At 63.3% G+C, this 54102-nt stretch carries 62 protein-coding genes, 1 tRNA gene and 2 pseudogenes (1 of these 65 only partly in view); 45 read left to right on the forward strand and 20 right to left on the reverse strand.

The window, feature by feature from the left end; genetic code table 11:
* The 13 genes and pseudogenes from tuf to KXJ60_RS04900 all read left to right on the forward strand — a co-directional run.
* A pseudogene (gene tuf, locus KXJ60_RS04840) lies at positions 1-229 on the forward strand (elongation factor Tu); the annotation flags it as partial.
* Between the two features lie 9 nt (positions 230-238).
* Positions 239-553 carry a 30S ribosomal protein S10 gene (rpsJ, locus tag KXJ60_RS04845; RefSeq protein ID WP_056266806.1) on the forward strand — a complete coding sequence of 105 codons (315 nt, stop codon included), beginning with the start codon at positions 239-241 and terminating at the stop codon, positions 551-553.
* A gap of 223 nt (positions 554-776) precedes the next feature.
* A complete protein-coding gene (gene rplC / locus KXJ60_RS04850) occupies positions 777-1451 on the forward strand; it encodes a 50S ribosomal protein L3 (protein WP_291124646.1) in 675 nt (224 codons plus the stop codon).
* Complete coding sequence (gene rplD, locus KXJ60_RS04855) at positions 1451-2071, forward strand: 50S ribosomal protein L4 (protein ID WP_291114572.1); 621 nt, start codon at positions 1451-1453, stop codon at positions 2069-2071. The genes rplC and rplD overlap by 1 nt, the downstream gene beginning before the upstream one ends.
* The gene (rplW, locus tag KXJ60_RS04860; RefSeq protein ID WP_066272347.1) at positions 2068-2382 is read left to right on the forward strand and encodes a 50S ribosomal protein L23; all 315 of its coding nucleotides are present in this window, start codon (positions 2068-2070) and stop codon (positions 2380-2382) included. Before rplD ends, rplW begins: the two co-directional genes overlap by 4 nt.
* Before the next feature lie 2 nt (positions 2383-2384).
* Positions 2385-3209, forward strand: coding sequence for a 50S ribosomal protein L2 (gene rplB / locus KXJ60_RS04865; RefSeq protein WP_291114567.1), 825 nt, complete (start codon positions 2385-2387; stop codon positions 3207-3209).
* Positions 3210-3221: 12 nt separating this feature from the next.
* On the forward strand, positions 3222-3497 hold the full coding sequence (gene rpsS, locus KXJ60_RS04870) for a 30S ribosomal protein S19 (RefSeq protein WP_204735724.1): 276 nt from the start codon (positions 3222-3224) through the stop codon (positions 3495-3497).
* A 9-nt stretch (positions 3498-3506) separates the two neighbouring features.
* On the forward strand, positions 3507-3836 hold the full coding sequence (gene rplV, locus KXJ60_RS04875) for a 50S ribosomal protein L22 (RefSeq protein ID WP_137918325.1): 330 nt from the start codon (positions 3507-3509) through the stop codon (positions 3834-3836).
* Between the two features lie 15 nt (positions 3837-3851).
* Positions 3852-4730: a 30S ribosomal protein S3 gene (rpsC, locus tag KXJ60_RS04880; RefSeq protein ID WP_291124650.1), complete on the forward strand. Its 879-nt coding sequence runs from the start codon at positions 3852-3854 to the stop codon at positions 4728-4730.
* Between the two features lie 2 nt (positions 4731-4732).
* Positions 4733-5149, forward strand: a complete 417-nt coding sequence (gene rplP / locus KXJ60_RS04885; RefSeq protein ID WP_066089098.1) for a 50S ribosomal protein L16 — start codon at positions 4733-4735, stop codon at positions 5147-5149.
* 16 nt (positions 5150-5165) lie between these two features.
* On the forward strand, positions 5166-5366 hold the full coding sequence (gene rpmC, locus KXJ60_RS04890) for a 50S ribosomal protein L29 (protein ID WP_204735727.1): 201 nt from the start codon (positions 5166-5168) through the stop codon (positions 5364-5366).
* A gap of 9 nt (positions 5367-5375) precedes the next feature.
* The gene (gene rpsQ, locus KXJ60_RS04895; RefSeq protein WP_291124653.1) at positions 5376-5645 is read left to right on the forward strand and encodes a 30S ribosomal protein S17; all 270 of its coding nucleotides are present in this window, start codon (positions 5376-5378) and stop codon (positions 5643-5645) included.
* Between the two features lie 130 nt (positions 5646-5775).
* Entirely contained in the window at positions 5776-6288 is a 513-nt protein-coding gene (locus KXJ60_RS04900) for a peroxiredoxin (protein WP_291124655.1), read from the forward strand.
* A gap of 66 nt (positions 6289-6354) precedes the next feature.
* On the opposite strand, the gene KXJ60_RS04905 is transcribed toward KXJ60_RS04900, so the two are convergent.
* Positions 6355-6852 (reverse strand): GNAT family N-acetyltransferase, encoded by a 498-nt coding sequence (locus tag KXJ60_RS04905; protein WP_291124657.1) that lies wholly within the window; start codon positions 6850-6852, stop codon positions 6355-6357.
* Between the two features lie 71 nt (positions 6853-6923).
* Positions 6924-7592: a cytochrome b/b6 domain-containing protein gene (locus tag KXJ60_RS04910; RefSeq protein ID WP_291124784.1), complete on the reverse strand. Its 669-nt coding sequence runs from the start codon at positions 7590-7592 to the stop codon at positions 6924-6926.
* 149 nt (positions 7593-7741) lie between these two features.
* Between KXJ60_RS04910 and KXJ60_RS04915 the strand changes: the two genes are divergently transcribed.
* Positions 7742-8194: a cytochrome c gene (locus KXJ60_RS04915; RefSeq protein WP_291124659.1), complete on the forward strand. Its 453-nt coding sequence runs from the start codon at positions 7742-7744 to the stop codon at positions 8192-8194.
* A gap of 82 nt (positions 8195-8276) precedes the next feature.
* Here the strand turns inward: KXJ60_RS04915 and KXJ60_RS04920 are convergent, their stop codons facing one another.
* Positions 8277-8804, reverse strand: coding sequence for a TlpA disulfide reductase family protein (locus KXJ60_RS04920; protein WP_291124661.1), 528 nt, complete (start codon positions 8802-8804; stop codon positions 8277-8279).
* A 73-nt stretch (positions 8805-8877) separates the two neighbouring features.
* On the opposite strand from KXJ60_RS04920, the gene KXJ60_RS04925 reads away from it, so the two are divergent.
* Positions 8878-9582 (forward strand): DUF4197 domain-containing protein, encoded by a 705-nt coding sequence (locus tag KXJ60_RS04925; protein WP_291124663.1) that lies wholly within the window; start codon positions 8878-8880, stop codon positions 9580-9582.
* Positions 9583-9609: 27 nt separating this feature from the next.
* Here the strand turns inward: KXJ60_RS04925 and KXJ60_RS04930 are convergent, their stop codons facing one another.
* Positions 9610-10035, reverse strand: coding sequence for a thioredoxin fold domain-containing protein (locus tag KXJ60_RS04930; RefSeq protein WP_291124665.1), 426 nt, complete (start codon positions 10033-10035; stop codon positions 9610-9612).
* Between the two features lie 16 nt (positions 10036-10051).
* Positions 10052-11317, reverse strand: coding sequence for a CaiB/BaiF CoA-transferase family protein (locus tag KXJ60_RS04935; protein ID WP_291124667.1), 1266 nt, complete (start codon positions 11315-11317; stop codon positions 10052-10054).
* Between the two features lie 67 nt (positions 11318-11384).
* On the opposite strand from KXJ60_RS04935, the gene KXJ60_RS04940 reads away from it, so the two are divergent.
* The 5 genes from KXJ60_RS04940 to ptsP all read left to right on the forward strand — a co-directional run bounded on the left by KXJ60_RS04940 (position 11385) and on the right by ptsP (position 15807).
* A complete protein-coding gene (locus KXJ60_RS04940; protein ID WP_291124669.1) occupies positions 11385-11939 on the forward strand; it encodes a hypothetical protein in 555 nt (184 codons plus the stop codon).
* The gene (locus KXJ60_RS04945; protein ID WP_291124671.1) at positions 11936-13237 is read left to right on the forward strand and encodes an MFS transporter; all 1302 of its coding nucleotides are present in this window, start codon (positions 11936-11938) and stop codon (positions 13235-13237) included. The genes KXJ60_RS04940 and KXJ60_RS04945 overlap by 4 nt, the downstream gene beginning before the upstream one ends.
* A 9-nt stretch (positions 13238-13246) precedes the next feature.
* Entirely contained in the window at positions 13247-13693 is a 447-nt protein-coding gene (locus tag KXJ60_RS04950) for a PTS sugar transporter subunit IIA (RefSeq protein ID WP_291124673.1), read from the forward strand.
* Complete coding sequence (locus KXJ60_RS04955; protein ID WP_291124675.1) at positions 13662-13931, forward strand: HPr family phosphocarrier protein; 270 nt, start codon at positions 13662-13664, stop codon at positions 13929-13931. The genes KXJ60_RS04950 and KXJ60_RS04955 overlap by 32 nt, the downstream gene beginning before the upstream one ends.
* A gap of 121 nt (positions 13932-14052) precedes the next feature.
* The gene (gene ptsP, locus KXJ60_RS04960; RefSeq protein WP_291124677.1) at positions 14053-15807 is read left to right on the forward strand and encodes a phosphoenolpyruvate--protein phosphotransferase; all 1755 of its coding nucleotides are present in this window, start codon (positions 14053-14055) and stop codon (positions 15805-15807) included.
* A 3-nt stretch (positions 15808-15810) separates the two neighbouring features.
* Here ptsP and KXJ60_RS04965 read toward each other — a convergent pair whose 3' ends face one another.
* The 6 genes from KXJ60_RS04965 to KXJ60_RS04990 form a co-directional block, all read right to left on the reverse strand.
* A complete protein-coding gene (locus KXJ60_RS04965) occupies positions 15811-16656 on the reverse strand; it encodes a DMT family transporter (RefSeq protein WP_291124679.1) in 846 nt (281 codons plus the stop codon).
* 61 nt (positions 16657-16717) lie between these two features.
* On the reverse strand, positions 16718-17404 hold the full coding sequence (locus KXJ60_RS04970) for an AraC family transcriptional regulator (RefSeq protein WP_291124681.1): 687 nt from the start codon (positions 17402-17404) through the stop codon (positions 16718-16720).
* 1 nt (position 17405) lies between these two features.
* A complete protein-coding gene (gene lipA, locus KXJ60_RS04975) occupies positions 17406-18422 on the reverse strand; it encodes a lipoyl synthase (RefSeq protein WP_291124683.1) in 1017 nt (338 codons plus the stop codon).
* 28 nt (positions 18423-18450) lie between these two features.
* Positions 18451-19092, reverse strand: coding sequence for a lipoyl(octanoyl) transferase LipB (gene lipB / locus KXJ60_RS04980; RefSeq protein ID WP_291124685.1), 642 nt, complete (start codon positions 19090-19092; stop codon positions 18451-18453).
* Between the two features lie 47 nt (positions 19093-19139).
* A complete protein-coding gene (locus KXJ60_RS04985; RefSeq protein ID WP_291124688.1) occupies positions 19140-19424 on the reverse strand; it encodes a DUF493 family protein in 285 nt (94 codons plus the stop codon).
* Positions 19425-19438: 14 nt separating this feature from the next.
* A complete protein-coding gene (locus KXJ60_RS04990) occupies positions 19439-20323 on the reverse strand; it encodes an aminotransferase class IV (RefSeq protein ID WP_291124690.1) in 885 nt (294 codons plus the stop codon).
* Between the two features lie 149 nt (positions 20324-20472).
* On the opposite strand from KXJ60_RS04990, the gene KXJ60_RS04995 reads away from it, so the two are divergent.
* The 10 genes from KXJ60_RS04995 to KXJ60_RS05040 all read left to right on the forward strand — a co-directional run bounded on the left by KXJ60_RS04995 (position 20473) and on the right by KXJ60_RS05040 (position 28496).
* A complete protein-coding gene (locus tag KXJ60_RS04995; protein WP_291124692.1) occupies positions 20473-20979 on the forward strand; it encodes an ATP synthase subunit I in 507 nt (168 codons plus the stop codon).
* Between the two features lie 27 nt (positions 20980-21006).
* Entirely contained in the window at positions 21007-21873 is an 867-nt protein-coding gene (gene atpB, locus KXJ60_RS05000; RefSeq protein ID WP_291124694.1) for a F0F1 ATP synthase subunit A, read from the forward strand.
* A 79-nt stretch (positions 21874-21952) separates the two neighbouring features.
* Positions 21953-22198 (forward strand): F0F1 ATP synthase subunit C, encoded by a 246-nt coding sequence (gene atpE, locus KXJ60_RS05005; RefSeq protein ID WP_009519254.1) that lies wholly within the window; start codon positions 21953-21955, stop codon positions 22196-22198.
* A 117-nt stretch (positions 22199-22315) separates the two neighbouring features.
* Positions 22316-22786 (forward strand): F0F1 ATP synthase subunit B, encoded by a 471-nt coding sequence (locus tag KXJ60_RS05010; protein WP_291124696.1) that lies wholly within the window; start codon positions 22316-22318, stop codon positions 22784-22786.
* A gap of 34 nt (positions 22787-22820) precedes the next feature.
* Positions 22821-23342: a F0F1 ATP synthase subunit delta gene (locus tag KXJ60_RS05015; protein ID WP_291124698.1), complete on the forward strand. Its 522-nt coding sequence runs from the start codon at positions 22821-22823 to the stop codon at positions 23340-23342.
* Between the two features lie 53 nt (positions 23343-23395).
* Positions 23396-24958: a F0F1 ATP synthase subunit alpha gene (gene atpA / locus KXJ60_RS05020; protein WP_291124700.1), complete on the forward strand. Its 1563-nt coding sequence runs from the start codon at positions 23396-23398 to the stop codon at positions 24956-24958.
* A 29-nt stretch (positions 24959-24987) separates the two neighbouring features.
* Positions 24988-25854, forward strand: coding sequence for a F0F1 ATP synthase subunit gamma (gene atpG, locus KXJ60_RS05025; protein ID WP_291124702.1), 867 nt, complete (start codon positions 24988-24990; stop codon positions 25852-25854).
* A gap of 44 nt (positions 25855-25898) precedes the next feature.
* On the forward strand, positions 25899-27305 hold the full coding sequence (gene atpD, locus KXJ60_RS05030; protein WP_291124704.1) for a F0F1 ATP synthase subunit beta: 1407 nt from the start codon (positions 25899-25901) through the stop codon (positions 27303-27305).
* 67 nt (positions 27306-27372) lie between these two features.
* Positions 27373-27789, forward strand: coding sequence for a F0F1 ATP synthase subunit epsilon (locus KXJ60_RS05035; RefSeq protein WP_291124706.1), 417 nt, complete (start codon positions 27373-27375; stop codon positions 27787-27789).
* Positions 27790-27920: 131 nt separating this feature from the next.
* Complete coding sequence (locus tag KXJ60_RS05040) at positions 27921-28496, forward strand: cyclic nucleotide-binding domain-containing protein (protein WP_291124708.1); 576 nt, start codon at positions 27921-27923, stop codon at positions 28494-28496.
* Positions 28497-28503: 7 nt separating this feature from the next.
* Here KXJ60_RS05040 and KXJ60_RS05045 read toward each other — a convergent pair whose 3' ends face one another.
* Genes KXJ60_RS05045 through KXJ60_RS05055 form a run of 3 tightly spaced genes read right to left on the reverse strand, consistent with a single transcriptional unit; the run spans position 28504 to position 30555 of the window.
* Positions 28504-29031: a TPM domain-containing protein gene (locus KXJ60_RS05045; RefSeq protein WP_291124710.1), complete on the reverse strand. Its 528-nt coding sequence runs from the start codon at positions 29029-29031 to the stop codon at positions 28504-28506.
* A gap of 13 nt (positions 29032-29044) precedes the next feature.
* Positions 29045-29950, reverse strand: a complete 906-nt coding sequence (locus KXJ60_RS05050; protein WP_291124712.1) for a TPM domain-containing protein — start codon at positions 29948-29950, stop codon at positions 29045-29047.
* Positions 29947-30555 (reverse strand): LemA family protein, encoded by a 609-nt coding sequence (locus KXJ60_RS05055; protein ID WP_291124714.1) that lies wholly within the window; start codon positions 30553-30555, stop codon positions 29947-29949. Before KXJ60_RS05055 ends, KXJ60_RS05050 begins: the two co-directional genes overlap by 4 nt.
* A 154-nt stretch (positions 30556-30709) precedes the next feature.
* Between KXJ60_RS05055 and KXJ60_RS05060 the strand changes: the two genes are divergently transcribed.
* Genes KXJ60_RS05060 through KXJ60_RS05070 form a run of 3 tightly spaced genes read left to right on the forward strand, consistent with a single transcriptional unit; the run spans position 30710 to position 32669 of the window.
* The gene (locus KXJ60_RS05060) at positions 30710-31147 is read left to right on the forward strand and encodes a nuclear transport factor 2 family protein (RefSeq protein ID WP_291124716.1); all 438 of its coding nucleotides are present in this window, start codon (positions 30710-30712) and stop codon (positions 31145-31147) included.
* The gene (locus KXJ60_RS05065) at positions 31144-32142 is read left to right on the forward strand and encodes an alpha/beta fold hydrolase (RefSeq protein WP_291124718.1); all 999 of its coding nucleotides are present in this window, start codon (positions 31144-31146) and stop codon (positions 32140-32142) included. Before KXJ60_RS05060 ends, KXJ60_RS05065 begins: the two co-directional genes overlap by 4 nt.
* Positions 32143-32153: 11 nt before the next feature.
* Positions 32154-32669 (forward strand): DUF2946 family protein, encoded by a 516-nt coding sequence (locus tag KXJ60_RS05070; protein ID WP_291124719.1) that lies wholly within the window; start codon positions 32154-32156, stop codon positions 32667-32669.
* A gap of 3 nt (positions 32670-32672) precedes the next feature.
* Here KXJ60_RS05070 and KXJ60_RS05075 read toward each other — a convergent pair whose 3' ends face one another.
* Genes KXJ60_RS05075 through KXJ60_RS05085 form a run of 3 tightly spaced genes read right to left on the reverse strand, consistent with a single transcriptional unit; the run spans position 32673 to position 34845 of the window.
* Positions 32673-33275 (reverse strand): hypothetical protein, encoded by a 603-nt coding sequence (locus tag KXJ60_RS05075; protein WP_291124721.1) that lies wholly within the window; start codon positions 33273-33275, stop codon positions 32673-32675.
* Positions 33272-33496 carry an ATP-binding cassette domain-containing protein gene (locus KXJ60_RS05080; RefSeq protein ID WP_291124723.1) on the reverse strand — a complete coding sequence of 75 codons (225 nt, stop codon included), beginning with the start codon at positions 33494-33496 and terminating at the stop codon, positions 33272-33274. The genes KXJ60_RS05075 and KXJ60_RS05080 overlap by 4 nt, the downstream gene beginning before the upstream one ends.
* A 56-nt stretch (positions 33497-33552) precedes the next feature.
* Positions 33553-34845: an ABC transporter substrate-binding protein gene (locus KXJ60_RS05085; protein ID WP_291124725.1), complete on the reverse strand. Its 1293-nt coding sequence runs from the start codon at positions 34843-34845 to the stop codon at positions 33553-33555.
* Positions 34846-35084: 239 nt separating this feature from the next.
* On the opposite strand from KXJ60_RS05085, the gene KXJ60_RS05090 reads away from it, so the two are divergent.
* Entirely contained in the window at positions 35085-36095 is a 1011-nt protein-coding gene (locus KXJ60_RS05090) for a helix-turn-helix domain-containing protein (protein WP_291124727.1), read from the forward strand.
* Between the two features lie 84 nt (positions 36096-36179).
* Here the strand turns inward: KXJ60_RS05090 and KXJ60_RS05095 are convergent, their stop codons facing one another.
* Positions 36180-37034 (reverse strand): c-type cytochrome, encoded by an 855-nt coding sequence (locus tag KXJ60_RS05095; protein WP_291124730.1) that lies wholly within the window; start codon positions 37032-37034, stop codon positions 36180-36182.
* A gap of 142 nt (positions 37035-37176) precedes the next feature.
* Here KXJ60_RS05095 and KXJ60_RS05100 point away from each other — a divergent pair.
* The 6 genes from KXJ60_RS05100 to KXJ60_RS05125 all read left to right on the forward strand — a co-directional run bounded on the left by KXJ60_RS05100 (position 37177) and on the right by KXJ60_RS05125 (position 47460).
* Positions 37177-37252: transfer RNA gene (locus KXJ60_RS05100), tRNA-Arg, on the forward strand.
* 290 nt (positions 37253-37542) lie between these two features.
* Positions 37543-39315: a site-specific integrase gene (locus KXJ60_RS05105; protein WP_291124732.1), complete on the forward strand. Its 1773-nt coding sequence runs from the start codon at positions 37543-37545 to the stop codon at positions 39313-39315.
* Positions 39316-41927: 2612 nt separating this feature from the next.
* On the forward strand, positions 41928-42941 hold the full coding sequence (locus KXJ60_RS05110; RefSeq protein ID WP_291124734.1) for an AAA family ATPase: 1014 nt from the start codon (positions 41928-41930) through the stop codon (positions 42939-42941).
* Complete coding sequence (locus KXJ60_RS05115; RefSeq protein WP_291124736.1) at positions 42942-45449, forward strand: S8 family peptidase; 2508 nt, start codon at positions 42942-42944, stop codon at positions 45447-45449. It abuts the gene before it with no gap.
* A gap of 521 nt (positions 45450-45970) precedes the next feature.
* Positions 45971-47020 (forward strand): RHS repeat-associated core domain-containing protein, encoded by a 1050-nt coding sequence (locus KXJ60_RS05120; protein WP_291124738.1) that lies wholly within the window; start codon positions 45971-45973, stop codon positions 47018-47020.
* Entirely contained in the window at positions 47011-47460 is a 450-nt protein-coding gene (locus KXJ60_RS05125; RefSeq protein ID WP_291124740.1) for a hypothetical protein, read from the forward strand. Before KXJ60_RS05120 ends, KXJ60_RS05125 begins: the two co-directional genes overlap by 10 nt.
* 456 nt (positions 47461-47916) lie before the next feature.
* Here KXJ60_RS05125 and KXJ60_RS05130 read toward each other — a convergent pair whose 3' ends face one another.
* Complete coding sequence (locus KXJ60_RS05130) at positions 47917-49095, reverse strand: MFS transporter (protein ID WP_291124742.1); 1179 nt, start codon at positions 49093-49095, stop codon at positions 47917-47919.
* A gap of 117 nt (positions 49096-49212) precedes the next feature.
* Complete coding sequence (locus tag KXJ60_RS05135; RefSeq protein ID WP_291124744.1) at positions 49213-49863, reverse strand: phosphatase PAP2 family protein; 651 nt, start codon at positions 49861-49863, stop codon at positions 49213-49215.
* A gap of 250 nt (positions 49864-50113) precedes the next feature.
* Between KXJ60_RS05135 and KXJ60_RS05140 the strand changes: the two genes are divergently transcribed.
* The 5 genes and pseudogenes from KXJ60_RS05140 to KXJ60_RS05160 all read left to right on the forward strand — a co-directional run.
* Positions 50114-50353 (forward strand): acyl carrier protein, encoded by a 240-nt coding sequence (locus KXJ60_RS05140; RefSeq protein ID WP_291124746.1) that lies wholly within the window; start codon positions 50114-50116, stop codon positions 50351-50353.
* Between the two features lie 3 nt (positions 50354-50356).
* Positions 50357-51616: a beta-ketoacyl-[acyl-carrier-protein] synthase family protein gene (locus KXJ60_RS05145; RefSeq protein WP_291124748.1), complete on the forward strand. Its 1260-nt coding sequence runs from the start codon at positions 50357-50359 to the stop codon at positions 51614-51616.
* 29 nt (positions 51617-51645) lie between these two features.
* Positions 51646-51930 (forward strand): phosphopantetheine-binding protein, encoded by a 285-nt coding sequence (locus tag KXJ60_RS05150; RefSeq protein WP_291124750.1) that lies wholly within the window; start codon positions 51646-51648, stop codon positions 51928-51930.
* A gap of 1 nt (position 51931) precedes the next feature.
* Entirely contained in the window at positions 51932-52594 is a 663-nt protein-coding gene (locus KXJ60_RS05155; protein WP_291124752.1) for a hypothetical protein, read from the forward strand.
* A pseudogene (locus KXJ60_RS05160) lies at positions 52591-54102 on the forward strand (AMP-binding protein); it runs 130 nt beyond the window's last position. Before KXJ60_RS05155 ends, KXJ60_RS05160 begins: the two are co-directional and overlap by 4 nt.

Consider the following 54102-nt stretch of genomic DNA (forward strand, 5'->3'; position numbering starts at 1 on the left):
TCACACGCCGTTCTTCAACAACTACCGCCCGCAGTTCTACTTCCGCACGACGGACGTGACCGGCTCGATCGAGTTGCCAGAAGGCAAGGAGATGGTGATGCCTGGTGACAACGTGTCGATCACGGTCAAGCTGATCGCCCCCATCGCCATGGAAGAAGGCCTGCGCTTCGCCATCCGCGAAGGTGGTCGTACCGTCGGCGCCGGCGTCGTTGCGAAAATCATCGCTTAAGGAGCGGGCATGTCTACCAAGCAGAAAATCCGCATCCGACTCAAGGCGTTCGATTACAAGTTGATCGACAGCTCGGCCGCCGAAATTGTTGACACCGCCAAGCGCACGGGCGCGATCGTCAAGGGCCCTGTGCCTTTGCCGACCCGCATGAAGCGCTTTGACATCCTGCGTTCGCCGCACGTCAACAAGACCAGCCGCGACCAGCTTGAGATCCGCACGCACCAGCGTTTGATGGACATCGTGGACCCGACCGACAAGACGGTTGACGCCCTGATGAAGCTCGACTTGCCCGCTGGCGTGGACGTCGAAATCAAGCTTCAGTAATTGCTGCACCCTGGCAGGTCGGTGCCTGGCGCATCGGCTTGCTTGCACAAACAAAGCCCGCTGGTTATACTGGCGGGCTTTTCCGGATTTCGGTCCGGTGAGTTCGGCTTTGCCGATGCGGCCTGTCAATGATGCAGGGCGTATTTTTAAAACGTGTTGGCATCCTCGCGGGTGTCGACGCACCATCAGCCCCGGCCAATTGAAGTCGGGAACGGAGAAAACAATGAGTCTTAGCAACTCCCTCGGGTTGTTGGGTCGCAAGGTGGGCATGATGCGTCTGTTCACCGATGACGGGGATGCAGTTCCTGTCACGGTGGTCGATGTGTCGAACAACCGTGTGACGCAGGTCAAAACCCTGGCCCATGACGGCTACGACGCGCTGCAGGTCACCTTTGGTGCCCGCCGTGCCTCCCGCGTGACCAAGCCTGAAGCAGGCCACCTGGCCAAGGCCGGTGTCGAAGCGGGTGAAATCATCCAGGAATTCCGCGTGGCCTCTGACGTGGCCTCCCAGTATCAGCCCGGTGCTGTGGTGCCACCCCAGGCGATCTTCGCTGCGGGCCAGAAGGTGGACGTACAGGGCACCTCGATCGGTAAAGGCTTCGCCGGCACCATCAAGCGCCACAATTTCAGCTCGCAGCGTGCCTCGCACGGCAACAGCCGTTCGCACAATGTTCCGGGCTCCATCTCCATGGCCCAGGATCCGGGTCGCGTGTTTCCGGGCAAGAAGATGACCGGTCACATGGGCGATGTCACCAAGACCATCCAGAACCTCGATATCGTGCGCGTCGACGAAGCCCGTCAGCTGCTCATGATCCGCGGCGCTGTGCCCGGCTCCAACGGCGGTTTCGTGACCGTGCGTCCTGCCATCAAGGCCAAATCCGGCAAGGGAGCAAACTGATGCAAGTTGAACTCCTGAATGACCAGGGTCAGGCTTCGTCCAACGTGGACGTGCCAGAGACCGTGTTTGGTCGCGATTACAACGAAGCCCTGATCCATCAGCTCGTGGTGGCTTATCAGGCAAACGCCCGTCAAGGTACGCGTGCACAAAAAGACCGTCAGATGGTCAAGCACTCGACCAAGAAGCCGTTCAAGCAAAAGGGCACCGGCCGCGCACGTGCTGGTATGACCTCGTCGCCCCTGTGGCGCGGAGGCGGCCGCATTTTCCCGAACAGCCCTGACGAGAACTTCACGCAGAAGCTCAACAAGAAGATGTACCGCGCCGGTATGGCGTCCATCTTCTCGCAACTGGTTCGTGAAGGCCGCCTGGCCGTGGTCGACTCCCTCAAAGTGGATTCGCCCAAGACCAAGCAGCTCGCTGACAAGTTCAAGGCCATGAACCTGCAGTCCGTGCTGGTGATCGCCGAGGAAGTCGACGAGAACCTGTATCTGGCTTCGCGCAACCTGCCCAACGTGCTCGTGGTCGAGCCGCGTTACGCAGATCCGCTGTCGCTGGTGCATTACAAGAAGGTCATCGTCACCAAGGCGGCGATCGACCAGCTCAAGGAGATGTTCGCATGAGCGTCACGAAATACGACGAAGGTCGCCTGATGCAGGTCCTCGTGGCACCGATCGTGTCCGAGAAGGCCACCCAGGTCGCCGAGCAAACCAACGCCGTGATGTTCAAGGTGTTGCGCGATGCCTCCAAGCCCGAAATCAAGGCGGCTGTTGAACTGATGTTCAAGGTCCAGGTCAAGGGCGTTTCCGTGCTCAACCAGAAGGGCAAGTCCAAGCGCTTTGGCAAGACCGTTGGTCGCCGTGACCACGTCCGCAAAGCCTATGTGACGCTCATGCCAGGTCAAGAGCTCAACTTTGGTGGAGAGGGCGCTTAATCATGGCAGTCATCAAGATGAAACCGACCTCGCCAGGCCGTCGCGGCATGGTGAAGGTCACGCGTGACCAGCTGCACAAGGGTGCAGGTTTTGCGCCTCTGCTGGAGCCCCAGTTCCAGAAGGCCGGCCGCAACAACAACGGTCACATCACGACGCGTCACAAGGGCGGTGGTCACAAGCACCACTACCGTGTGGTCGACTTCCGTCGCAACAAGGATGGCATTCCGGCCAAGGTCGAGCGCATCGAGTACGACCCGAACCGCACCGCGCACATCGCGCTGCTGTGCTACGCCGACGGCGAGCGCCGCTACATCATCGCCCCGCGCGGTGTTGAAGTGGGTGCGACCCTGCTGTCCGGCTCGGAGTCGCCGATCCGCGTGGGCAACACCCTGCCGATCCGCAACATCCCCGTGGGTTCGACGATTCACTGCATCGAGCTGCAAGTGGGCAAAGGTGCTCAAATCGCCCGTTCCGCTGGCGCCTCGGCTGTGCTGCTGGCTCGTGAAGGCATCTACGCTCAGGTGCGCATGCGCTCTGGCGAAGTGCGCAAGGTCCACGTGGACTGCCGCGCCACCATTGGCGAAGTGTCCAACCAGGAACACAGCCTGCGCCAGCTCGGCAAGGCCGGTGTGAAGCGTCACATGGGCATCCGTCCGACCGTTCGCGGTACCGCGATGAACCCGATCGACCACCCGCACGGTGGTGGTGAAGGCAAGACCGGCGAAGGCCGCGCTCCGGTGGATCCGTGGGGCAACCTGACCAAGGGCTACCGCACCCGCAACAACCGCCGCACGCAGTCGATGATCGTCTCGCGTCGCAAGAAGTAAAGGGTTGACAACATGACTCGCTCACTCAAAAAAGGTCCGTTTGTCGACCACCACTTGCTGGCCAAGGTTGAAAAAGCCCAGGCTACCAAGGACAAAAAGCCCGTCAAGACCTGGTCGCGCCGTTCGATGATCCTGCCCGATTTCATCGGCCTGACCATTGCCGTGCACAACGGCAAGCAGCACGTGCCCGTGTACATCACCGATCAGATGGTGGGACACAAGCTTGGCGAGTTTTCGCTGACGCGCACGTTCAAGGGCCACCCGGCCGACAAAAAAGCGAAGAAGTAAGGACTAACCATGGAAACCCGTTCAATCGTTCGAGGCGTTCGCCTCTCGGTCGACAAAGGCCGACTGGTTGCCGACCTGATTCGTGGCAAGAAGGTCGACCAAGCGCTCAACATCCTGGCGTTCACGCAGAAAAAAGCTGCGGGCATCGTCAAGAAAGCGCTGGAGTCCGCTATCGCCAATGCCGAACACAACGACGGCGCTGACATCGACGAACTGAAGGTCAAGACCATCTACGTCGAGCAAGGCACCACGCTCAAGCGCTTCTCGGCCCGCGCCAAAGGCCGCGGCAACCGCATCAGCAAACCCACGTGTCACATCTACGTGACGGTTGGCAACTGAAGAGGTCACAGGAATATGGGACAGAAAATCAACCCAACCGGGTTCCGCCTCGCAGTTTCCCGCAACTGGGCCAGCCGCTGGTACGCCAGCAACCGCGACTTTGCGGGCATGCTGGCTGAAGACATCAAGGTGCGCGAGTACCTCAAGGGCAAGCTGAAGAACGCCGCCGTGTCGCGCGTCGTGATCGAGCGCCCCGCCAAGAACGCCCGTATCACCATTTACTCGGCACGTCCGGGCGTGGTGATCGGCAAGAAGGGTGAGGACATCGAGAAGCTGAAGAAGGAACTGGCCGCCAAGCTGGGCGTGCCGGTCGCGGTCAACATCGAAGAAGTGCGCAAGCCTGAAATCGATGCCAAGTTGATTGCCGACAGCATCACGCAGCAGCTCGAGAAGCGCATCATGTTCCGCCGTGCCATGAAGCGCGCCATGCAGAACGCCATGCGCCTGGGCGCACAGGGCATCAAGATCATGTCGTCGGGTCGTCTCAACGGCATTGAAATTGCCCGTTGCGAGTGGTACCGCGAAGGTCGCGTGCCTCTCCACACCCTGCGCGCCGACATCGACTACGGCACGTCCGAAGCCAAGACCACCTACGGCATCATTGGTGTCAAGGTCTGGGTCTACAAGGGCGACACCCTGGGCCGCAACGATGCGCCTGTGGCTGCCGAGCCGCGTGTGGAAGAAGAGCGTCGTCCGCGCGGTCCGCGCCGTGAGCGTCCGGCAGGTCCTCCTGCCCGCGCTGCGGTTCGCCGCCCTGGCGCCAATGCCGCACCGGCCGATGGCAGCGACAAGCCTGCTGAAGCCACCGCTGGCACCGAAACCAAACCCGCCGTTAAGCGCGTTCGCAAAGACGCCGCGCCCGCATCTGCAGCTGCGGACGGCAAAGGAGAATAAACATGTTGCAACCTGCTCGCCGCAAGTTCCGTAAAGAACAAAAAGGCCGCAATACCGGCGTCGCCACCAGTGGCGCTACCGTCGCTTTCGGTGATTTCGGCCTCAAGTCGACCGACCGCGGTCGCCTGACGGCTCGCCAGATCGAGGCCGCACGCCGTGCGATCTCCCGTCACGTCAAGCGTGGCGGCCGCATCTGGATTCGCGTGTTCCCTGACAAGCCGATCTCGCAAAAGCCTGCTGAAGTCCGTATGGGCAACGGCAAGGGTTCGGTGGAGTACTACGTGGCTGAAATTCAGCCTGGCAAGGTGCTCTACGAAATCGTTGGCGTGCCGGAACAGCTGGCACGTGAGGCTTTCACGCTGGCTGCGGCCAAGCTTCCGCTGCGCACCACGTTTGTGACGCGCATGTTGGGTCAGTGATTCAGGAGAACACAAGATGAAAACTGCTGAACTGCGCCAAAAAGATGTGGCTGGCCTCGAAGCCGAAGTGAAGTCCCTGCAAAAGGCCCACTTCGGTCTGCGCATGCAGAAGGCGACGCAACAACTCAACAACAACGCCACGCTGGGTGACACCCGCCGTGCGATCGCTCGTGCCAAGACCATCCTGGCCGAGAAGCAGCGCGCTGCTGCCAAATAAGGAGTGACCATGACGGAAGCTAAAACATCCCTCAAGCGCACCTTGATTGGCAAGGTGGTCAGCGACAAGCGTTCCAAGACCGTGACGGTGTTGGTCGAGCGTCGCGTGAAGCACGAGCTCTACGACAAGATCGTGGCCAAGTCCAGCAAGTACCACGCTCATGACGAAAAGGGCGAGTACAAGATGGGCGACGTGATCGAGATCACTGAAAGCCGTCCGCTGTCCAAGACCAAGAACTGGGTTGCGACGCGACTGGTGCAAAAAGCCGCACTGGTGTAAGCCCCAAGCCGCTGTTCTCAGCGCACAACGAAAAAGCGACCGACAATTCGGTCGCTTTTTCTTTTTCCGATCCGACTTCGTGCGGATCCTCCCTTCACGGCCTGCGGGCCAATCCAAACAGGAGTGCAACATGATTCAGGTGGGTGACAAGATTCCGGCGACAACGCTGATGGAGTACAGCGAAGTCGAGGGCAATGGTTGCAGCATCGGCCCGAACCCGGTGGACGTCCAGAAGGCCTCTGCCGGCAAGACGATAGCGGTGTTCGCGCTGCCGGGTGCATTTACGCCCACCTGCTCGGCCAAGCATGTCCCGGGCTATGTGGAGCACGCGGCCGACTTCAAGGCGGCGGGCGTCGATGAAATCTGGTGCCTGAGCGTGAATGATGCGTTCGTGATGGGTGCGTGGGCGCGTGACCAGAAGACGGGCGACAAGGTGCGCATGCTGGCCGATGGCAGCGCCGATTTCGCCAAGGCCGCAGGTCTCACGCTGGACCTCACGGGCCGTGGCATGGGCTTGCGCAGCAATCGTTACTCGATGCTGGTGAAGGATGGCGTGGTGAAGGCCCTGAACATTGAAGGCCCTGGCAAATTCGAGGTCAGCGACGCTGCGACGCTGCTGGCGCAAGCCAAGTCGGCTGCCTGATTCCATTGGCACCCCAAAAAAGCCGCCCGTGGTGACACGGGCGGCTTTTTTCTTGGGAGCCACGGGTCAGAGATCGACCTTGAGGTAATGCGCGCCTGGAATGGGGTTGTGATAGTAGGGCGCCACCTCGACAAAACCCACTTCTTGGTAGAGGGCGCGGGCTGTTTCCATGTCACTTAGCGTGTCGAGCAGCATGGTGGTGTAGCCGGCCAGCTGGCCGTCAGACAAGACGCGTTCCACGAGCAGGCGCCCCAGGCCGAATCTGCGAAAGGCGGGACGCACGAACAGGCGCTTCATCTCGCAGGCGTTGAGGTGGTCGGTGTTGTACAGAGGGCGCAGGGCGCAGCAGCCCGCAGGCTCGCCGTCCACGCACGCGAGCAGCAAGGTGCCGGCAGGCGGCGCATAGGCGCCAGGGAGCCCGGCGAGCTCGGCGTCAAAGCCCTGAAAGCACAGGTCAATGCCCAGCTCCGCCTGGTATTCGAGGAACAGCGCTCGCACGCTGTGCAGGTCGTCAGGAAACTCGGCCGATCTCAGCGAGATGTCGGCACCGCCGGTGTCGTTCATGGGGCTCGTGGCAGCGGGTGATGTACCCGGGTGATGATGTCGTTGTCACTATAAGCCAGGGGCGATGCGACTCAGAAAGCCGCGCCCAGGCTGACCAGCTCGCTGATGCCCCAGCCGCACAACGCCAGCACCACCAGCGCTAGCACACGGGTGCCCGCGGTGTCGCGGGCGCTGCGCACAGAGACCGGCACCTGTTTGTCGCCATCGATCATGGGCCGAACCAGTGCCTGTTTCTTCACCCACTTGTAATAGGCGATGGCCGCGAGATGCAGCGCGACCAATGCGAGGACGAGCACCTTGCCGATGTCCTTGTGGTACCCAGTGGCCAGCGACACGGTCTCGCCCGATACGAACCGGACCAAGGGGCCAAAAAAGGCAATCTCGTCGTCGCTGATCAAGCCGGTGCCGACCTGTGCCGCCAGGATCAACAAAAGACCAAAAACCGAGAGGGCGCCGAGGGGACTGTGACCCACCTGGTGTTCAGGCTTGCCCCGGCCTTTGAGGTAAGCCAGCAATGACGAGGGCGCATAAACGAAACTGCCGAAGCGCGACCAGTGACCACCGACAAACCCCCACACCAGGCGAAAGAGCAGGAGCGTCAGCACGGCATAGCCCAGGCGCAGGTGCCAGTTCATCCAGTTGCCGCCGATGCTGCCTGTGACGATCAGCCCCACGACGCAGGCTGCGAGGAGCCAGTGAAAAAGACGGGTGGGCAGATCCCAGACGCGGATGGTGTGCATGACGATGAAGGCGTGGTTAAAACGTGGTGAAGGGTGGAGACGATATCCGGTAAACCAGTTCCTGTGGAACTTTGCGCGTGCGCATACACTCCCGAGCGGGTGGCCGCCGAGCCACTCCCAAACGCCCCACAACCTCCCCAGGAGTATTCATGAAAATCGCCGCTCCCATCGCGCTGGCTGTTGCCATCGCCACCCTTTCGGCCCCCGCCTTTGCGCAGTTTCAGAAGCCCGAAGACGCGGTGAAGTACCGCAAGGCAGCCTTTACGGTGATGGCCAGCCACTTTGGTCGCATCGGTGCCATGGCCAACGGGCGCGTGCCGTTCGACGCCAAGGCCGCGGCTGAAAGCGCTGCCATCGTGGAAACGATGAGCAAACTGCCATGGGAAGCTTTTGGCGCCGGCACGGACAAGGGCGACACGCGCGCACTTCCCGCCATCTGGACGGAGCAGGCCAAGTTCAAGGAAGGCAGCGACAAGCTGCAGGCCGCGACCGCGCAACTGGCGGCCGCCGCAAAGACCGGCAATCTGGACAGCGTGAAAACCGCTTTTGGCGCCGCGGGCCAAACGTGCAAGGCATGCCACGACGCCTACCGCAAAGACTGAGCTTCAGCGCCCCGTGTGCAGCGGGTGCAAACGAAAAAGCCGGGGCAGTACCCCGGCTTTTTTTGTGGCTGTGCGAAACGCCTCACGCTTGTTGCGCAAGCAGCTTCTCGATCAAGGCATGAAGCGCCGGGAAATCGGGCTCCCCCACATAGCGCTTGACGATGCGGCCCTGCTTGTCCACGAGATAGGTGGTGGGTGTGAGCTTGACGTCGCCCCACTGCTGCGCAATGTCGCCGGTGTTGTCCAGCGCCACCTTGAAGGGCAGCTGGCGCGATTGCGCAAAGTTCAGCACCCAGGCGGGCGGGTCGTACTCCATGGCGACCGCCATGGTTTCGAAACCCTGATCCTTGTACTTCTGGTAGGTCGCGATGATGGATGGCATCTCCTTGACGCACGTCACGCAAGTGGTGGCCCAGAAGTTCACGAGCGTGACCTTGCCCTTGAGGTCCGCCGTGGTGGCCCGGCTGCCATCCAGAAGCACGAAGGTGGAGCTGGGTGCTTCATCGCGTCCGGAGCAGCCCGTCAAGCCCAGGGCGCCGATGGCGCCCATCGCGGCGACGGCCTGCAGGGTGCGCCGGCGGCGCTGGCCGCGGGGATCGAGATCGGTCATTGTCTTTTCACTTCCCGGGGGCTACATTGCCCCACGTCATTCATTGAACAGCTTGCTTCCCGGAGGAACCGCCATGCAGCGCCGCCAGTTTACCCAGTCCACCCCCGCACTGCTCGGCCTCCTGGTCCTGGCCGCCCATCAGCAGGCTCAAGCCTTGTCGTTGGGCGATCTCACCGAGGGCGACGCCAGTCAGGGAATCAAGCTCGCTCTGGAGAAAGGTGCGATGGCCGCGGTGGCGCTGCTGGGCAAGCCCGATGGATTCCTTGGCAACCCAAAAGTTCGGATTCCTTTGCCGGGTTTTCTGGAGGATGCATCGAAACTTCTGAAAATGACGGGGCAGGGCAAACGGGTGGACGAGCTGGTCACCAGCATGAACCGCGCAGCCGAAGCGGCGGTGCCCATGGGCCGCGAGGTGCTGGTGGGCGCGGTGAAGTCCATGAGCGTGTCGGACGCCAAGAGCATTCTGAGTGGTGGCGAGAACTCGGTGACGCAGTTTTTCGCAGAGAAAACGCGGTCTCCGCTGGGCGAGAAGTTCTTGCCCATCGTCACGCAGGCCACTGAAAAAGTGGGCCTGGCCAACCAGTACAACAAGGTGGCCGGCAAGGCGGCGGGCCTCGGGCTGGTGAAATCGGAAGACGCGAACATCCAGCGCTATGTGACGGGCAAGTCGCTCGACGGCCTCTACACCATCATTGGTGAGGAAGAGCGCAAGATCCGGCAGGATCCGGTGGGCACGGGCAGCGCCCTTCTCAAGAAAGTGTTCGGCGCGATCAAGTAACCGCCATGGCCTGGGCTGGCGCCGCCGCTATTTGAGCTTGCGCCTCGCCTCGGCCAGACGGGCTTCGAGGTACTCACCGTAGAAGTCGGGCACCGCAATCCCCACCAGGCGCTCGGCCAGCTCGCGACCGTCGGGGCCGAAGAACAGCACGGTGGGCGTGAACCGGGCCTTCCAGGCGCGGGTCTGTTCGGCGGGGGTGGTCAGCTGCCCGTCAAAGCCTTGCAGGTTGCCAGTGCGGTCCTGCACGTCGAGCTGCACGGCGTGCACCAGCCCTTCGCGCCGCATGGGCAGCAGGTAGTGGTTGCGCACGATGGCGCAATACGGGCAGCCCGTCAGTGTGGTCATGACCACCAAGGGCTCACCTCGGCTCGCAGCGGCCTGTGCCGCGCCGCGCAGCGAGGTGGGTACGGGCAGTGCCTGCAGGGTTGTTGTATCGGTGGCGAGGGCGCTCATGGGTGTCTCTGAGGACTCAGACGGCGCCGTTGCGTTGAAGTTCAGCCACCTGTTCGGATGAACTGCCGAGCCAGTCGGCAAGCACCTCGGCGGTGTGCTGACCCAGCAGCGGCGGCGGCAGGTCGTTGCGAACCGGGGTGGCGCTGAGCTTGAGCGGGCTGGCGACAAGGTCGACCTCGTCGGCCAGTGGGTGCGCCCAGGTGCGCACCATGTCGCGTGAGCGCAGGTGCTCGTCGGCGAACACTTCGGCCAGGTTGTTGATCGGCCCGCATGGCACCTTGGCGGCTTCGAGCGCCGCGAGCCAGTCGGCCTTGCCGCGGGTTTTGAGCACCTCCGCCAGCAGCGGTACCAGAACAGCGCGGTGGCGCACGCGATTCTGGTTCTGCGCAAAGCGCGCATCGATGGCGAGCTCGGGGCGTCCGGCCACCGCGCAAAACTTGGCGAACTGGCCATCGTTGCCCACCGCAAGGATGATGTGTTGGGCATGCCCTTGTGCATCGGGCGCGACTTCGAACACCTGGTAAGGCACGATGTTGGCGTGGGCGTTGCCAGCGCGGCCCGGCACCTTGCCGTCTTCGCGGCCCCGCACGAGGTAGTTGGCGCCGAGGTTGGCGAGCATCGCCACCTGCGTGTCGAGCAGCGCCATGTCGATGTGCTGGCCTTCGCCGGTGCGCTCGGCGTGGCGCAGCGCGGCCTGAATGGCGACGGTGGCATACAGGCCGGTGAAGAGATCGGCCACCGCAACGCCGACCTTCTGGGGGCCACCGCCAGGCAGGTCGTCGCGCTCGCCCGTGAGGCTCATCAGGCCGCCCATGGCCTGGATGGCGAAGTCGTAGCCGGCGCGGTCTTTGTAGGGGCCCGTCTGGCCGAAGCCCGTGATGGAGCAGTAGACCAGCCTGGGGTTGATGGCGTGCAGCGTGGCGAAGTCCAGCCCGTAGCGGGCCATGTCGCCGACCTTGTAGTTCTCGACGAACACGTCCGCCTTTGTCGCCAGCTCGCGGATCAGCGCTTGCCCGGCGGGTGTGGCGATGTCGCAGGTGATGGAGCGCTTGTTGCGATTGGCGCCGAGGTAATAGGCCGCCTCGCCGGTGTCGTTGCCATCGCGCCCGCGCAGAAACGGAGGACCCCATCCGCGCGTGTCGTCGCCGCCAGGATGGCCCTCGCCCGGCGGTCGTTCCACCTTCACCACATCGGCACCGAGGTCGGCCAGGGTCTGGGTGCACCACGGGCCGGCGAGCACGCGCGAGAGATCGAGTATGCGGATACCATCCAGAGCATTCATGTCGCCATTGTGCGCGAGGCCGCAGCCATTGCGGTGTCCCGGCGGTGGCCCGTCTCGCTGGAATTCCATGTCTCTTGCTGTTCCCGGTGGCACGCCGCGCTGGTCGCTGTTCGCGTGGTGCGTGCTGCCCATCCTGAGTGCCTGCAACCCCACCTTCAATTGGCGCGAGCTGCGCCCGGAAGGTTCGCCCTTGCAGGCGCTCATGCCTTGCAAACCTGAGTCCGCCGCGCGGCCTGTGCCGCTGGATGGTCGCGCGCCGGTCGAGCTGCACATGCACAGCTGCGACGCCGGGGGGCTCACCTTCGCCGTGGCCTGGGCGGAGTTGGACGACGAGGCGCGCGTGAGCGGTGCGTTGACGGGCTGGCGGCGCGCTTCGCTGGCGGCGGTGCGGCTGGACCCGTCGCGGGGCGACGACCCGACCACGCGATGGAATGCCGCGGTACCCGGCGCCACGCAGGCCCAGGGGTTGATGGCGCAAGGCAGCGATCACCAGGGTCGGGCCGTGCAAGTGCGGGCGGTGCACTTCGCACGCGGGGCGCAGGTCTTTCAGGCCGCGGTGTACGGGCAGGGCATGAGCGATGAAGTCACCGCCACCTTCTTTGAAGGTCTGAAGCTGCCATGACCACCACCACCAACCGGCCTGGCCCGGTGCGGCATGACGGCACGCCCGGTCCGGCCGCGCCACTGGGTGACGTGCTCGCGCCGCGAGCGGCCATCATCGTCTTCCTCAGTTTTGCGCTGGCGTATTTCCTCTCGGCACTGCTGCGCGCCATCACCGCCACACTCTCGCCGACCTTGAGCGCCGAGATGTCGCTCAATGCCGGTGACCTGGGCCTGCTGGCGGGCGGTTACTTCTTTGGCTTTGCGCTCACGCAACTGCCGCTGGGCAATTGGCTGGACCGCCATGGCCCGCGCACGGTGGTGTTGTGGTTTCTCACGGTGGCGGTGGCCGGTTGCGCCGCGTTTGCGCTGGCCACCAGCTTCAGCTGGCTGCTGGCCGCACGCGTGCTCACCGGTATGGGCGTGAGCGCCTGTCTGATGGCGCCGCTCACCGGCTACCGCCGCTGGCTCACGCCCGCCGCACAGATGCGCGCCAACTCCTGGATGTTGATGACGGGATCGTTCGGCATGGTGGCGGCCACCCTGCCGGTGCAATGGCTCATGCCGCTGACCGGCTGGCGCGGACTGTTCTGGATGCTGGGTGGCTTGATCCTGCTGTCGATGATCGGCATCTGGCTGATGGTGCCGCGCTGGCGAGCGAACGCCCGCACAGAGACACCGGCTGAAGCCGAACCAGGCTACGGCATGGTCTGGCGCCACCCCTACTTCCGGCAGATGGTGCCGATCGGGTTCGTCAACTACGGCGGCATGATTGCCGTGCAAACCCTGTGGGCCGGGCCCTGGATGGTGAAGGTGGCCGGCTACACGCCGGAGCAGGCCGCTGGCGGCCTGTTCGGCATCAACCTGTCCATGCTGTGCACGTTCTGGCTCTGGGGCATGGTCAACCCGCATCTGGCGCGCCATGGCTGGCCGCCCGAGCGGCTCATCGCCTGGGGTTTGCCGTTGAGTTTCCTCGTGCTCGGCGCGATTGTGCTGCTGGGTTCCGGTGCAGGCTGGCCGCTTTGGGCGCTGTACTGCGTGAGCTGCACGTTCGTCTCGTTGTCGCAGCCCGCGGTGGCACTGGCGCTCCCGGCCGAGGCCGCGGGCCGCGCCCTCTCCGGCTACAACCTCGTCATCTTCGGCGGCGTGTTCGTCGTGCAGTGGGGCATTGGCCTGCTGATCGATGCGCTGGGGTGGTTTGGCGGCAGTGAAGTGGCGCGCTACCGTGGCGCCATCGCCATTTTTGGCACCTGTGGTGTGCTGGCTTATCTCGTTTTCCTGCGTGCGCACTGGCGCCGAAGAACAGCCCGGGCGGGCTAAACTGCCAACATGAACGGCATCCTCATCATGGCGCACGCACCGCTGGCTTCCGCACTGCGCCAGTGCGTGCTGCATGTGTTTCCCGACAGCGAAGACGCGGTGTCGGCGCTGGACGTGCAACCCAACGTGCCGCCCGAGGAGTCGCTTGCCCAGGCACGAGCCCTGATGCGCCAGATGCGTTTGCCCCAGACCCTGGTGGTGACCGACGTCTTCGGCGCCACACCCTGCAACGTGGCGCAAAAGCTCATCGACGGCATCAACTCCAAACTCGTCACCGGCGTGAACCTGCCCATGCTGCTGCGCACCGTGTCGTATCGTCACGAATCACTGGACGCGCTCATTTCGCGCGCCATGATCGGCGCCACGCAAGGTGTCATCCAGGTGGCGGTGACCGCGCCCCAGAACCAGGCCAGAAGAGCCACCCATGATCAAGACCACCGTGACCATCAGCAATAAGCTCGGGCTGCACGCACGCGCTTCCGCCAAACTCACCAAGCTCGCTGGCGGCTTTTCGAGCGATGTGTGGATGTCGCGCGGCGAGCGCCGCGTCAACGCCAAAAGCATCATGGGCGTCATGATGCTGGCCGCCGGCCTGGGCAGTGTGGTGGAGATCGAAACCCACGGCCAGGACGAGCAGGCGGCCATGGACGCGCTGCTGGCGCTGGTCAACGACAAGTTCGGCGAGGGCGAATGAACGCACCCCCACGCTCCACCGCTGCGCGGGTCGCTGCCCCCCAGGGGGGCTGGGCCTGCCTTGGGGGCGGCCCGGCGGCTGGCCCGGTGGCCTCACGGTTGATCGCTGTGGCGCAGACGCAATGACGATCAGCATCCACGGTCTCGCGGTGTCTCGGGGCATTGCCATCGGGCGGGCGGTGATCGTCGCGTCCAGCCGGGTGGACGTGGCGCACTACTTCGTGCAGGGCGATCAGGTGCAAAGCGAGATCGAGCGCCTGCGCCAGGCGCGCAATGCCGTGGCGGAGGAGATCGTGAAGGTGCAGCACAGCCTGCACGAACTCGGCCCCAACGACGCCCATCCCGAACTCACGGCCTTGCTTGACGTGCACCTGATGCTGTTGCAGGACGAGCAACTCACCAGCGGCGTGAAGCACTGGATCGTGGAGCGCCACTACAACGCCGAATGGGCCCTCACAACGCAGCTGGAAGTGATCGCGCGCCAGTTCGACGAAATGGAAGACCCTTACCTGCGGGAGCGCAAGGCCGATCTGGAGCAGGTGGTGGAGCGCATGCTGCGCTTCATGCGCGGCGTGGCTTCGCCCGTGGCCGCCGGCAGCGAAGCCAAGCCCGCCCAGGACAGCGCTGCCGAGGTGCCACTGGTGCTGATCGCGCACGACCTCTCGCCGGCCGACATGCTGCAGTTCAAGCAAAGCGTGTTCGCCGGATTTGTGACCGATGTGGGTGGCAAGACCAGCCACACGGCGATCGTGGCGCGCAGCATGGACATCCCGGCGGTGGTCGGCGCGCGATCCTCCAGCCACCTGATCAAGCAGGACGACTGGGTCATCATCGACGGCGATGCCGGCGTGGTGCTGGTCGATCCCTCGCCGATCCTGCTGGCCGAATACGGATTCAAGCAGCGCCAGGGCGAGGTCGAGCGCGAGCGGCTCTCGCGGCTCAAGCACACGCCCGCTGTCACGCTGGACGGGCAGAAGATCGAACTGCTGGCCAACATCGAACAACCCGAAGATGCGGTAGCCGCGCTCAAGGCAGGCGCTGTGGGCGTGGGCCTGTTTCGCAGCGAATTTCTCTTCATGGGTCGCAGCGGCAAGTTGCCCGACGAAGAGGAGCAATACCAGGCCTACCGCCGTGCTGTCGAGGGCATGAAGGGGTTGCCTGTCACCATCCGCACGGTCGATGTGGGTGCCGACAAGCCATTGGACAGGGGAGCGTCTCGCGCAGGCGAAGACCACCTCAACCCCGCGCTGGGGCTGCGCGCGATCCGCTGGAGTTTGTCCGAACCATCCATGTTTCTTGCTCAGCTGCGCGCCATCCTGCGCGCGGCAGCCCATGGCCCGGTGCACCTGCTCATTCCGATGCTGGCGCATGCCAGCGAGATCCGGCAGACGCTCGCGCTGGTCAACCGCGCACGCGAGCAGCTGGACAACGGCGGCATGGCGTATGGCCATGTCAAGCTCGGCGCGATGATCGAAGTGCCCGCCGCAGCCCTCACGATCCCGCTGTTCCTGCGGTACTTCGATTTTCTTTCCATCGGCACGAACGATCTGATTCAGTACACGCTGGCCATTGACCGGGCAGATGAAGCCGTGTCGCATCTGTACGACCCGGTGCACCCGGCGGTGCTTCAGCTGCTGGCCAGCACCATCTCGCAGTGCCGCGAGAAAGGCAAGGGCGTCAGCGTGTGCGGTGAGATGGCGGGCGACGTGACCTTGACCCGTTTGCTGCTCGGCCTGGGGCTGCGCAGCTTTTCCATGCACCCTTCGCAGATCCTGGCGGTCAAGCAGCAGATCCTGCGCTGCGACACCACGCGCCTGCAGACCTGGGCGCAGAGTGTGCTGGCCGCAGAAGACCCTGCGGCGCTGATGACGGACTGAATCTCAGCGCGGCACGCCGCGCGTGGCGGCGACGGCGGCGCCCACGATCAGCACGGCCGCGAGGCCCACCGCCAGGCTGGGCGTTTCGCCCCGCACCAGAAGCAGCGTGACGGTGGACAGCAAGGGCGTCAGGAAGCTCAACACGCCGATCTGCCTTGCATCGCCCCGCTTGAGCGCGGCATCCCACAAAAAGAAGGCGCCGCCGAGCGGCCCCAGGCCGAGTACCGCGATCAGCAGCAGATCCTGCGCGGTCAGGTTCACTGCGGGCTCCAGCCACGCGTGGCACAGCAGCGAGAGCAGGCCCGAGGCCAGGGCGAAGCCGCCGATGGCCGCGGTGGGGAAGCGGCGCACACGCTGGGTCAGCAGCGAGTAGCTGGCCCAGATGAACGCAGAAGCCAGCGCCGGCAGGTAGCCCCATGCCCAGCGGGTCTCGCCCACACCGCCAGCGCCGCCGAGGATGGCGAGTGCCGCGCCGGCAAAGCCCATCAGCGCGGCCAGCACGTGGCGTGTGGTGAGCGTCGTGCCGGGCAGAAACAGCGGCGCCATGACCACGATGCCCAGTGGCCAGAGGTAGTTCACCAGGTTGGCTTGCACCGGCGGCGCGTGGCGCAGTGCAAGAAACAGCAGAAAGTGAAAGCCGAACAGGCCGTAGATGCCCAGCGCGAGCGTGGGCAGCGGCACGCGCCACTGGCGAAGGTCAAAACGCGAGAGCGGCAGCGCAATGAGGCTGCCCACCAGCAGCGACAGGCCGGTGAGCAGGAACGGTGGTACGTGGGCGAGCGCGACGCCCAGGGCGGCAAGTGAAGCCCACAGGGCGATGGCACCCAGGGCGAGCAGGTTGGCGTTCATGCCAGGGAGCGTAGCGCGCGGATCGTCGCGAAACGCGGGTCTGGCGTCGCGCCTCGCGGGCTCAGATGCCGGCGCGCCGCCGGGCGGCGGTGAGGGCCGAGGGAGATCGGTATCCGCTGCGTCGTGCGACCTCGGCCACCGTCACGCCTTCGTCGCGCCATGCACGGGCTTGCGCCAGTCGCAGTTCACGCAGCCATTGCTGGGTGCTTTGACCGCGTTCGGCGCGACACCGCGCGGCCAACTGGGCGGCACTCAAGTGCACGCGCGCCGCCAGCTCCGAGACGCTGGGGCTGCTGCTGGCGCGAGACAGCGCCCAGCGCGCGAGCGCCTCCCAGTCGATGTCGCGCCGGGGGCGTGTGGCCAGGGTGGTGGTGGGGGGCAACCAGGCTTCGAGCAACAGCGTGGGCCCGATGTGCCGGGCTCGGGGCAGCTGCTCGGTGCAAGCGCGGGCAAGATAGCTGGCGAGTGCCAGCGCAGCGGGTGAGGGCGGGGCTTTGCTTGCCCTGGCCCAGTCGCTGGCGTGGCTGTCGAGCACCAGACAGCGTGCGCCGTGACGGGCTTCGAAATCGTGTCGCTCACCCGGTGGCACCACACAACCCTGACCCGCGGTGATGCGCTGCCCACGACCGGCCAGTTCCAGTTCGAGCACACCGCCCAGCCCGATGAGGATCTGAAAGTGGTCGTGATCGTGGCTGCCGTGCGAGGCGCCGTAGTTGCGCACACTCAGGTGGTCGTGCGCGGTGCGCATGTCACTGGGCGACGGGGTTGAGCACGCCGTGTGCCTGCTGATCGGCGTGGTACGAGCTGCGCACCATGGCGCCCACTGCGGCGTGGGTAAAGCCCATCTTGTAGGCCTCTTCCTCGAACATCTTGAAGGTGTCGGGGTGCACATAGCGGCGCACCGGAAGGTGGTGGCCGCTGGGAGCGAGGTACTGGCCGATGGTGAGCATGTCGATGTTGTGCGCCCGCATGTCGCGCATCACGTCCAGAATTTCTTCGTCCGTCTCGCCCAGGCCGACCATCAGGCCACTCTTGGTGGGCACGTGCGGGAACAGGGCCTTGAACTTCTTGAGCAGGTTCAGGCTGAACTGGTAGTCGGAGCCCGGCCGCGCTTCCTTGTAGAGGCGCGGCACGGTTTCCATGTTGTGGTTCATCACGTCGGGCGGTGCGGCCTTGAGGATCTCGAGCGCGCGGTCGTCGCGGCCCCGGAAGTCGGGCACCAGCACCTCGATCTGCGTCTGTGGCGAGAGCGCGCGCGTCTTCTCGATGCAGGCAACAAAGTGACCGGCGCCACCATCGCGCAGGTCGTCGCGGTCCACGCTGGTGATCACCACATACTTGAGCTTGAGTTGCGCAATGGTCTTGGCCAGGTTGTCCGGCTCATTGACGTCCAGCGGGTCCGGGCGGCCGTGGCCCACGTCGCAAAACGGGCAGCGCCGCGTGCACTTGTCGCCCATGATCATGAAGGTCGCCGTGCCCTTGCCGAAACATTCGCCAATGTTGGGGCAGCTGGCCTCTTCGCACACCGTCACCAGTTTGTTGGTGCGCAGGATGTCCTTGATTTCGTAGAAGCGGGTGGTGGGGCTGCCCGCCTTCACGCGGATCCATTCGGGCTTCTTGAGCACCTCGGCGGGCACGACCTTGATGGGGATGCGTGCGGTTTTGGCCTGGCTCTTTTGCTTGGCTGTGGCGTCGTAGCCAGCGGCGGGCTGGGCTTCTCGAACGGTACTGCTGGCGGGAGCCGTGGGGGTGTCGGGACGGGTCATGGCGGTGGCGCGGGTGGCGCAGTTGGGGTCAGGGGGCGAGCGTGGCCACGAGCTTCTGGCTCAGGACCTGCGCCGCTTCATCCCTGGAAGCGGCAACGCCGATTGTAGAAAGGTCGACCGTCTGCAGGCCGGCGTAGCCGCAAGGGTTGATGCGCTGAAAGGGTTGCAGGTCCATGTCGACATTGAGCGCCACGCCGTGGTAAGTGCAGTGGCGGCTCACCTTGATGCCGAGGGCAGCCACCTTTCCCAGGCCCGCAAAGTCAGGTGGCGGCAGCGGCTCGCCGGGGGTTCTCTTTTGCGGTCGCTGCGGCAGCATGGCGTGGCTGCCGGGGTCGTCCAGCCGCACGTAAATGCCGGGGGCACCCGCCACGCGATGGCCTGTCACGCCAAACGTGGCCAGGGTGCGGATCACCGCTTCTTCGACGCGGTACACGTACTCCTTGACGAAGTAGCCGGCCCGCTGCAGGTCGATCAATGGATAGGCCACCACCTGACCCGGCCCGTGATAAGTCACCTGGCCCCCCCGGTTGGTGGGCACCACCGGAATGTCGCCCGGCGCAAGCAGGTGGTCTTCATGACCGGCCAATCCCTGGGTGAAAACGGGCGTGTGCTCGCAGATCCAGAGTTCGTCGGGCGTATCGGCGCTGCGCGCGGCGGTGAATGCCTGCATGGCCTCGTAGGTGGGCGGGTGCGGCACCCGCCCCAGTGCCCGCACGATCACAGCACGACCTTGACCATGGGGTGCGTGGTGAGCGTGCGGTACAGCTCGTCGAGTTGTTCGCGGCTGGTCACGTGCACCGTGAGCGTGACGCCCATGTAGTTGCCCGCCTTGCTCGGGCGCAATTCGATCGTGCTGGCATCGAAGTGGGGATCAAAGGCGCGCGCGATGTGCGTCAACGCCGTGACGAAGCCGTCTACGTTGGCGCCCATCACCTTGATGGGGAAGTCGCTGGGGTAGGTGATGAGCGACTGCTCGGGAGGAATGTCGGGAGGCAAGTCCATGGGAGGTATCCAGTTCAGATCGATTGCGTGGCCACCGCCTGCTGGTAGGCGGCATAAAGGCGGACATACACCGGCCCGGGGCGGCCGCGCTGCGGGCCGTGCCCCACGGGGTGGCCGTCGAGTGTGGTGATGGGCAGCACTTCTTTGGACGACGAGGACAGCAGCAGCTCGTCAGCGTCCAGTACCTCATCGCGCGTCACGCGTCGCAGGGCGTATCCGAGCCCCAGCGCATGGCACAGATCCTGGATCAATCCAAAACGGATTCCTTCAAGAACGAGGTGATCGCTGGGCGGGCCGATGACGACGTTGTCCTTCACGACCCACACATTGCTCATGGCACCTTCGCTGAGAAAGCCGTCTCGGAACATCACCGTCTCGCTCGCGCCGGCGTCCACTGCGATCTGGCGCGCAAACACTGACCCCAGCAGGCTGATGCTCTTGATGTGCGCTTTGCGCCAGCGAAAATCGTCGGCAGTGACGCACGCCACACCGAGTTCCCGCTGCTGTGGAGTGGCCAGCTTCAGGGCGCTGGCCATGGCGAACACCGTGGGCACGAGGTCGGGAAGCATGGCGTGGTCGCGCATCGCGACGCCGCGCGTCACCTGCAGATAGACCGATTGATGTTCGGCGCCTCGCGTTTGCTGGTCGGCGATCAGCCGACGTGCCGTGGCAAGCCATTCGTCTCTGGTGTGTGGATTCGGAATGCGCAACTCTCGCAGCGATCGATCCAGTCGCGCCATGTGTTCGTTGAACCGAAACAGGCGGCCGCCGTAGGCAGGCAGGACTTCGTAAACGCCATCGCCCAAGAGGAAACCCCTGTCCATCACGCTCACTTGGGCATCGCGCAGTGCGCTGTACGTGCCGTTGAGAAAGCACAGGGAATCCGGAAGAGCCGTCATCCGGCAATTATCCGCGTCCCGTCCGCGCGGGATGCCGCAGAGAGAAGGACCCGTGCCAGATATTGACGGCGGGCTGGGGTTTCTACGTATAATGAGTGGCTTTGCAACCCAGACGTCGTGTCGTCTGTTTGTCACGTGCGAGGTCGAACATGACGTCAGAGCAGTCGACCCCGTCCAATTGGGCAGACCAGGAAGATGGGGCGCAAGACGCCGATTTCAAGCCGCTGACTCGCGAAGAAGCGCAGCGGTGGCGGACCGGCCAGCCAGTGCTCTCGCTTTGGAGGGTCGTCCTGGCGCAATGGCTGGTTGGCTTGACTGCCGCCGTCGTGGGTGGGCTGCTCTGGCAGTCGTCTTCGCTGGCGTGGTCGGTTTTGTATGGCGCAGCGGCGGTGGCCATCCCCTCGGCACTCATGGCCTACGGGTTGACCTCCAGTGCGATGTCCCGTGTGTGGGGCTTGCATGCCAACGCGGCCTTTGCGGGGTTTCTGTTGTGGGAAGGGGTGAAGATCCTGTTGGCGGTGGTCATGTTGGCCGCAGCGCCATGGGTGGTCCCCTCCCTGAATTGGTTCGGCCTTCTGGTCGGGCTCGTGTTGGTTCTCAAGGTCTATTGGTTTGGGTATTTCATCCAGGCCAGTCGATCAAAAGTTAACAGTTGATTCTCCGGCTCATCGGACAAAACGAACATGGCTGCTGAAGGCACTTTGACCCCGGGCGAATACATTCGCCACCATCTGGTTCACCTGACCAACCGCAAGCAGGAGTCCATCGTTGATTTCTCCGTGATCAACATCGACTCCGTCGTGGTGAGCTCGGTGCTGGGCCTGCTGACGGTGTTCGTTTTGTGGCTCGCGGCGCGCGGTGCAACGGCAGGCGTGCCGGGCCGCTTCCAGGCGGCAGTCGAGATGCTGGTGGAAATGGTGGATACGCAAGCCAAGTCGGTGATTCACAACGCCCAGAGCCGCAAACTCGTCGCACCGCTGGCGCTGACGGTGTTTGTGTGGATCTTCATGATGAACTTCATGGACATGATCCCCGTGGACCTCATCCCCCAGATCTGGCACAGCGCTGGCCCGGCCATGGGATTCAAGGATTACCTGCGTGTGGTGCCCACCGCTGACTTGTCCACGACGCTTGGCTTGTCGGTGTCGGTGTTGCTGATGTGCCTCTTCTACAACATCAAGATCAAGGGTCTGGGTGGCTGGGCTCACGAGCTGGTGTGCGCACCCTTCGGTACCAGCAAGAACCCCATCTGGGCAGTGCTGCTGGGCATGGTCAACTTCCTCATGCAGATGATCGAGTTCGTTGCCAAGACGGTGTCGCACGGCATGCGGTTGTTCGGCAACATGTTCGCCGGCGAGCTGGTCTTCATGCTGATCGCGCTGCTAGGCGCTTACGCCACCGTTTCTCTGGGTGGTTCGCTCTTCTTTATCGGGCATTTGATTGCCGGCACGGTGTGGACGCTGTTCCACATTCTGGTGATCACGTTGCAGGCGTTCATTTTCATGATGCTGGCCTTGATCTATCTCGGCCAAGCGCATGATGCGCATTGACGCGGTCTTTTAGCTCGTCTCTGGTTTTCGCTCTCGTTTCTTTCCTTTCTCAACAAACTTCCATCTCATAGGAGTCATCATGGAAAACGTTCTGGGTCTTGTCGCACTGGCTTGCGGTCTCATCGTTGGTCTGGGCGCTATCGGCGCATCCATCGGCATTGCGCTGATGGGCGGCAAATTCCTCGAATCGTCGGCACGTCAGCCTGAGCTGATGAACGACCTGCAAACCAAGATGTTCATTCTGGCTGGCCTGATCGATGCGGCCTTCCTGATCGGCGTGGCTATCGCCCTGCTGTTCGCTTTCGCCAACCCGTTCACGCTGTAATCGGGCTCGCTGCCCTGGAGCGGGGGCTCGTGATGGCAGGTCGCACTGCCGTCGCGTGTCGACCGAGCCAGCAGCTGGTGCGTCTCCACTCTTGTCAACACACAGAAAGGCGTTGCGATGAACATCAATGCAACCCTCTTTGCGCAGGCTCTTGTCTTCGCGATTCTGGTGTGGTTCACGATGAAATTCGTGTGGCCACCCATCGCCAAGGCGCTTGATGAGCGTGCGTTGAAGATTTCCGAAGGTCTTGCCGCCTCCGAAAAGGCGAAGACCGAGCTGGCCGTGGCCAACAAGCGGGTGGAAGAGGAGTTGAGCAAGTCGCGCAACGAATCCGCCTCTCGCCTGGCCGACGCCGAGCGCCGTGCCCAAACCTTGATTGAAGAAGCCAAGGCCCGTGCCAGCGAAGAAGCGGCCAAGATCGTCGCGGCTGCACGGCAAGAGGCTGAGCAACAGGTCGTCAAGGCCCGTGAAGCCCTGCGCGAGCAGGTTGCAGCACTGGCGGTGAAGGGTGCCGAGCAAATTCTCAAGCGCGAAGTCAACGCCGGCGTTCATGCCGAGTTGCTGGGTCGCCTGAAGACCGAGCTCTGATCCTCGGATACCCACCGGCATTCAAAGGACCACCATGGCAGAAATCGCCACCATTGCCCGCCCTTATGCGGAAGCGCTGTTCAAGGCCGCTGGCTCTGATGCCGCGGCTTGGCTCGATGAGCTGGCGGCGTTGGCTGTCAATGAGCAGCTGCGTCAGTTCGCCGACAACCCCAAGACCCTGCCCGATCAGGTTTTCTCTCTGATGACAGGTCTGCTCAAGGGCGGTCTGCCGGACAAGGGGCAGAACTTCCTTCGCGCCGTGATCGAAAACGGGCGCCTTGAAGCGTTGCCGGAAATCGCAGCCCAGTTCCGTGCGTTGAAGAACGCGCAGCAGGGTGCTTTCGATGCCGTGGTTTACAGCGCCTTCGAGGTGGACAGCGCCGCGCTGGCCGACCTGTCGGGCGTGCTGGAAAAGCGCTTCGGTCGCAAGCTCAACCTCCAAGTTGAGTTGCAGCCCGATCTGATCGGCGGCATTCGCGTGGTGGTGGGTGACGAGGTGCTCGACACCTCTGTCAAAGCCCGCCTGGAACAAATGAAGATCGCCCTGACGGCCTGACAGCCGTTTCCCGGGCGCGCCTGCACACCATTTAACGAAAGAAGGAAAGAGTCATGCAACTCAATCCCGCTGAAATCTCTGAACTGATCAAGTCCCGTATCGAGGGCTTGAGCGCATCCAGCGATGTGCGCAACCAGGGCACCGTTGTGTCCGTCACCGACGGTATCGTTCGCGTGCACGGCCTGTCTGACGTGATGCAGGGCGAAATGCTGGAGTTTCCCGCCAACAAAGACGGCGTGCCCTCTTTCGGCCTGGCGCTGAACCTGGAGCGCGACTCTGTCGGCGCCGTGATTCTGGGTGAGTACGAGCACATCTCCGAAGGTGAAACCGTCAAGTGCACGGGTCGCATCCTGGAAGTGCCCGTCGGTCCCGAACTCATCGGACGCGTGGTCAACGCCCTGGGCGCTCCCATCGACGGCAAAGGCCCTGTCAACGCCAAGATGACCGACGTGATCGAAAAGGTCGCGCCTGGCGTGATTGCTCGCAAGTCCGTGGACCAGCCGGTTCAGACGGGTCTGAAGTCGATTGACTCGATGGTGCCCGTGGGCCGTGGCCAGCGCGAGCTGATCATTGGTGACCGCCAGACCGGCAAGACCGCCGTGGCCATCGACGCGATCATCAACCAGAAGGGTCAGAACATGACCTGCGTCTACGTTGCGATCGGCCAGAAGGCTTCGTCGATCAAGAACGTGGTGCGTGCGCTGGAACAAGCCGGTGCGATGGAGTACACGATCGTGGTCGCCGCCTCGGCTTCCGAGTCGGCCGCCATGCAGTACCTCTCGGCCTACTCCGGCTGCACGATGGGCGAGTACTTCCGTGACCGTGGCCAGGACGCGCTGATCGTCTATGACGATCTGTCCAAGCAAGCCGTCGCTTACCGTCAGGTCTCGCTGCTGCTGCGCCGCCCACCAGGCCGCGAAGCCTACCCTGGCGACGTGTTCTATCTCCACAGCCGCCTGCTGGAGCGCGCCGCTCGTGTGAATGCCGACTACGTCGAAGCCTTCACCAAGGGCGAAGTCAAGGGCAAGACCGGTTCGCTGACCGCTTTGCCGATCATCGAAACGCAAGCCGGTGACGTGTCCGCTTTCGTGCCGACCAACGTGATCTCGATCACCGACGGCCAGATCTTCCTGGAAACCAGCCTGTTCAACGCCGGTATCCGTCCCGCGATCAACGCCGGTATCTCGGTGTCCCGCGTGGGTGGCGCTGCCCAGACCGATCTGATCAAGAAGCAGTCGGGCGGTATCCGTACCGACCTCGCGCAGTACCGTGAACTGGCCGCGTTTGCGCAGTTCGCTTCCGATCTGGACGAAGCCACCCGCAAGCAGCTCGACCGCGGTGCCCGCGTGACCGAACTGCTCAAGCAGGCACAGTACGCGCCGCTGTCCATCAGCCTGATGGCCGCTTCGCTGTTCGCCGTGAACAAGGGCTACCTGGACGACATCGAAGTCAAAAAGGTGCTGTCGTTTGAAGCTGGCCTGCATGCTTTCCTGAAGGACAAGCACGCTGCCCTGCTGCAGAAGATGGAAGCAGGCAAGGCGCTGGACAAGGACAAGGAAGCCGAAGCCCAGCTCGCCGCCGCCGTGGCCGACTTCAAGAAGACCGGCACGTACTGAACGCCCCGTTGACCAGCTAAGGAGCCCCAATGGCAGCAGGCAAGGAAATACGCGGCAAGATCAAATCGGTGGAAAACACCAAGAAGATCACCAAAGCCATGGAGATGGTCGCCGCCTCCAAGATGCGCAAGGCGCAGGAACGCATGCGATCGGCCCGGCCTTACGCCGAGAAGGTGCGCCAGATCGCTGGCAACCTGAGTCGGGCCAATCCGGAGTACACGCATCCCTTCATGCAGGCGAACGACGCCAAAACCGCTGGTTTTGTCGTGGTGACGACCGACAAGGGACTGTGCGGTGGCCTCAACACCAACGTGCTGCGTGCCGTGACCACGGAGCTGAAGACGCTTCAGACCAAGGGTCAAGGCGCGGAAGTCGTTGCCATCGGCAACAAGGGCCTGGGTTTCATGAACCGCGTCGGCGCCAAGGTGGTCTCCAGCGTGACCGGTCTGGGCGACACGCCGCACCTGGAGAAGCTGATTGGCCCAGTCAAGGTGCTGCTGGACGCGTACACCGAAGGCCGCGTGAATGCGGTCTACGTGTGCTACACGAAGTTCATCAACACCATGAAGCAGGAGTCGGTGATCGAGCAGCTCTTGCCGCTCAACGCCGGCACCTTGCAGGACAACGCTGGCGGGCGCGACTGGGACTACATCTACGAACCGGATGCAGCCACCGTCATTGACGAACTGCTGTTGCGCTACGTGGAAGCCCAGGTCTACCAGGCTGTGGCCGAGAACATGGCTTCCGAGCAATCTGCACGCATGGTGGCCATGAAGGCCGCCACCGACAACGCTGGCAGCGTCATTGGTGAACTCAAGCTGGTCTACAACAAGACCCGTCAGGCCGCGATCACGAAAGAGCTTTCGGAAATCGTCGCCGGCGCCGCCGCGGTCTGAAGCAGCCGCCCAACCGAATCCAGAGAAAACAGAAGGTATTCATCATGTCTCAAGTACAAGGCAAGATCGTTCAGTGCATCGGCGCCGTCGTGGACGTGGAATTTCCGCGCAACCAGATGCCGCGCGTTTACGACGCCCTGAAAATGGAAGGCTCTTCGCTGACGCTGGAAGTCCAGCAGCAGCTGGGCGATGGCGTGGTGCGCACGATTGCGCTGGGCTCCTCCGACGGCCTGCGCCGTGGCATGGTGGTGTCCAACACGGCCAACCCCATCATGGTGCCGGTCGGCAAGGCCACCCTGGGTCGCATCATGGACGTGCTGGGCACGCCCATCGACGAGCGCGGCCCTGTGGACCAGGCGCTGACCGCGTCCATCCACCGCAAGGCGCCTGCCTACGACGAACTGTCGCCTTCGCAGGAATTGCTTGAAACGGGTATCAAGGTGATCGACCTTGTGTGCCCGTTCGCCAAGGGCGGCAAGGTGGGCCTTTTCGGTGGCGCCGGCGTGGGCAAGACCGTGAACATGATGGAGCTTATCAACAACATTGCCAAGGCGCACTCGGGCTTGTCCGTGTTTGCCGGCGTGGGCGAGCGCACCCGCGAAGGCAACGACTTCTATCACGAGATGGCCGACTCCGGCGTCGTGAACCTCGAGAAGCTCGAGGACTCGAAAGTGGCCATGGTCTACGGCCAGATGAACGAGCCTCCAGGCAACCGTCTGCGCGTGGCACTGACCGGCCTGACCATCGCCGAGTCGTTCCGTGACGAGGGTCGTGACGTGCTGTTCTTCGTGGACAACATCTACCGCTACACCCTGGCCGGTACCGAAGTGTCCGCGCTGCTGGGCCGCATGCCTTCCGCTGTGGGCTACCAGCCGACGCTGGCCGAAGAAATGGGCCGTCTGCAAGAGCGGATCACGTCGACCAAGGTCGGCTCGATCACGTCCATCCAGGCCGTGTACGTGCCAGCCGATGACTTGACCGACCCGTCGCCTGCCACCACCTTCGCCCACCTGGACTCCACCGTGGTGCTGTCGCGCGACATTGCCGCCCTGGGCATCTACCCTGCCGTGGACCCGCTGGACTCCACCAGCCGCCAGCTGGACCCGCTGGTGGTGGGTCAGGAACACTACGAAACCGCCCGCGCCGTGCAGGGCACGCTGCAGCGCTACAAGGAACTGCGCGACATCATCGCCATTCTGGGCATGGACGAACTGGCGCCTGAAGACAAGTTGGCCGTGGCCCGCGCGCGCAAGATCCAGCGTTTCCTGTCGCAGCCGTTCCACGTGGCCGAAGTGTTCACCGGATCGCCCGGCAAGTATGTGCCGCTGTCGGAAACCATTCGTGGCTTCAAGATGATCACCGCTGGCGAGTGCGATCACCTGCCCGAACAGTCCTTCTACATGGTCGGCACCATCGACGAAGCCTTCGAGAAGGCGAAGAAGGTGGCCTGATGGCGCCGGGTGCCGCTAGGCGGCACCTGCCCACTGACCTACCTTTTCCCTTTTCACAGGAGTCAATATGAGCACCATCCGCGTCGATGTGGTCAGCGCCGAAGAGTCCATCTTCTCCGGCGACGCCAAGTTCGTGGCGCTGCCGGGCGAATCCGGTGAGCTCGGTATCTTGCCGGGGCACATCCCGCTGATCACCCGCATCAAACCTGGTGCCGTGCGCATCGAAAAAGCCGACGGCGGCGAAGAGTTCGTGTTTGTCGCTGGCGGCATTCTCGAAGTGCAGCCGCATCACATCACGGTGTTGTCCGACACGGCCATTCGTGGTCATGATCTGGACGAAGCCAAGGCCACCGAAGCGCGCAAGCAGGCTGAAGAGGCTGTCAAGAATGCGCAGAGCGATCTCGATCTGGCGAAAGCCACGTCGGAGCTTGCGGTGATGGCCGCCCAGATTGCGGCGCTGCGGAAGTACCGCCAGAAAAAGTGAACGACTTCGGTCGAACCGAGAAAAAAGACCGGCCATGTGCCGGTCTTTTTTCTTGGACATTGCACCCCGCGGTGTGACAGTCCGAATACCATCGCGAGTCAAGACGAGAGAAAGTTGGGAGCAACTGCGGTATGTCATCCATATTTGAGAGCCCCGACATGGCACCCGAAGAGGTGGCTGCGCGCTTGTTGGTGACGTCTTCGGCGCTGGCGGACCTCACCTTGAGCGATGCCTTGAAGGTGGTCGGGTACATGCGCCCCAAACTGGTGAAGGCGGGCACCGTCATCATCCAGGAGGGTGAGGTCAAACAGACCGACTACATGCTGCTGGTGCTCGAGGGCGACATTGCGGTAGAGAACGAACTGCCGGGCCTGCACGAGAGCATGGTGGTGAACATCATGGGGCCGGGGCATCTGATTGGCGAGATGGGTGTGCTCGATGGCGCGCCACGATCGGCCACCTGCACAGCGAATACCGACATCGCCGCGGCGGTGCTGTCTCGCACGGCCCTCATGCGTTTGCTCAAGGATGACCCGCGCCTCGGTGCCCGGCTGCTGTTGGCCATTTCCAAGCGAATGGCCGACCGGCTGCGCGAAACCACCCGCAAGCTCAAGACGTTTGCCCAGATGAACAAGGCGCTGCAGCAAGAGCTCAACGTCGCGCTCAACAACCGAACCTCCAGCGACAAGCGCGGCGGCCGCGGCTGAACTCTCTTCAGCGTCGAACGACGCTGTCGGCCAGCTCGTTGAGTCGGGCACCACCTTCTTCGGCAGGAAAGTGGGTGACCAGCAGCGCCGACACTTCTTCGAGCGCCTGCGTCAATCCGTCCTCGAAGGCGCCTTGACGCAAATGCTCGCCGAGGCGGTCTGCCATGGCCTGCCACTGGGCCTGAGGCACGCGCTGTGTCAACGCGCGGTCGGCGACGATTTCAATCGCGTGCTCGGCCAACAAGAGGTAAATGAGCACGCCATTGTTGTGCTCTGTGTCCCAGATACGCAGGCGCCCGAACCACGCAAGAGCGCGATCGCGCACGACAGCGTTCAAGGGTTCGCGCGAACCGATGCGCCAGAGATAGCTCATGGGCAAAGCCGCTTCGACGCACAGGCGCACTTCGCCGGTGTGCCGCCCTTCACTGGCGGCCACACGCCGCGCCAGCCGTTCGGCCATGTCGTCCGGAACGGCACGCCGTGTATCGGAGGTGTCGAGCCAGCGGTGTTTGAAGAGGCGCAGCAGCTTGTTCATCGTGGCTTCGTCCTCACCAGCCCCCGGAGGCCCCGCCGCCACCGAAATTGCCACCGCCACCCGAGCGGAAGCCGCCACCGCCGAATCCTCCACTGCGTGTGCCGCCACCCAGGCCGCCGCCCCAGCCGCCCCGGCCCCCACGTCCAGACCCACCACCGGCCGTCGGCGCTGGAAGGAACTGCAGAAACAGCGCGGCCAGCATGCCCAGCAGACCGGCACCGATGGCGACCCACACGACAGCGGTCAAGAACCAGGCCAAGCCTCCTGCGACAGCACCCGTGAGCAGCGTACCGAGCTTGCTGCCGAAAATGCTGCGCAGCACGGTTGAGGCCATCGGGACGGCGAACACGAGGAAGATCAGCAGCTCCATGCCGTCGAACCCCTCCTGCCGGGGGGAGTTGGCGGCGGCCGGCAGTGGCAACTCCTCTCCCCGTATGCGGGCGAGGATCTGGTCGACACCTGCCTCAATGCCCCCTGCGTAGTCGCCACGGCGAAAAGCGGGTGTGACGGCTCCGTCGAGAATGCGCCGCGCCATAAGGTCGGGTATCGCACCCTCCAGTGCCTTCGCCGTGGCGATGCGCATTCGGCGGTCGTTCTTGGCGATGACGAACAGCACACCATCGCCCACCGCAGGGCGACCGATCTTCCATGCATCGCCCAGGCGTTGCGTGTAGTCGGCAATGTCTTCGGGCGCTGTGGTGGCGACCATCACCACGACCACCTGCGAGCCACGGCTTTGCTCGAAGGCCGCCAGCTTGCTCTCCAGGGCCGTGAGGCTTGCCGCGTCGAGCGTGCCGGTCTGATCGATGACGCGCGCCCGCAGCTCGGGGATGGGCTGCAGGTCTTGCGCGAGTGCCCACGCCGGCAGGAACCACAGCCCGAGCAGTGGCAGCAGCCACCGGGCCAGGCGCAGCGTCATGGCTTCTTGAAGTCCACCGTGGGCGGCGTTGAAATGGCGGCTTCGTTGGCCACCTGGAAGTTGGGCTTGGCGGCGTAGCCGAAGACCATGGCGGTGAGGTTGGTGGGAAAGCTGCGCGCGAGCACGTTGTACTCCTGCACCGTCTGGATGTAGCGGTTGCGCGCCACCGTGATGCGGTTCTCGGTGCCTTCGAGCTGGACGCGCAGGTCGCTGAAGCCCTGGTTGGCCTTGAGGTTGGGGTACTGCTCCACCACCACCATCAACCGGCTGAGCGCGCTGCCCAGTTCACCTTGTGCCGCCTGGAACTGCTGCATGGCCGCAGGATTGTTCAGCATCTCCGGCGTGACCTGGATGGAGGTGGCTTTGGCGCGCGCTTCGATCACGCGCGTGAGCGTCTCCTGCTCGAAGTTGGCTTCACCTTTGACGGTGGCCACGATGTTGGGAATAAGGTCGGCGCGGCGCTGGTACTGGTTGAGCACCTCCGACCACGCCGACTGGCTCTGCTCGTCAAGTCGCTGGAAGTCGTTGTAGCCGCAACCCGTGAGGCTGGCCGCCACCAGCAAGCCGGCGCACCAGGTGATCAGACGTTGAATGGATGTGTGCATGGAACCTCCGTCGCCTCTGGGGCGTCAAGCTGGCCATCGGGATGACGGCTTCTTTTATCAGCGGCACTATACCCCGGGGGGCTGTGACGGCCATGTGCCGGGAAAGGCAGGCAGACATGGGCGAGCGCCGCCCTGGAGCGGCAAAATAGCCCGCATGCGCAAACCCAAACAGCTCCCGGGGTCTCCGGACGACACTGAGGCCGCCTTCTACGAAGCCCTGCAGCAAGCCGACATCGAGCGTCTCATGGCGTGCTGGGTGGATGAGGACGACATCGTGTGTGTGCATCCCGGCGGCCCGAGACTCGTCGGCCATGCGGCCGTGCGCGCCGCCTTTGAGGCGATGTTTGCCAACGGCAGCGTGCAGGCCCATCCGGAAAAAGTCAGTCGGCTCGACGCGGGTGGGTGCAGCGTGCACAGCGTGGTGGAGCGCGTGGCCGTGCTCAGCGACGACGGCATGCAGCACGCCTGGGTTGTCGCCACCAATGTGTATGCCAAGACCGCTCAAGGCTGGCGCATGGTGGCCCACCATGCCAGCCCGGGGTCGGGCGTGGAGCCCGCCGACGTCATGACGGCCAGACCGGTGTTGCATTGAATCACCCCGACTTCGCCTACCGTGCCCCCTGGTGGCTACCGGGAGGCAACACGCAGACCGTGTGGGCGGCGCTGGCCAGTCGCCGCTATTTCGGCCCTGCGCCGCGTTGGCAGCGCACCCGCTGGGCGACACCCGATGGCGACTTCATCGACGTGGACCAGGCGCTGCATGCCAGCGCGCCCGACGCGCCTTTGTTGGTGATGTTCCATGGCCTGGAGGGTTCTTCGGCCAGCCAGTACGCCGTGGCATTTGCGGACTTTGCGGCCACGCAGGGCGTGGCGTACGCCGTGCCGCATTTCAGGGGTTGCTCGGGGGAGCTCAACCACGCACCGCGCGCATACCACTCGGGCGACTTCGAGGAGGTCGACTGGATACTGAAGCGCTTCGCCGACGAGAACCCCCGGCGCCCGTTGCTGGCGGTGGGCGTGTCGCTGGGAGGCAATGCGCTGATGCGCTGGGCCGGGGAAATGGGCCAGGCCGCTGCCGGGCGTGTGCGCGCCATTGCATCGGTGTGTTCGCCGCTGGATCTGGCCGCCGGCGGGCATGCCATCGGGCGGGGATTCAACCGGCTGGTCTACACGCGCATGTTCATGCGCTCCATGGTGCCCAAGGCGCTCAAGAAACTGGAGCAACACCCGGGGCTGTTTGACGAGCGCGCCTTGCGGGCCGCACGCGACCTCTACGAGTTCGACAACCTGTTCACCGCGCCTCTGCACGGCTTTCGCGACACCGCCGACTACTGGTCTCGCGCTTCCGCCAAGCCGGTGTTGCGCGACATCCGCGTGCCCGCGCTGGCGCTCAATGCCCGCAACGACCCCTTTGTGCCCGCGGCCTCCTTGCCCACCACACAAGATGCAGGCTCGTACGTGACGCTCTGGCAACCGAGGCAAGGCGGCCACGTCGGCTTTCCCGCGTCGCACGGACCCTTGGGCATCCCGGGCCACGTGCGAGCCATGCCCGAAGCCGTGGGACACTGGCTGCTCGCCCAACGCTGAGGTTTTCCGACATGGACGATATCGTCAGGGCCGCGATGGCCAAGTGGCCCAATGTGCCGGACTGTTTTGGCTGGCTCGGGCTGGACGCGCGCGGCAACTGGTACATGCGCGACGACCGCACACAAGCCCGGGGACCGTTCCCTGACAGCAAGGGTTCGCTGCTGCAGCACGACAAGCTCATCGAGTTCATTCACCGCAACTACGCGGCCGATGAGCACGGGCGCTGGTTCTTTCAAAATGGGCCGCAGCGCGTGTTCGTCGAGCTCGAAGCCACGCCCTGGGTCTGGCGCCTGCAGCCCGATGGCCGGGTGTTGTCGCACACCGGGCTGGAGGCCCACATGCAAGACAGCCTGCTGGACGAATCCGGCAGGCTGTACCTGGTGACCGATCTTGGCCTGGGTTTGGTGCATACCGCTGACATGGCAGCCGCAGCCGAGAGGGTGGAGGCGGGCGACTGGCGACCCGCCGTGATGCCTCACGATCAGATGCCGGCGCACTTTGGGTTCATGCGCCGGCCCCAGGCTTAGCCGTCAGAGTTTGGCGTGTTGCAGGGCAACGCGCGGATCCTGCGCGGGGTCGTAGCTCGTCTGGTGCAGGACGGCCTTGAGGGGGTCGCCGTTGACGCGCGCCGCAAACTCGGCGACATACAACCGCACCGCCTTGGCGGCGTGCGGCACGACCGCTGGAACCGCCTGAATGGCCCAGATGTTGGAGTGCGCGAAGAATCCGACGCCGCGCCGCGCCGGCGAGTGATGGCCCTTCTGGTCGAGGATCTCGTAGGTATCGTCGTCCGCCAGAAAAATGCTGCCCTCTCGCTTCTGCAGGCCGCTTGCCATGGTGAGGTCGTAGTTGGTGTAGCCGCCGCTCTTCAGCTGGTTCTGCGTCAGAGGCGAGATGTCCTGCGTGATGTTGGCGGACAAGCCGGTGGTGACTGCCATGAACGGATGGCTCTTGGTTTTCACCGTGCGGTCGTAGTCAATGTATTTCCAGGTGACGCTCTTGACGTTCGCGCCTTCCTTGACAACCGTGGGGTTTGGCGTCTTGTCGGTGCTGGTCGGTGGTGCAACCCGGTGCAGATTGAGCACACCCGCCTTGTGCAGGGCCACGATGGTCAGCGCCGAGCGCTTCGTCACGGCTGAGGAATCTGGAAGGTTCTTCCGATCCCTGCATGGCAGCGTTGCTCGGCGCGCTGGTGGGTGACGTCACGTCCGGACAACGCGATGCGACCCGCGCTGCACGAGAGATGACCCGCGACCAAGCCAAACAGCGTGGTCTTGCCCGCTCCGTTTGGCCCGATAACGCCCACGAACTCGCCCTCCTGGACGGCGAGATCGAGGTCCCGTATGACGGTCATCTTCCCGTAGCTCTTGCAGAGCCCTGATAGTTCAAGCAGCACAGCGCTTCCCGCCTTCAGGACTTCAGCAGTTCGAACTTGCGTTGCACCGAGACTTCGGGTGCCGTTCGGTTGTGCGTGATGAAGATGTCGAGTTTGTTGTTTCCGGTGCGCCACTGCCCGCCCACCACACGCATCTTCGACACGTTCTTGATGCCGCTGCCGGCAAAGTCAAGCCGTCCGATCACGGTGTCGAGCTTCATGACCCGCAGGGCGTCAGCGACCTTGGCAGGATTCTTCGGATCACCGCTGTTCTTGAGTGCCTGGATGCCTGCTTCAAACAACGCATGGACAACGCCCAGTGGCTGGGTCCACTCTCGCTTGGAAGCGGCTTGATAGGTCTCTGCCAGTTGTCTTGAGGTCTGGCCGGTCAGGCTGGATCGGAACGGATAGTTCGGCGTCCACCAGATTTCGGTCGACATCCCGTCCGCGCGATCACCCAGTGCGGCCACGCCGCCCGGGAACAGCAGTGCTTTCGCCACGGTGGCCACCTTCGGCTTGAAGCCCATCTGGGCAGATTGGCGAACGAACGTTGCCCATTCCGGCGGATTGAAGAGACCGGTGACGATTTCCACGCCCTCGCGCTTGAAGGCCTGAATGTGGGTCGAGAAGTCGTCGGCACCGATCGGGAAGCGCCCCACTTCGACCAGCTGGAAGCCTGCGGCGCTGAACTGGGGTGGCAGGCCCAGCTTCGCATCGCCGAAGGCGTTGCCGGGTACGTCGTTGCTCCAGACCATGCCCACCTTCTTGTTGATGGGGAGGCCGTTCCAGATGTCGAGATACACCTTGCCGATGTCCTCGATACCCCAGAAGAAGTGGAAGGCGCTCTTGAACCCCTTGGATGGATCGCTCTTCAGCGGGAACATCCAGGCCTGCCAGGGAGTCATCGTCGAAATGCTGGGCACCCCGTTGAGCTCGCATTGCTGTGACACGCCCACCACCGTGAGCGCACCCTGGGAGAGCATGAGGTCGACGCCCGACTTGTTGATCAGTTCGCCGGCGAGGTTGGAGGCGCGATCTTCTTTGGTCTGGTCGTCGCGCGCCAGGATTTCCACCTTGTACGTCTTGCCGCCGATGGTCAGGCCGTCGGCCAGCGACTTTCGAACCTGGTCGAGAATGAACTCGTCTGCTTCGGCAAAGGGTGCGAACGGACCCGTGCGGGGGCTGATGTAGCCGATGCGGATGGTGTCGTCCGCAGCGAAGACCGACGGGGCACTCAGCGCGCCCAGAGCAGCCGCAGAATGCTGGAGAAAGCGTCGCCGTTGTACGGGGGCGGCGCCAGGCAGTTGGGGAGCGTCGAAGGTGTCCATTTCGGTTCCTTTGTCAATGGCTGTTGAGACACAGGAATCGTAAAAACACACTTACAAATCATCTTGTTTGCAACTGGCATCGCTCTTGATTGGCGCCGGCACACTGTTCTGGAACAGGCTTGGAAATATTCTTGAGCCGGCATTCGGGTTGGCAAAACGTCGGATTTAGGGTAAACCCTAGCCGCCCCTGTGAGGTGCCCATGTACCGTTGTTGCCTCTGCGTCAATCCGGCTACTTGTATGGAACCGATCGCCACATCTCCCGGTGTAGTTACGTCGTCAATGGGCGCTGCGAGCTCGTTGAGTACAACCACGGTGCCGCAGTCGGAGCGAACGGCCTATTGGCTGGACATGATTTGTGCGATGTACGTGCACCTGGACTGCGACGGCCCTGATGAGCAGGAGCTGTTCGGCGACATTTCCTTCAACCGGCTGGGCTCGCTGGACCTGACGCAACTCCGATCCAATGCCCAACGCATCCGTCGAACGGAGGCGAAGATCCGGCAAGGTGGGGAAGACTGTTTACTGATCCAGATTCAGCGCGAGGGCCGATGTCTGGTGCGACAGGACGGTCGGCAGGCGGTGGTCAGCCCTGGAGACTTTGTGCTGTATGACAGCAGCCGGCCCTACGAACTGAACTTCCAGGATCGGCATCACGATGTCTTCGTCATGCGTTTGGCCCGAGCGCAGTTCAAGGTCCATATCAGCAACCTTGAAGAACTGACGGCAATGACTGTGAGCAGCCAGGACGCCGCAGGGCATTTGTTGCTTTCCATGGTGGAGACCCTGCGCCGCGACATCGCGAAACTGCAGCCGTCTTCTGCGCTGGGTGTTTCTGAAGCCATTACCAGCATCGTGGCCGCCGGATTGAGGGGCTTGCCAGGGGCCAATGTCCGCAAGCTGTCGAACTTGCACGCCTATCACCTCGCGCGCATCCGGGCGTACGTGAGGGATCATCTGCGGGACCCCGAGTTGTCTGTGCAGTCGATTGCCTTGGCGCTTCAGATTTCCTCGGATCATCTGTCGCGCGTCTTTCGGTCTGAACCCATACCCCTGTCTCGCTGGATCTGGAAGATGCGCCTTGACGCCATTCGACGCGATCTTGCAAATCCTCGCCTCCGCGAACAAAGCGTCTCAGACATCGCGTTCTCGTGGGGATTCAACAATGCGGCGCACTTCAGCCGCAGCTTCCGCGACGAGTACCAGATGACGCCGAGAGAATGGCGCGAGGTCTCCATGCGCATGGCCTGAACGGCCTCCACACCTCGCAGCACCCAACAAAAAGCCGGCTCATGCCGGCATTTTGTTGGGTGGAGAAGGTGGCGTAAAGGTGGCTTACTTCGCCGCGCTCACCATGTACTGCACAGCCGCCTTGATCTCGGCGTCGGAGGCTGCCGACCCACCCTTGGGCGGCATGGCGCCCTTGCCCTTGATCACCGACGCGGTCAGTGCGTCAACACCGGCGGCCACGCGGGGTGCCCAGGCCGCCTTGTCACCGAACTTCGGCGCACCGGCGACGCCGGCCACGTGGCACGCAGCGCACGCCATCTTGTAGAGGCTTTCACCTGCGCCTGCAGCCACAGTGGCGGCGGCGGGAGCGGGTGCTGGAGCCGCAGCCTGCGCGGGGGCTGCGGCCACCGGTGCAGCAGCAGGCGCAGCTGCGGCCGGTGCGGGGGCAGCGGCAGGAGCCTCGGCAGCTGGTGCCTGGGGCTCCGGGAATTTTCCACCGGCGGCATTGGCCAGATGCACAACGGCACGGCCGATCTCGGCGTCGCGGTACGCGCCACCACCTTGTGCACCCATGGCGCCCTTGCCTTTGAGCGCCGAGGTCAACAGGGCTTCGTAGCCGGTGGCAATGCGTGCACTCCAGGCGCCTGCATCACCGAACTTCGGCGCACCTGCAAGGCCGGCGGCATGGCAGGCTGCGCACTGCGCTGCATAAACCGATTCACCCGAGGCCAGCGGGCGGTTGGCGTCGCGCAGCTCCACGGTACCGACGCGCTGGATGCGCATGGCAGTGGCCTGTTCCACGTCCACGGCACCCGCCGCAGGCTTGTTGCCCGACACCACCACGTACACCAGACCGATGATGATGAAAATGGGCGCGACAAACGCAAAGAAAGACGTCCACAGCAGCTGGGATGGCGTCTTGATGGGGCCGGTGTGGGTGTCGTGCGCGTTGTCGCTCATGGTGTCCTCGAGGGTGGCGAATCGGAGCCGGGGAAAGTGTGGGGCGAGACTGCCCGCGTGCGGGCAAATAGCCGCGAATTATAGCCAAGCGCCCCCGTGCAAACCCGATGCCCAAGCCCCCGCTGCTAGAATCGCGGCCGTTGCGGCTGTAGCTCAGTGGATAGAGTATTGGCCTCCGAAGCCAAGGGTCGTGGGTTCGATCCCCGCCAGCCGCACCAAGTCTCAACAAGTCCTTGATCCAGCAGGACTTTCCCGGCTAGAACGCCCCTGCAGCACCACCCTAGAGCAAAGGGCGTGTATGCAGAACCTTGAAAGACGTCCCAGCGGCGTCTACGTCGCACGATTGACAGTCCCAGTCCGGCTTCGCACGGCGGAGCGCGCGCGCGTATTTGTAGCAAGCACAGGAAGTCGCGATCTTGCGGTTGCCAAGCTGATTGCCTCCGAGCAAATCGCGCGTTGGAGACGACACCTGTTTGAGCTGGATCGACTTAGCCTACTGGGACTCGCCATGACCCCCGAGAACACTCTCAAGATCGCCGATGGCCATCCGCTTCTCTTGGCGGGAGGGTATATCCCGCTGATGGAGGCGGCTGTGGTTGTGGGACTAACCTCACAGGATCTTCTGCGCCAAGCTGCTGAAGGTCGGCTTGCTCTTTACTGCCGCCTCAATGGCGAGATGGGCTACAGGACACCATTCGGGTCGTTTGAACCAGATGACCCGATGCTTGGAACGGTTTTGGTTCCGAATGCCTGGGATCGGCCTGCCGAATCAAAAATCCACCGTGCTTTTGGCGTTTACCGCGTCCCAGCTGACGAGACCACTGCCGTCGCCAACTCATTGTTAAATGCTGGGACTCCCGCAGTGGTAGCGTTTGACGAGCCTGCTGCGGATTTGGATGGTTGGGCGTTCGTCCCAGACAAGGTCCTCAAACTCACCGACCAAATTGTTGAGGTCTCGGCGGTCGAAGTCGATGTCTTGCGCAGAAGGATGGCTGAAGCTCTAGCACCTGCGGCGCTTGAGGCTGCGCGCAAGACGCTTTACAACGCAAACGTGCAGACGGTCACAAGCCCGAAGGCAACCGCTCCGCTGTCCAAAGCTGTTGAGGAGTACTGTCGGGCCCACCTTCCCCAGTCCATTAGCTCTCCAAAAGAGGTCGTGCGCATTCGCAATGGCCTTATGCTGCTCGCGGAGTTCATGGGTGATATGCAAATCGGGCAAGTCAGTCCCGATACTTTGCGTAGTTTTCGCGACAAGCATCTCGCGCAGATGCCTTCGAAAGAAAACCAGGTGCGCCTGAAGCTCGGCACGACTTCGATGACCGAGTCCGTCGTCGCTATAGAGGGCTCGGACTGGCCTCGCATGTCGTCGAATGAGCGAGATGTACGAATGCAGTGGCTGTATCGAATGTTCCGATGGTTCCACGCGCAGAAGTGGATTTCCGATGATCCCTGCACAGGGTTAAGGGGTGAGTCCGTTCTGACCAAGGTTGAACGAAAACAGGCCGCTGTCGCGCGTAAAGATCGCACGGCATTCACCGCGGACGAAATTGCTCGGATCTTTGCCGCGCAGGTTTACGAGGTGGGTTCTTGGAAGGCAACGAAGGCCGGCACCTTTAGAACATTCCAACCGTTCCACTACTGGCTGCCGCTGCTGGGGCTATTCACCGGTGCGCGCATCGGCGAGCTTTGCCAGCTCCACTTGGAAGATGTGCGTTGCGAGAGCGGAGTGTGGTTCATCGACATCAACGAACGCACAGCAGACAAGAGTCTGAAGAATGCGTGGTCTGAGCGGCAGGTGCCTTTGCATCCCAGGCTTGTGGAGCTTGGCTTTGTCCGGTGGTGCAACCAACTTCGAAAAGACGGTTTCAAGCGTGTATTTCCGGAGTTGTCCTGGAATCCAACCAACCGCTACGCGAAGGAGCCCATCCGGGCCATGTCGCAGTTTCTGGAAAAGCTGGGCATGCCTCGCGACGGTACGAAGGTGTTTCATTCGTTTCGACATGGGGTCAACAACTCCCTGCAGAAGCGTTCCTCCATGTCAGACATCATGAGGAAACGCATGATGGGCCACGAGCCAGGCGGGGGGGTAAATGAGCGCCACTACTTGAGTGATCCTAAACCCGCTGAGTTGCTTGGTTTCATCGCCAACGTTGGTACTGACTTGCCCAATGTAAGCGCGTTTGACGTCACTGTTGGATCGATTGCTGTGCGCGACGCTCTAAAGCGAAAAAATGGCGGCAAAGGAGCCGCTGAAGCTCTGGGGAATGCGAGCTTGAGCTGAAGTCAAGTACCTGCACACACCGCAACGTTGCGCAGCATTTCGGCGCGCATGGAGCCGTGCTGTTAATAACTCGTGACTCTTTTTCGTGCGATGCCAGTGCCCGACATCGCAATATCCAGTTGCCGGATCGCCGCGGCTGGGTCCACACCTATGGCTCGTGTCCATTCGACGTACTCGTAGATGTCCATGCGCCTCTCGCATACCTCAACCTTAGCTACAAAAGACTGAGGTCTCTTAAGCGCTGCTGCCAATTGGGCTTGTGTGAGCCCACAGCGCACGCGCGCCTCGCGTAGCCATGCGATGTGCTTTTCGTAAGAGGGGCGATTGATGGACTTCAAGGCGTGCAGCGAGGCTGTGCCTTCATCCTGATTCGAATTTGGGATAATCCCAAAACAGGATTAACCAAGGGGTCGGTATGACGAAAAGAGTCCGTGTTAGCAGCTTCGCTGGAAAAGGCGCGCTGGTACAGGCGTTCGCGCTTCTTATGCCGCTTATTTGCGGATGGCTCTGGGGGAGCCTTGGCTTGGCAGTGGGAGTTCTGTTGGCGGTAGTCCTGTTTCTAAAAGGCTCCGCGATGGCGTTGTCATGGCGTTGCGGTGCATGCGGAAACCCTCTCCACGACAAGCACGTTAAGTTGTGCCCAGTTTGCAAGGACTGCGTTGAATAGTGCTTGCAACAGGACTTGTGTGCTTAAGGGTTGTGCCACTCCCAGCACCATGTCCGCTGGGGTTGGTGTGGTGCGCATCTTCCAGGCGTGCGCAAAGCACGATTGCAGACATGTGTACGATTCTTCGCTGTATGCGCTCGCGCGTGCGAAGAGCCCAGGGGTGAGTTTTGCTAGTATTTAATTGCAAGACGTGCTTGGCATACGTTTGTACCGGATGTACAGACGTATGAGTCCGCTCAATTAGTCACTCTCTACAAGCTGTCTCCTGGCAGGCCACATAAAGTTCCGTGTAGGAGGCAGTGCCCATCTGTGGTCTACCGTCTGGAACAAGCGCGAGGGGCACCTGTTGTACTTCCACGCCCTATCACGCAACTCGAGGTACAGCTGCATCCCATTTAGCCTGTCCGGGCCGTGAAGGGACGCACGTCTGAGTATCAAGTGGGCTTCTCGTTGGTTCTCTTGCGAACCCAACGACTCGGCTGTCCGTGATTTCGCTGCGCCATTGCTTGCGCGTGCCAAGCTCGCTGCTGTTGGGGGCCTCCAGAAGCGCAACTTGGGATCCCAGAACTTCGTGTGGTCTAGGTTCCGCACATCATTCATCGAATAGATCCCCGAAGCACGCAATGCCCGGCTGCCTATAACGCGATACTCTAAGTGGCAGCATCGCCACCCATATCCGGCTTTTGAGTAGTGGTCTGAGTACAGAGCGATCTCAATTCCTTGGGCCACTCCGCGAAAGTAGTAAGTCGTATCACCTGCCGTAGTAACCGACTCCTTAACAGTTCCATCGTACGGGCTGCGAAAAGACCGGCGGGCTCGGACATTGGGAAGCAGGCGTGCTTCGATGTGCTGCCGGAGTGCTTCTGCTGAGACCGTGTTGTGCGATATGAGGTCTAGTGCCACGTGAACTCGCGTGATTCTGCAGCGCCCGTCTTGTTCCTGTTTCCAAAGCCAGAACAGTTCGGCGCTTGTAGGTTGCTGCAGTTTCACGCGACGAACCCAATATCCGCCTGATGTGGTAACGCTTCTACTGAGGTATCGCGGTGGATGGCCTGTACGGTCTGGTTGGGATGTGCATAGTTCTTGAAATTCTTTGTCTGGGAAGCTCTCGTTTTGTACGAGTTGGATAGTGTCGATGTAGGAAACCGAGGTTCGAAAGTCGGCGGGTACATCATCTTGCGGACTGCGTTCTAGCGGTCTGCCTCTGGTCATTTGCTTCATATGTGCTCCGTGCTAAGGTTGCTAGCTAAGTGGGTAGTGAGCAGATATACGGTGGCGCGGAGAAAATGCTTTGAGCTAGAACGTGGTCTGGAAGCCTGTGCGGTGAATTAACTGGTAGTACCCCAACCATTCAGGTGCAGCCATGCCGTCTTCCGGTATACCGGTATACCGGTATGTTGTGTGACGTCTGGGACGTCTAGTGTTTGCCACGTCTAGCAAGGCGAACTTGCCAGCGGTCCACTAGGACGGCGCGTGCGCGAGGGGCGCATCACGCGTGCTGGAGGCGGTTCGCCACTAAATGCTAGGTTTGAGTTTTTGGCCAGTTCGCGTCAGGAGAGTTGGGGTCAATCCGATTGCGAACCGGTTGCGGAAGCCACATCCGCGGATACGCAGACCCTCTCCGCCTGCTTTTATCGGCCTTGTTGACGTGCAGGCACTTTATGGCAGCACTGCAGCGATTTCGGCCATGGCCCTTAAAGGGCGAACTCACGTTTTCGGATTACAAGCAGTCGTTGGCCTCGGCGACGGACACCCGCTCAAATGACGGTTTTGCGCAGTACTGCGGCCGTGGGACCAGTGCGCCTAGCATCGAAAGTCCGGTAAATCCAAGCCTAGTGCTCCCCCGTTCGGGAGCCGCCGTCTGGCCGCTCAATCTGCGGGCGTCTCGATCAGGCAAACCCTATGTGCCAGGCACGCAAGGGCACATGAGTGACAATCGTGAATCATGGCAAACGGCGATCAACTCAAAGCCTTGTTCCGCTCGTATGCGGAGGGAGACGAACGCCACTTCTACTCGGTGGCGATGCAGATGGCCGCGCACGAGGCCAAGCAGGGCCACGGCAAGCTGGCCGAGGAACTGCGCGACCTGCTCGACGCAGCCAAGTTGCGTCGGAACGCAGGTGCCGCTGATGGCGCCATCCCGCTGGCTCGCCCCAAAGGCGACTTGGCCTCGCTGCTCAGCGTGTCCTACCCGTCGAGCAGACTATCGGACATGGTGCTGGCTGAGCCGGTGCTTGCCGGGCTTCAACGTGTCTTGAAGGAGCAGCGGCATCTGGGCAAGCTGCGCAGCCACGGCCTGCACCCGCGTCGAAAGCTGCTGCTCGTCGGACCCTCCGGCACCGGCAAGACGATGACCGCGGCTGCGCTCGCGGGTGAGCTAGGAATTCCCCTGTTCGTCGTGCGCCTGGACGCCTTGATCACCAAGTTTATGGGGGAGTCGGCTGCCAAGCTGCGGCAGGTGTTCGATGCGGTGGCCTCCACCCGAGGCGTGTATTTCTTCGACGAGTTCGATGCAATCGGCAGCCAGCGCGGCATTGTCAATGACGTTGGCGAGATCCGGCGTATTCTCAACAGCTTCCTGCTGATGATCGAACAGGATGAGTCCAGCAGCGTCATCGTCGCCGCCACCAACCATGTCGACATCCTGGATGAGGCGCTGTTTCGCCGCTTTGATGACTTGGTGGAATACCACGTGCCGTCCGCCAACGAGATTCGCGCGCTGCTGCGCATGCGGCTGGGGAGCTACCTCAAGTCCGCCAAGTCCATCTCATCGTTGGCCACGGAAGCTGTCGGCTTGAGCCATGCCGAGATCACGCGCGCCGTCGGCGATGCCGTAAAGGAAGCCGTAATGCATGACCAAGTCAGAGTGCCTGCCGATGACGTCAAGGCCCTCTTGCAACAACGCCATGCCGTGCGTCGCCCCCCACCTGTGGCCAAGCCCTCAGTGCGCGTCCGCTAAATGGCTACTGGCGCGCAACAACACCGTCCCCATCTGCTCCCTCAAGACACGCGCAGTGTCGAGGGATATACGGCCAAGAGCGGCGGTGGCGACAAAATGGCGGTGCAGCCAAAGGACCGGCAGCAGCATGCCGGCGCGCTTCGCGCACAGCTGGCGCAGGTTGGCGTGGCCCAACAGCAGCGTGTAGCCGAGCAAAAGGAAGCCGGCGTGCAGAGCGCGATCGGCATCCAGGTCGAATTCGAGAGTGAGCAGGGGGTGGCCATGGCCGCCGCGAGCCTGGCCCGTGACCATCGCGGCATCGAGCTGATGAATGTTCGGCAGCATGGAACGCAGATTCTCGCCACCGTGTTCGTGCCCCAGGGCAAGCTCGAGCATTTCGAAAAGCTGATCACCGAGTACGTCGATCACAAGACCGATAAGAACGACAACCCGCGGGATCACCAGACGCTGGTGGACGCCATCAGCGCACTGCGGGTAGCGACGTTCGATTCGCTCTGGACCGATGAAGCGGCTGCATTGCCAGCAGACCCTGCGCAGGCCATCTGGTGGGAGGCTTGGCTGCCCCTCGGCGCTCATGCGGAGCGCTCGCTGGCCGACTTCCGCAAGGTAGCCGACATGGCAGGACTGCGGGTCAGCGATCGCGTGCTTCATTTCCCCGAGCGCATGGTCGCCCAGGTGCACGGCACCAAGAACCAGTTCCTGCAGTCGCCGCTCGTGCTGAACATGATTGCGGAGCTGAGGCGTGCCAAGACCACGGCCGAGTTTTTCGCCAACCTGGCGCTCGATGAGCAGGACGCTTGGCAAAGCGATCTGCAGCAGAGGCTGCAACCTGAGCCGAGCGGTAAAGCGTATGTCACGCTGCTGGACACTGGGGTGAATCACGGCCACCCGCTGCTCGCTCCGTTTGTGGCCGACGATGATCGCCACTCCGTCGAGCCTGCCTGGGGGCCGGATGACGCCAACGGCCACGGCAGCGAACTCGCTGGCCTGGCGCTAATGGGCGACCTAACGGCAGCGCTGGCTGAGGATGCGCCGCTGCTCGTTCCGCACCGCTTGGAGTCGGTAAAGGTGTTGCGCTTTCCCGGAGACAATGAAGGCGAGTCATTTGGCGCCATCACCGCGGAAGCGGTGGCGCGGGTGGAGATCATTAACACCGAGCGCCGGCGTGTGTTTGCGATGGCTGTGTCGTCGACCGACGGCCGCGATCGAGGCAGGCCTTCGTCCTGGTCTGCCCAGGTTGATCGGCTCGCTTGCGACTACGAAGGCCAGGGCGCCACGCGTCGGCTCTTCGTACTTTGCGCGGGCAACACCAACGACAACGCTGCCTGGGCTGCCTACCCGCACAGCCTGAGCACAAGTTCCGTTCATGACCCGGGCCAAGCATGGAACGCACTAACGGTGGGCGCTTACTCCGACTTGACGACCATCTCGGCGCATTCACCGGCGTACACGGCCCTCGCCAGCGTCGGCGGATTGAGCCCTTACACGACCACGTCCGCCACTTGGCAACCCGGGTGGCCTTTCAAGCCCGATATCGTCATGGAGGGTGGCAACGTCGCCATTGAGCCGTCCGGCTTCACCAGTTCCATGGACAGCCTGTCCTTGCTGACGACGGGCCATCGGCCGCATGAGCGGCTGTTCACGCTCAGCTGGGCCACCAGTGCAGCCACAGCGCTAGCCGCGGGCATGTGCGCGCGGATCACGGCAGCCTATCCAGGCTTCTGGCCGGAAACCGTCCGGGGCCTGATGGTTCACTCAGCACGGTGGACCCAGCCGATGCTTGATGCCTACACACCGGCTGGCGTGCGCAACCAGACCACCCTGCGTCAGTTGCTGCGCCATTGTGGCTACGGCGTGCCGAGCCTCGAGCGGGTCCTGTACAGCGCGAGCAACTCGCTGACCATGATTGTGCAAGACGAGATCCAGCCGTATCACAAGTCTGACGGCAAAGTGAAGACACGCGAGATGCACATGCACGATCTGCCGTGGCCCATCGACGTGCTGCAACAACTCGGGGATCTGCCTGTTACTCTCCGCGTCACGCTGTCGCACTTCATCGAGCCCAACCCGGGCGAGCGGGGTGGCATCGACAAGTACGCCTACCAGTCGCACGCGCTGCGCTTTGCAGTGCGTCGACCCCTCGAGACCGAGGCCGCCTTTCGAGGCCGCATCAACGCCCAGGCGGCCGCCGAGGAGCAGGGCCTCCCGGGCGGGGGCGGGGTCGATCCCGGATGGACCATCGGTGAGAAGCTGCGTACCCGCGGCTCATTGCTGTCCGACAGCTGGACCGGCACTGCCGCGCAGCTCGCAAATCGAGGTCAGCTGGCGATCTTTCCGGCTATGGGTTGGTGGCGTAATCGGCCGTCCCACGGTCGCTTCGACCGTTCCGCCCGGTACAGCCTTCTGATCTCGATAGAAGCACCCACCATCGAGCAGGATCTGTATGCGCTTGTTGCGGAGCAGATTGCCGTTGCGACCGAGGTGCCTGTGGAGGTCCAGGTTCCGTGATCGGTCATCCAGATCGGCTCAACCACCGTGCACCAACGAATATCCGGTCTTGAGTGAGTAGCGGCCAAACGAGCCGCCGCCAATCGAATGTCCGCTGATGGTCGCAGGGGCCGCTCGTGGCGCCGGCTGCGAATGACTCTCAACAGTCTGGAGCGGCCCTTTGGGGAAGCGAACTCTTGGCGGTGCTGAATCGCCATGGCGCAAATCAACTCCAGTAGGTTGGTCTCGAATGCTGCTCTAGAGCAAATACCAGTGCAACGTCTGACGCCGTCGGGATGCCCGAAGGCTTCGCGAGAGTTGGGGTCAATTCACGCAAGCGGCACCACGTCTTGGCAAGTCCTTGGCGCCACTGCTCTTTTTTCAGGTGATGGGTGCGTTGCAAAGTAGTAGAGAAACGGCGCAGCTAAGAGAGTGGCTAGCAGACTTCATTTGCGAGTCTCACACTTGCGTGTCGGCGTCTCCAGACGCTGAACTACAGCGACCGCGGTCGCCTCTCCAGCGTGGTGATGGCGTCGGGCACGGTGAGCCACCTGTACAACGGTTATGGGCAGCGGGTGCACAAGAGCGGGCCCGGCGCGCTGGTGCCCACGGGGGAGGCGCACTACCTGTACGACGAAGCGGGGCAACTGCTGGGGGAGTACGACGCCAGCGGGCAGCCGTTGTACGAGACGATCTACCTGGGGTCTTTGCCGGTGGGGGTGATCAAGCACACGGGCAGTGCGGCGGGCAACGACCTGGCGGCCACGCTGTACAACGTGCACGCGGACCAGATTGCCACGGCGAGGGTGATCACGCGGCAGGACCAGACGATCGTCTGGCGCTGGGACACGGCGGAGGCGTTTGGTGGGTCACTGCCCGATCAGGACCCCAGTGCGCTGGGCGCCTTCATCTTCAACCAGCGCTTCCCGGGGCAGGTGTTTGATGCGGACTCAGGGTTGCTGCAGAACATCAATCGAGAATACGATCCGCGCACGGGCCGCTACCGGCAATTCGACCCGACCGGATTGGAAGATGGTCCTAACGGCTATCTGTACGTGGGCGGTGATCCGTTGACGTACACGGATCCCTATGGCCTGTTCAAGTGGGCGGACATGCCGCTGATGCCGCAAGGCACAATAGACTTCAGCGCAGGCATGGGAGACGTGATACTGTTTGGTCAGGGCCAGCGGCTGCGCGACCTCTTTGATGTCGATGGTGGAGTCGACACGTGTTCCGGCGAGTACAGCGCAGGCGAATGGGCTGGTGTTGCAGCAGGCGTTGCAACTGGTTTGGTGGGTGGCCTGAAGGCCGCAGGCGCGAAGGGCGCGGGCAAGGAGTTCTCGCACTGGATTCCAAATCGCATGGGTGGGCCACGCTCGATGTGGAATGGCAACTATGTGCCGACTGCCACGCACGCGCTGTCTGATCCGTATCGCTATAGATTCATGCCCAAGGCTTGGAAGACGCAGAACCCAATGCCGAGTCGGACTTCGCAACAATGGACACGCATTCCCAATGCGTACAAGGGCGGCGCTGCTGGTGCCGCGTATGGAGCAGCCGGTGCTGCACAGGCAGGATGCACATGCCGTTGAAAGCTTTGCTGGGTGCCTTATTCGGCACGTTGAATCGCCTCTCCGACTTGGAGGCGCGACTGCTGAACTGCGTTCGGGCGCGCTTGGACGATCGAATGGTGGTGCTGTGGGATAAGCAAGTTCAGATGATCAATAAGGTTCAGAGGTTGCCCGACGGAGTCGAGGTCAACTTCTACCGCATGAAGGATGGTCGACCAAGCTTCGACGCTGACTTGGCTTTCCCAAACAAGACCGAGGAGCTGGAGCTTGCAAGGATAGAAATCAAGCTCGCGAACACCTCTCAGAAACTGCGCGCGCGCGTTTGGTGTGTCAATGGGTTCCTCTTCATGATTGAGTACGAGGGCAGCGTCAAATACTTTGAAGAAGCGGCGGGGGCCGATGAACAGTCAGGGCTGGAGATCACCTGCGAATTGATCGCGGACTTGGCGGCCACAAGCTGACTCGGCTCTTCCTTCTGAATTCAGACTCGCATTCCCGAGGATCAGACGAACGTATGCCGGTTGACCCGATCTGGACACTGGCTCTATGGCCTTGAGTGCCCTGATGAGGTTTTCTGGTCCGTGGAGCGCGATGGTCACGTCAACTGGGTGGAGAGTTAGCCACAGATCCCTATGCGGACGAGGGGCTGCATGGGGATCCACACTCTCAAGCGGTGCTGCCGGCTCGCGGGCACCGGTTTGCTCGCAAAAGGCATGCTTCCGGAGCGGGCGTCCGCACGTGACGATAAAATCCCCGCTGTAGCAACCTCGTGGTGCAAACGCGAGGGCATCAGCCGAGTTCTCATAGGTAGCAGGAGAGTTGGGGTCAATCCCCGCCAGCCGCACCAAGTCTCAACAAGTCCTTGATCCCACGGGCTTTGGCCTCTTCCCAATCGCGCCTGCGGTACCTCAGCGGACTCAGCGTGCAGCCACAATGCCCCTGCGCCTTGTGGCAATTCGGATCAACCACACGGTCAGCACCACGGCAAACGTGGCCAAGGCCCACATCAGGCCATTGCCGCCCAGCACCGTGATGGCGCCACCCGCCAGCAGTGGGCCAACGATGGCGGTGGCGGTGTAGACCATCGAGATCAAGCTCATGTTTCGCGCCATGGTGCCGCTGCTCGCTTTGGCGCTCGCAATGAGAGCGAGTGTGAGGTAGGCCGTGATCAGGCCTCCCAGGGCGAACACGGCGACGTGCAGCCACGCCATGCTCAGTGGCAAAGTCAGGAGCACGGCCATGCCGGCGGTGCACGCGCTGCATGTCAGGCAGGCGAAGGCCACTCCGTGGTGGTCGGCCAGCCATCCTGCCGCGTACTGAAGCAGCAGGCCACCGGCGCCGAACGAGATCAACAAGCTGGCGATTTGCGTGCCATCCAGCTGATGGGCTTTGCCATAGATCGAGAACAGACCGGCAAACGCGGACTCTGACATGCCACCCCACAACGCCACCACCACCCCGATGAGAAGCACCGTTTCCTTGGGAAGGTGCCAAATGGGTGGCGATCTGTCGGAAGCCTGATGGGGCTGCTGCGCCGTGCGCAGTTCTTCGGTGGCCCACGCCAAGGGCAGTGCGGCCACCAGCACGAAGCCGATGCCCAGCAGCAAAGGGGTGGCACCTTCGATGCCCAGCCAGCCGCACAAGGCGGGCGCCACGATCGGCGCCAGGGCGATCAGCGATTCATGGAATCCCACCAGCCGTCCCCGCGCATGGCCAGGCGCGATGTTGTAGAGCCAGGGTTCCAGACCAATCCAGCGCAATCCTTGCCCGAAGCCCGCCAGGAGGCCGGCCGGTATCCAGAGCTCGTGCACATGGGTGGCCATAAGACCCAGTGACAGGGCGCTGACCAGCAACGCCATCAGAACGACGCGCTTGGCGCCGAGCCAGTGCGTCATGCGCGGTGCCCCGTACAGGCCGGGCAACTGGCCAAGCCACAGGGACGAAGCGAAAAGACTCAGTTGAAGGGTCGACGCTCCTTGCTGCTCCAGCCACAGGGGGAGAACGACGAAGGGAATGCCGAACTGCCCGATCTGAGCGAGGGTGGACGATGTGTTGAGCGCGGTGATGCTGCGCCAGTCGTAGGAGGCAGGGGTCATGAGAGGTTGGGCGCGAGTATGCGCATGGCCTGCGGGCCGCCATGGACACACTCCACCCCGCTCGGCTGGTGCCACTTGAGCCCTGCGGCCCCGGGGCCTGCCGGTGGCAGCGCTTGGTCAGCGAGCGTTGCGCAGCGACAGCCACGCAAACAGGCCACCCACTGCAACGCCGGCCACGACATCCAGGAACACATGCTGGCGAATCGCCATCGTGGACCAGACGATCACCAGGCACTGCAGCACGTTGAGCCAGCGCAGCAGGGCCGGCGAGCCGGTTTGCACAAAGACATGCTGCAGCCAGAGCGCTGAGAAGACCGCCGAAGCGACATGCAACGAAGGGCACGCGTTGCCGGAGGCATCCAGTCCCTTGAGAAACGCGAGCTGCGGGTGCTGCGACCAGTCGATGTCGGTCATCGGTGTCTGCGTGGGCGCGATCCAGAACAGGGCCAGGCAGAGCACACACAGTGCGCCGATCCACAGGCCGTAGCGGATCAGCTCGCGCAGGTTGGGCATCAGCGCGGGCGGCAGCGACACATAGACCCACAGCGACACGTAAGCCATAAAGGCGTGTGGCGTGAAAGGCACCCATGCGTCCACCGCCAGCGCCGGCATCATGAAAGGCTCGGTGAGCGGATGGTGCAGAACCCAGAAGTAGCCCTGAAAGAACAGCACCATGAACGCCATCGTGCCGAGCGCCTTCAGGTACCACAGCGTGGTGAACCGCGACAGGAGCTGTCGGGGCCAGGCGTGTTCGGTGGAAGAGGGCATGGAGGGGTGCGTTGGGTCGGCGCCGTGGTGGGCCGGTTTAATGTACGACACACGCTGGCGCGGGAGCCCCGCCACGGGGGGCTTTGTATAATCCGCCGCTTGCGAAAGGCGCGGTAGCGTGTGCGCGCCCGAGGCCGTATCAGAACAACAAGACGGCCTGTGCATCTGAGGGGCTCCCCATGTTTTTCGTGTATGCGCAATGGCTTGCGTGCAGGCCCTCCCGTGCCACTTTCATCCTTGGGCGTTTTTCATGAGCACCACCGATCTCATCCGCACTTTCCTCACCGACCGCCTGGGCGTGCAGCCTGAGCAGGTGACGCCCGATGCGGTGCTCGCCGAACTGGGCGTGGATTCGCTGATGCTGGCCGAACTGATGTTCGATGCCGAGGACCGGCTGGGCATCGAGATCCCTTCAGACGTGCAACCGCCCAAAACCGTCGCCGAGATGCAGTCGATCATCGACGCGCTGTCGGCCGTCAAGACGGGCTGAACCATGTGTGCCCACCGCGTCGCGATCACCGGCATCGGGGTGATCAGCCCCTACGGTGGCGATACCGGGCAGTTTTTTGAACGCCTGCTCGCAGGCGAGTCGGCCGTGCGGCACCTGCACACCGATGACCTGCCCAAACCCCTGTCGACCCCGTTCGTGGCTTGCACCGGCTTCGATGCGGAGGCCGCCTTGGGCAAGCCGCTGGCCCTGATGATGGAGCGCTTTTCGCAGCTGGGCGTAGCGGCGGCTTTTCAGGCGTGGGACCAGGCCGGCCTGCCGCGGCAGGCCGGCGCCGATGGCGCGGCACGCGATGGCTGGGGCTGCATCTGGGGCACGGCACTCGGTGGACTCGCGGCCCACGAGCGCGGCAGCCGCGAGATGTGGCTCAAAGGGCGTGAGCGCGTGTCGCCGCTGTCGGTGGTGCAGGGCATGAACAACGCGGTGAACGCGCACATTTCGATCCAGCTGGGCCTGGGTGGCGTGAGCACCAGCCACACGGCAGCCTGCGCTTCGTCGGGCATTGCCATTGGCGAAGCGTTTCGGCGCGTGCGCAGTGGCGAGGCCACGGTGATGGTCACGGGCGGCTCCGATGTGTGCCAGTCGTATGGCGTGGTGCGCGCCTGGGAGGCCATGCGCGTGATGGCGCCGGGCGACGCGCAGACCGCGCCCCAGGCCTGCCGCCCTTTCGCGTCAGACCGCGCCGGGCTGGTGCTGGGTGAAGGCGGTGCGGCACTGGTGCTGGAGGCCTGGGAACATGCGGTTGCAAGGGGTGCCACCATCCATGGTGAAATCGTCGGCTATGGCACCAGTTGCGACCACAGCCACCTGGTTCGCCCCCACCAGCCCGGTCAGGTGCGGGCGCTGCGCGCGGCGCTGGCCGATGCCGGGCTCGTGCCGGCCGACATTCATTACGTCAACGCGCACGGCACCGCCACGGCCGAGGGCGACCCGGTGGAAATCGCTGCGCTGCGCGAGGTGTTTGGCGAGCGGTCGCGGGAGCTGCCGGTGAGCGCCACCAAATCCATGCACGGTCACCTGCTGGGCGCGGCTGGCGCCATCGAGGCCGTCGTCACGGCGCTGGCCTTGCGCGAGCAGGCTGTGCCGCCCACGGCCCATCTGGCCGGGCGCATCGATCCCGCCTGCGAGGGCGTGGACCATGTGCTGGAGGGCCGGCGCCACGTGCCGCTGCGCGCGGCACTGTCCAACTCGTTTGCCTTCGGTGGCAGCAACGCCGTGCTGGCGTTTCGCGCACCGCCCCGTTGATGCTTTTCTGTTTCCGTGAGTGATTGCCCATGACCGAACCCGTCTCTTCTGAAACCGTCGACGCCCTGTGGCCCGAAGTGGTTGCACTGATCATTGAAGCCCTCAACATGGAGCTGGCACCCGGCGAGGTGGACCCGGATGGACCGCTGTATGGCGAAGGCATGGGGCTGGACTCCATCGACATGCTGGAAATCTCGCTCGTCATTTCCAAGCGCTATGGCTTCCAGATGCGTTCGGACAACGAAGACAACGAAAAGATCTTCGCCTCGCCCCGTGCCCTGGCGGCCTACATCGCCAGCCAGCGCACCCAGTGAAATGACGTTGACCACGGTGCTGCGAGACCTGGGTGTGCTGCTCCTCATGGCGGCGTGGGTGGTGGCAGCGCACGTGGGCAGCAGCGGCTGGGGCAACGCCGACTTCAACGCCGTGGTGGCGGTCGCACCCATCGCGGCGGCGGTGCTCATGGCCTTGTGGCGCATGCCGGCCTGGTGGGTGCGCGCGGCGGGGGTGCTGGCGCTGGGTGCGCTGCTCGTGTGGCTCTGGCCCGCGCTGCGTCACAACGTCGCCTTGCTGTATTACCTGCAGCACCTGGGCATTCATGTGGCGCTGGGCGTGTTCTTCGGCAAGACGCTGCTGGGCCCCGGCGAGGCGCTCATCACCCGCATGGCGCGCCGCATCTTCACGCACGAACTCTCCGAGCGCAAGGTGCGCTACACGCGCAACGTGACGCTGGCCTGGACGATCTTCTTCTTCGCGAATGCGCTCGTGTCCACGCTGCTCTTCATCTGGGCGCCGCCCACGGTCTGGTCGGTGCATGCCAACCTGCTCACCGGGCCGTTGCTGGGCGTGATGTTCCTCGCGGAGTACATCTGCCGGCTGTGCGTGCTGCCCCCGCACGAGCGCCCCGGGATTGCGGCGGTCGTGCAGGCTTACCGAAGGGAGTCCGCGCAGCGCAGCGCCGGGCACACGCTGCCATGAATGCACTGCCCCTGATCAGCGAGCGCGGGCTGGACGACGTGCTGGCCTGGTGCCCCGGTGGCCCGGTGACCGTGCGTGAGTTCCTGGCCGACGCGCACGCACTGGCCGCGCAGCTGCCCGCGGGGGGTGCGCTGCTCAACCTGTGCGAAGACCGCTACCGCTTCGCGGTCGGCTTTGCCGCCGGACTGCTCACCGGCAAAGTGAGCTTGCAGCCTTCGTCGCAGTCGCCCGAAACCTTGCAGCGCCTGGCCGCCGACTTTCCCGGTGTGAGCTGGCTCGGCGAGCGCCCCGACGCCGTGCCCGGTCTGCCCGGCAGGGTGTTCCCCGACCTGGCCACGCAGCCGCGCGCCGAGGTGCATGACATGCCCCTGATCGATGCCGGGCGCGTGGTGGCCATCCTCTTCACGTCCGGCTCCACCGGCCTGCCGCAGCCGCACCGCAAGACCTGGGGCAAGCTCGTGCAGAACGGCCGTGCCGAGGCGCGGGCGCTGGGCCTGCTCGAGCGGCCCCAGACCATCGTGGGCACGGTGCCCATCCAGCACAGCTACGGTTTCGAATCCACCTTTCTGATCGCCCTGCATGGCGGCTGCAGTTTTTCGTCCTGCAAGCCGTTTTACCCGCAGGACATCGTGGCCACGCTGGAATACGTGCCGCGCCCGCGCATGCTGGTGACCACGCCCTTTCACCTGTCTGCGCTGCTCGCGTCAGGGCTGCCGATGCCACCCATGGACCTGGTGCTCTCGGCCACCGCGCCGCTCAGCCCCGATCTGGCGCACCGCGCCGAAGGCCAATGCGGCGCACCCGTGCACGAGATTTACGGCTCCACCGAGTCGTCTGCGCTGGCCAGCCGCCGCACGCTCGATGGGGCCGCCTGGCAGCTCATGGAAGCCGTGCAGCTCGAGCACGAGGGCGATACCACCTTCGCGCAAGGCGGCCATGTGGAAGGCCGGGTGCCGCTGTCCGACGTGATCGAACTGGGCGCCGGTGGCCGCTTCCTGCTGCACGGACGCCACGCCGACCTGATCAACATCGCCGGCAAGCGCACCTCACTGGCCTACCTCAACCACCAGATGGGCGCCATACCGGGCGTGGTGGACGCCGCTTTCTTCCTGCCCGACGAAGCCGCTGCCGAAGACGGCGTCACGCGCCTGACGGCGTTCGTGGTGGCGCCCACGCTGGATGCGCGCTCGCTCATGGCCAGCCTGCGCCAGCGGCTGGACGCGATCTTTCTGCCGCGCCCGCTGGTGCTGCTCGACGCCTTGCCACGCAACACGACCGGCAAGCTGCCGCGCCAGGCGCTGCAGGCGCTCTACGCAGAGAAGGTGGGCCATGGCCGCAGCTGAATCGAGCTGGAGCGTGCCGGCCGACCACCCTGCCTTCGCGGGCCACTTTCCCTCGCGCCCGATCGTGCCCGGCGTGGTGCTGCTCGATCACGCCATCGTGCTGGCGGCGCAGCTGCTCGGGCGCCCGCTCGAAGGCGGCTGGCAGGTGGCGCAGGCCAAGTTCTT

Source organism: Hydrogenophaga sp. (genome assembly GCF_019264445.1).
In the GTDB taxonomy this organism is placed as follows: Bacteria; Pseudomonadota; Gammaproteobacteria; order Burkholderiales; family Burkholderiaceae_C; genus Hydrogenophaga.

Coding starts and splice junctions, on each gene's coding strand:
- rpsJ (WP_056266806.1), top strand. CDS start 239: ATGTCTACCAAGCAGAAAATCCGCATCCGACTCAAGGCGTTCGATTAC.
- rplC (WP_291124646.1), top strand. CDS start 777: ATGAGTCTTAGCAACTCCCTCGGGTTGTTGGGTCGCAAGGTGGGCATG.
- rplD (WP_291114572.1), top strand. CDS start 1,451: ATGCAAGTTGAACTCCTGAATGACCAGGGTCAGGCTTCGTCCAACGTG.
- rplW (WP_066272347.1), top strand. CDS start 2,068: ATGAGCGTCACGAAATACGACGAAGGTCGCCTGATGCAGGTCCTCGTG.
- rplB (WP_291114567.1), top strand. CDS start 2,385: ATGGCAGTCATCAAGATGAAACCGACCTCGCCAGGCCGTCGCGGCATG.
- rpsS (WP_204735724.1), top strand. CDS start 3,222: ATGACTCGCTCACTCAAAAAAGGTCCGTTTGTCGACCACCACTTGCTG.
- rplV (WP_137918325.1), top strand. CDS start 3,507: ATGGAAACCCGTTCAATCGTTCGAGGCGTTCGCCTCTCGGTCGACAAA.
- rpsC (WP_291124650.1), top strand. CDS start 3,852: ATGGGACAGAAAATCAACCCAACCGGGTTCCGCCTCGCAGTTTCCCGC.
- rplP (WP_066089098.1), top strand. CDS start 4,733: ATGTTGCAACCTGCTCGCCGCAAGTTCCGTAAAGAACAAAAAGGCCGC.
- rpmC (WP_204735727.1), top strand. CDS start 5,166: ATGAAAACTGCTGAACTGCGCCAAAAAGATGTGGCTGGCCTCGAAGCC.
- rpsQ (WP_291124653.1), top strand. CDS start 5,376: ATGACGGAAGCTAAAACATCCCTCAAGCGCACCTTGATTGGCAAGGTG.
- KXJ60_RS04900 (WP_291124655.1), top strand. CDS start 5,776: ATGATTCAGGTGGGTGACAAGATTCCGGCGACAACGCTGATGGAGTAC.
- KXJ60_RS04905 (WP_291124657.1), bottom strand. CDS start 6,852: ATGAACGACACCGGCGGTGCCGACATCTCGCTGAGATCGGCCGAGTTT.
- KXJ60_RS04910 (WP_291124784.1), bottom strand. CDS start 7,592: ATGCACACCATCCGCGTCTGGGATCTGCCCACCCGTCTTTTTCACTGG.
- KXJ60_RS04915 (WP_291124659.1), top strand. CDS start 7,742: ATGAAAATCGCCGCTCCCATCGCGCTGGCTGTTGCCATCGCCACCCTT.
- KXJ60_RS04920 (WP_291124661.1), bottom strand. CDS start 8,804: ATGACCGATCTCGATCCCCGCGGCCAGCGCCGCCGGCGCACCCTGCAG.
- KXJ60_RS04925 (WP_291124663.1), top strand. CDS start 8,878: ATGCAGCGCCGCCAGTTTACCCAGTCCACCCCCGCACTGCTCGGCCTC.
- KXJ60_RS04930 (WP_291124665.1), bottom strand. CDS start 10,035: ATGAGCGCCCTCGCCACCGATACAACAACCCTGCAGGCACTGCCCGTA.
- KXJ60_RS04935 (WP_291124667.1), bottom strand. CDS start 11,317: ATGAATGCTCTGGATGGTATCCGCATACTCGATCTCTCGCGCGTGCTC.
- KXJ60_RS04940 (WP_291124669.1), top strand. CDS start 11,385: ATGTCTCTTGCTGTTCCCGGTGGCACGCCGCGCTGGTCGCTGTTCGCG.
- KXJ60_RS04945 (WP_291124671.1), top strand. CDS start 11,936: ATGACCACCACCACCAACCGGCCTGGCCCGGTGCGGCATGACGGCACG.
- KXJ60_RS04950 (WP_291124673.1), top strand. CDS start 13,247: ATGAACGGCATCCTCATCATGGCGCACGCACCGCTGGCTTCCGCACTG.
- KXJ60_RS04955 (WP_291124675.1), top strand. CDS start 13,662: ATGATCAAGACCACCGTGACCATCAGCAATAAGCTCGGGCTGCACGCA.
- ptsP (WP_291124677.1), top strand. CDS start 14,053: ATGACGATCAGCATCCACGGTCTCGCGGTGTCTCGGGGCATTGCCATC.
- KXJ60_RS04965 (WP_291124679.1), bottom strand. CDS start 16,656: ATGAACGCCAACCTGCTCGCCCTGGGTGCCATCGCCCTGTGGGCTTCA.
- KXJ60_RS04970 (WP_291124681.1), bottom strand. CDS start 17,404: ATGCGCACCGCGCACGACCACCTGAGTGTGCGCAACTACGGCGCCTCG.
- lipA (WP_291124683.1), bottom strand. CDS start 18,422: ATGACCCGTCCCGACACCCCCACGGCTCCCGCCAGCAGTACCGTTCGA.
- lipB (WP_291124685.1), bottom strand. CDS start 19,092: ATGCAGGCATTCACCGCCGCGCGCAGCGCCGATACGCCCGACGAACTC.
- KXJ60_RS04985 (WP_291124688.1), bottom strand. CDS start 19,424: ATGGACTTGCCTCCCGACATTCCTCCCGAGCAGTCGCTCATCACCTAC.
- KXJ60_RS04990 (WP_291124690.1), bottom strand. CDS start 20,323: ATGACGGCTCTTCCGGATTCCCTGTGCTTTCTCAACGGCACGTACAGC.
- KXJ60_RS04995 (WP_291124692.1), top strand. CDS start 20,473: ATGACGTCAGAGCAGTCGACCCCGTCCAATTGGGCAGACCAGGAAGAT.
- atpB (WP_291124694.1), top strand. CDS start 21,007: ATGGCTGCTGAAGGCACTTTGACCCCGGGCGAATACATTCGCCACCAT.
- atpE (WP_009519254.1), top strand. CDS start 21,953: ATGGAAAACGTTCTGGGTCTTGTCGCACTGGCTTGCGGTCTCATCGTT.
- KXJ60_RS05010 (WP_291124696.1), top strand. CDS start 22,316: ATGAACATCAATGCAACCCTCTTTGCGCAGGCTCTTGTCTTCGCGATT.
- KXJ60_RS05015 (WP_291124698.1), top strand. CDS start 22,821: ATGGCAGAAATCGCCACCATTGCCCGCCCTTATGCGGAAGCGCTGTTC.
- atpA (WP_291124700.1), top strand. CDS start 23,396: ATGCAACTCAATCCCGCTGAAATCTCTGAACTGATCAAGTCCCGTATC.
- atpG (WP_291124702.1), top strand. CDS start 24,988: ATGGCAGCAGGCAAGGAAATACGCGGCAAGATCAAATCGGTGGAAAAC.
- atpD (WP_291124704.1), top strand. CDS start 25,899: ATGTCTCAAGTACAAGGCAAGATCGTTCAGTGCATCGGCGCCGTCGTG.
- KXJ60_RS05035 (WP_291124706.1), top strand. CDS start 27,373: ATGAGCACCATCCGCGTCGATGTGGTCAGCGCCGAAGAGTCCATCTTC.
- KXJ60_RS05040 (WP_291124708.1), top strand. CDS start 27,921: ATGTCATCCATATTTGAGAGCCCCGACATGGCACCCGAAGAGGTGGCT.
- KXJ60_RS05045 (WP_291124710.1), bottom strand. CDS start 29,031: ATGAACAAGCTGCTGCGCCTCTTCAAACACCGCTGGCTCGACACCTCC.
- KXJ60_RS05050 (WP_291124712.1), bottom strand. CDS start 29,950: ATGACGCTGCGCCTGGCCCGGTGGCTGCTGCCACTGCTCGGGCTGTGG.
- KXJ60_RS05055 (WP_291124714.1), bottom strand. CDS start 30,555: ATGCACACATCCATTCAACGTCTGATCACCTGGTGCGCCGGCTTGCTG.
- KXJ60_RS05060 (WP_291124716.1), top strand. CDS start 30,710: ATGCGCAAACCCAAACAGCTCCCGGGGTCTCCGGACGACACTGAGGCC.
- KXJ60_RS05070 (WP_291124719.1), top strand. CDS start 32,154: ATGGACGATATCGTCAGGGCCGCGATGGCCAAGTGGCCCAATGTGCCG.
- KXJ60_RS05080 (WP_291124723.1), bottom strand. CDS start 33,496: ATGACCGTCATACGGGACCTCGATCTCGCCGTCCAGGAGGGCGAGTTC.
- KXJ60_RS05085 (WP_291124725.1), bottom strand. CDS start 34,845: ATGGACACCTTCGACGCTCCCCAACTGCCTGGCGCCGCCCCCGTACAA.
- KXJ60_RS05090 (WP_291124727.1), top strand. CDS start 35,085: ATGGAACCGATCGCCACATCTCCCGGTGTAGTTACGTCGTCAATGGGC.
- KXJ60_RS05095 (WP_291124730.1), bottom strand. CDS start 37,034: ATGAGCGACAACGCGCACGACACCCACACCGGCCCCATCAAGACGCCA.
- KXJ60_RS05105 (WP_291124732.1), top strand. CDS start 37,543: ATGACCCCCGAGAACACTCTCAAGATCGCCGATGGCCATCCGCTTCTC.
- KXJ60_RS05110 (WP_291124734.1), top strand. CDS start 41,928: ATGGCAAACGGCGATCAACTCAAAGCCTTGTTCCGCTCGTATGCGGAG.
- KXJ60_RS05115 (WP_291124736.1), top strand. CDS start 42,942: ATGGCTACTGGCGCGCAACAACACCGTCCCCATCTGCTCCCTCAAGAC.
- KXJ60_RS05125 (WP_291124740.1), top strand. CDS start 47,011: ATGCCGTTGAAAGCTTTGCTGGGTGCCTTATTCGGCACGTTGAATCGC.
- KXJ60_RS05130 (WP_291124742.1), bottom strand. CDS start 49,095: ATGACCCCTGCCTCCTACGACTGGCGCAGCATCACCGCGCTCAACACA.
- KXJ60_RS05135 (WP_291124744.1), bottom strand. CDS start 49,863: ATGCCCTCTTCCACCGAACACGCCTGGCCCCGACAGCTCCTGTCGCGG.
- KXJ60_RS05140 (WP_291124746.1), top strand. CDS start 50,114: ATGAGCACCACCGATCTCATCCGCACTTTCCTCACCGACCGCCTGGGC.
- KXJ60_RS05145 (WP_291124748.1), top strand. CDS start 50,357: ATGTGTGCCCACCGCGTCGCGATCACCGGCATCGGGGTGATCAGCCCC.
- KXJ60_RS05150 (WP_291124750.1), top strand. CDS start 51,646: ATGACCGAACCCGTCTCTTCTGAAACCGTCGACGCCCTGTGGCCCGAA.
- KXJ60_RS05155 (WP_291124752.1), top strand. CDS start 51,932: ATGACGTTGACCACGGTGCTGCGAGACCTGGGTGTGCTGCTCCTCATG.